Source organism: Halomonas sp. E14, from assembly GCF_052568415.1.
Genome location: NZ_CP199423.1, coordinates 54,980 through 109,569 on the forward strand (window position 1 = coordinate 54,980; position 54,590 = coordinate 109,569).

The window sequence follows — 54,590 nt, forward strand, 5'->3', positions numbered from 1 at the left end:
CAGCCGCGAGAACGCCTGGGCGGTGGAGCCCGCCTGGACCTTCGACGCGCTGCCCGGCCAGCCCACGCTGTCGCTGCGCTACAGCCGCTTCTCCGAAGCCTGGGATCCGCTCTTCTTCGGCTTTACGCGCGGCTACGGCACCTGGTTCCAGGGCGAGGTGGCGGGCAACTACGCCGGTCCGTTCAACAGCAATGCCGAGGTATGGCGGCTGGGCCTCGAGGGCTCGCTCGGCGAGGGCCTGAACCTAGGGCTGCTGGCCTACGACTTCTCCAGCCGCGACCGGGTCGATCAACCCGACATGGGCGGGCGCGAGGTCAATCTGTACCTCGAGTGGCTGCCGACCGACTGGCTCTATGTCTCGCCGCTGCTGGGCTGGTACGCGCCCGACAAGAGCGCGGAGCAGGGTGGCACGCAGCTCGGCGACGACGATACTGCTTTCTATGCCCAGCTGCTGGTGGGGGTCTTCTTCTGATGAACGATGACGCGGCCAGCGAGGTGCTGATCGCCGGAGGCGGCCCCGCCGGGGCCGCCCTGGCGATGCTGCTGCATCGCGCCGGGCGCCGGGTCACCCTGGTGAGCCGGTGTCGCGACTACCGGGCCATCGAGGGGATTGCCCGGCGCAGCCTGCAGGCCTTGCAGGGCCTGGGCTTGGCCCGCGCTGCCGCCTGCGCGGTGGGGCCCTTGCCGCGCCGGGTGACCTGGGGAGGCGAGGCGCGGGCGCCCAACGCCGAGTGGCTGCTGCCCCGGCCCGACTTCGACGCGGCCCTGCTCGACGACCTGCGCGCCGCGGGCATCCGCGTGGTCGAGGCGCGGATCCGCCGCCTCGTGAGTCGCGGCGAGCAGGTGCACTGCCTGCTGGCGGACGGCCGCAGGTTAGCCGCCGCCTGGGGGGTGGAAGCACGCGGCCGGGCGGCGGCGCGGCGCCATTTCCGCGACGCCGCACCCTGGTCGACCCCCGCCTGGATCCTGCGCGGTGCTTCCGCGCCAGCGTCCCCGGGGAGTGCCGCGCTGTCGCTGCCGGGTGGCGGCTGGGCCTGGTGGTCGCGCCTGCATGGCCAGCAGTACCTGCAGCTGGCGCTGCCGGACGCAACGCTGCGCCTGGCGCGCCGCGACCCCGATGCCTGGCTGGCCGCGCAGCCGGCGCTGGCCGCTCTGTGGGGCGACACCGCCGTTGACCACCACTACTGCCGCCCCAGCCTGCTAGGGCGCACCGGGGTCAGGGCGGGGCGAATCTGGCGCCTGGGCGATGCGGCCATGGCCATCGACCCGCTCTCCGGTCAGGGCATCTTCAACGCGCTCTCCTCGGCCCATGGCCTGCTGCCGGTGCTCGACGGCCTGCTGGCGGGTGAGTCGCTGGCGCCGCTGCAGCGCTTCTACCAGCGCCGCCAGGATACCCTGTTCTGGCGCTTCGCCCGCGCCGGGCGCGACTTCTACCGCCAGGCCATGGCGGCCGGCCCCGGTGCCTACTGGGCGGCGCGCTGCCGCTGGCCCGACCTGCAGCCCCTGCACCTGGCGGAGCCCTGGGCGCAGGTGCGGGTGGCACCGGGGCTGGCCATCGTCGGCACCCGGCTGGCCGAACGGGAGCTGGTGCTGACCCCCGACCAGCCGCTGGGCATCCAGGCGGTGGCGAACGTGGCGCTGGCGCCGCTGGTGCAGGCCATGCAGGGCGGCGATCTTGGCGAGGCAAGGGCGCTGCTGGCAGGCGCCGGCGCTTCCGCCGGGGCGCTGCGCCAGTGGTGGCACGCTCACCCGGACTGGCCGGCGCTGCCCGGTCCCGTTACCGGCGCTTCTCATGCCTCTGACTCTCCCACCGCCGCCGCCTTTGCCGTTTCGCCGGCGGCTTCTGCCAGCCAGTAGCCTAGGGCATGCGCCGCGGCGAAGCTGGCCCCGCCCAGGGGCGGGGGCGTGCCGCAGGCTGGCGGCCCCGGCATCCAGGCTTGCCAGGCGGCGCCTTCCGGCCGCGTCTCTTCAGCGGCCCAGACGCAGGCGTACCAGCGTCCGTCAGGCCCCTGCCTTGGCGGGCCCGGTTCCAGCCCCGCGGCGCCGCTGACCGCTTCCACCCCGGGCCAGGCCGCCGGATACACCGGCGCACCGAAGCGTGGGCTGGCGGCGACGATGCGCGTGCCGGCGGCCTGCAGGCGCTCTACCGCCGCCCGCAGCCGCGGGTCCGGCCGGGGCAGGCCCAGGCTGCACAGCAGCCAGGCCGGCGGCGCCGCTGCCTGCCACTCCAGCGCCGTTGCCAGGCGCTCGGCGTCGCAGGTCAGGCGCGCCTCGAACAGCTTGTAGAAGGCGACCTCCAGGCGCGGGAGCGGCACATGGTGGCCCAGGGTGGCGAGGATGGCCCGGCCATGGCCGAGGCGATCCTCCAGGCCGGCCGGGGCATGGCAGCGAGCGAGCCAGCTCGGCGGTGCCGCGCACGGGCCGAGCCCGCTGTCGATCAGGCCCACGGACAGGGGGCGCGGCATCAAGGGCATGGCGTGGCCTCCAGGGCGGTCAGCCTGCCGCCCTCGAGCCGGTAGCAGGCATCGAGATGGCCGAAGTGGCTCGCCTGGTGGCTGATGATCAGCCGGGTGGCGTCGCCGAGCAGCGCGTCGAGCAGGCGGTCGAAGGCGCGGGCGCCCTCGGGGTCGAGGGCCGCGGTGGGCTCGTCGAGCAGCACCAGGCGGGGCTTCTTGAGCAGTGCCCGGGCCAGGGCCAGGCGCGCACGCTGGCCGCCGGACACCTTGCCGCCCAGGTCGCCGAGCTCGGTCGCCAGCCCCTGCGGCAGGGCGGCCAGCCAGCCGCCGAGGCCCACCCGCGCCAGCGCCGTGACCAGCTCGGCATCGCTGGCCTCGGGGGCCAGGGCGCGCAGCGCCTCGGCCAGGCTGCCGCGCAGCAGGCTGGGGTGCTGCTCCACCCAGGCCACCTGTTTCAACCAGTGGCGTCGCGAGAGCGCGGCCAGCGGCACGCCATCCACGCGGATCTCGCCCGCCTGCGGTGCTTCCAGCCCCAGCAGCAGGCGGACCAGGCTGCTCTTGCCGGCGCCCGAGGGGCCGTCGATCAGCACCTTGCTGCCCGGCGGAAGGCTGAGGTCGACGCCGTCCAGCAGCCAGTGCGTCTGGTCGGGATGGCGAAAGCGCACCCCGGCGAGGGCAAGCTCGCCGGGGCCCCGGGGGCGCTCGCCCCGGTAGGGGTCGCTCAAGGCGGGCTCGGCGAAGAGTTCGGCAAGGCGCGTGGCGCTGACCCGCGCCCGCTGCCAGCCGCCGTAGAGCCCCAGCAGGCCGCCGATGGGGGCCATCACCATGCCGAGATAGGCCAACAGGGCGATCAGCTCGCCGAGCTGCAGCCGTCCCTGGATCACCAGGTAGCCGCCCAGCAGCAGCAGGCCGGCCCGGGCCAGCGACAGGATCAGCTGGGGCCCCATGTCGCTGAAAAAGCCCACCCGGCGCACCGCCAGCAGGCGACGCAGCTGCGCATGGCCGAGCCCCTGGAGCTGGTTGAGCCGCGCGGCCTCCAGCGCCTGGCCCTGCAACCAGGGGCCGAACGCCAGGGTGTCCTGCCAGAAGCCGGAGATCTCGCCGCTCTGCTCGCGCAGGGCCTGCTGGCGCTGGGTCAGCGCCGGGCGCCAGGCGCGCAGCCACAGCCACTGGAGGGGCACCAGCAGCGCCACCAGCAGCATCAGCGCGGGGCTGAACAGGCCGATCATGGCCAGGGCGCCGACCAGGCCGAGCAGGTTGGAGAGCCCGCTGAGCAGGCCGTCCAGGGCGAAGCCCTGGAGGATCGACAGGTCGCCGTCGAGGCGGCTCATCAGGTCGCCTCGCCCGCGGGCCTGCCAGCGGGCGGGGGCCAGGCGCAGCAGGTGGCGCAGCAGCGAGCGGCGCAGCGACAGCAGCAGGCGCGCGGAGAGCGCCACATGCTGCAGCCGCGTCAGCCCCTGCAGGCCCAGCGCGGCGAGCCCCACCGCCACCAGGCCGCCGACGTAGGCCAGCAGCGTGGCGACGTCGCCCTGCATCAGGCCGTGGTCGATCAGCCGCTGGGTCAGCAGCGGCGGCAGCAGCGCCAGCAGGGTGCCCACCAGGCTGAGCGAGAGCAGCCGCGCCAGCGCCAGCCGCCGCGCCCTGAGGGGGCGGTAGAGCCAGCCCCAGGGCAGCGGCGCCGGCTGCGGGGCGGGATCGGGCGTAGCCATCGACACTCTCCTTTGCCCAGCGGAGCGGGCTCACCACAAGAAGGGCCGGGGCTCCCCCAAGGAGCCCCGACCAAGAGGACCATACAAGCGCAAGCTAGAAGCGTGCCACCTTCAGCGTCGCGGTGCTCATGTCGCCGGGCAGGCGAATGCGGCCCAGGTCGTTGAACTCGTCATCGTAGATGGCGATGTCGCTGGAGGCGCCGCCCAGGTAGAGCCGCGAGCCGTCATAGGAGGTGTTGATGCTGTAGTAGGTGTGGTCGAGGTCGATCACCTGCACGATCTCCCGGGTCCTGGCATCGAGCTTGCTGAGCTGGGTGTAGACGCCGTAGAAGACGTCACGCTCGCGCGGGTCCGTCACCATGGAGAAGATGATGAACTCGAACGGCGCGACCTCCTTGTTCTCGGTCTCGCCGGTGGCGAGATCGACCCGGCTGATGCCCCAGTGCCAGGCCTCGTTCTCCTCGCCGGGATGCTCCGCCACGGTGTAGGGGCGCACGAATTCGCGGGTCACCTCGCCCATGCTCCACATGGCCAGCGAGTCGGGCGGGCTGAAGCCGGGGCGGTCCCAGTGGCGGTTGGCGATGGCGATTTCGATCTCGCCCGTGTCCGGGTCCATGCGGTAGATGTCGGCCCCCGCCAGGTAGAGGTAGCCATCCTCGGCGGCCGCCATGGTGGTGACCTGACGCGGCGCGGGGAAGGTGGCGATGGGCTGGGCCTCGAGCCCCGCCGCGGCGTCGAAGACCGCCAGCTGCGGTTCCAGCACCTCGTAGCGGTCGCGGTGCAGGCGCACCCGGTCCTGCACCGTGTAGAGGCGGCTGCCGTCGGGGCTCACGGCCAGCGAGGCGATCGACTTGGCGCGGATGTCGCCGTTGGACTGGCGGGCGCGGAAGACCTCCTCGCAGCTGGTGAGGTCGATGCCCACCACGTCTTCCCAGCGGTTGTGCAGCACGTAGGCGATGCGTTCGTCGGGCCCGAGCTGCAGGGTGCCGGAGCCGAAGGCGCCCTCCACGTCGCAGGTGCGGACCACCTCCTGGGCCTCGGGGTCGATCACGTAGAGCTGGTTGGGCCGGGCCATGGTCACCAGGTATTCGCGGGGCTCGTCGGCGCCAGGCTCGTCGGACGGTGCCGCCAGCAGCGGCTGGGCGGTGCAGGCCAGCAGGCCGGCCAGGGTCAGGTTGAGTCGTTTCATGGTGCGCGTCATCACTTGTCGCCTCCCGGGTAGACGCTGTCGAGCTTGCGCCAGTCATCCTCGGCGCGGTCGGCCCCATCGCCCCAGTGGGGGTAGGTGTTCATGGTGTCGGGCACCTGCGCGGGCCACCAGCAGGGGTCGGCACAGCCGTAGAGGTCCGCCTCCATGGGCTGGCACAGCGAGGCCACGCCGCCGAAGGGGTCCACCTCCCAGCCCGGGTCGAAGCTCGAGGTGCAGCCGGCGATGGTCTGCATGGCCTGGACCTCTTCCAGCGCCTCGGGCGTGGCCGCGCGCTCCATCTCGCGGGCCTTGCGATTGAGGGGAACGAGCCCCAGCTCGGTGAAGTTTTTGTTGTTGTGTGTCATGCGCTCTGCCTCCCGGCCAGGGGGCCGTCGAGAAAGTCGGGGTTGTGTCGCAGGATGCGGGCGTAGGCCTGGATGCCGAAGTCGACCCACTCGCGCATCAGGTCGCAGTAGTGGTAGGTGGGCGTCATGGGGTCGCCGAAGCGGGCATAGCTCTCGTGGTAGCAGCCGCCGGAGCAGAGGTTGCGGATGCGGCAGTCGCTGCAGCCGCGCTCGCTGCGATCGCTCCTGGTCTCGATGAACTGCTTGAGGCCGGCGTGGTCGAGCCCTTCGCGGACGCTGCCGAAGGTCGGCAGCTCGGAGCCGGTGAAGCGGTGGCAGAGGTGCACGTCGCCGCCGTGGTCCACCGCCACCAGGCCGAGCCCGGCGCCGCAGGGCACCGCCTTGCTGCGCCCCTCCCAGATGTCGGTGAGCAGCTGGTTGAAGTTGCCGAAGCCGATGTCGCGGCCCTCGATGGCGGCCGCGACCGCACGCTCGCCGAGCTCGACCATGCCATCGAAGACCTGCTTGAGCTCCTCGCCGGTGAGGTTGTAGGCCGCCATGTCGCCGGAGGTGACCGGCGCGAAGCCCGCCTCGGCGAAGCCCAGCTCGTTGACCAGGTGATGGTGGATGCCGATCACATCGGTGATGCCGCGGGTCAGGGTGACCCGGGCCCCCACCGGCCGCGAGCGGTAGCTGGCCAGCAGCGGCGCGATGCGCCGCGTGACCAGGTCGTAGGTGCCCTGGCCGTTGACGGCGATGCGGTTCTTGTCGTGGACCGCCTTGGGGCCGTCCATGCTGACCGTCAGGCCGAAGCGGTGGGCGTCGAAGAAGGCGATCTTCTCCTCGTTGAGCAGGGTGGCGTTGGTGGTCAGGGTGAAGTCCACCGCCTTGCCGAGCCCGTGGATGCGCTGCTCGGCCCAGGCCACCACCGCACGGATCAGCGGCATGTTGCTGAGCGGCTCGCCGCCGAAGAAGACGACGTTGTAGCGCTCCCGCTGAGGGGCCTCGCGCAGCATCATCTCGATGGCCGCCTGGGCGGTGGCCAGCTCCATCTTCTTGCCGTCGCGGGGGTTGTCCAGGTCTTCCTTATAGCAGTAGCTGCAGCTCAGGTTGCAGCCGGTGTTGACGTTGAGCACCACGGTGGAGAGCGGGAACTGCTCCACCTGAACGCTCGGGTTATAGGCCTGCACGGCACCGTCGGTGATCAGCTTCAGCGCCTTGAGCTGCTCCAGGCGTGCCTGGAGGTCCGCCGGCGCTACCTCGTCGCCCAGCGTGCCCAGGGCAAGGGGGTCCAGGCCCTCCTCGCGGCCGGCCAGCGCCAGCAGTGCCTCGCTGATGCGGTCCGGGGCGAACAGGCTGGTGGTGGGCACATGGAACCACAGCGGCTGGCCTTCCACCTCCACCCGGTGCAGATTCTGGGGGATCGCTTGCAAGATTCCCATGAGGATCTCCTGGTCGTGGGGTTAGCGAAGCGGCGGATTGTTCCAGCGCTGTACGGTGACGATCAGCTGGGCCTCGTCCTGCATCTCCTCCTGGCCCACCACGCTGGCGGAAACGCGCAGGTTGCCCACGCTGTTGGCGTTGAACTGGCGCAAGGGGTTGGGCCCGGCCCCGGCCGGCGAGAAGATCCCGCTGGCGGCGTCCAGTACGCCGGCAAACTTGGCGTCCTCGTCGCGCTCGGCGATCTCGTCCCAGGGGGTGACGCTCCAGCGCACCGGCACCTGGCCCAGGGGGATTTCCTCGTCGCCTTCCAGGTAGCCGATGGCCGAGAAGACGCCGCTGACCGGCGGGGTCTTGTCGTTGCCGATGCGTGCCACGCCGAGGGCCGGGCTCACCTCGAGCCGGTCGACGCTCCGGTAGCCGGCCAGCAGCCGGTCGTGGCGTTGGTTGCCGACGCTTACAGCCAGCCAGCCGGGCACGAGGTCGGCGTGCGCCTCGACATCCAGCACCAGGCGATGTTCGCTGCGTTCCACCACGTCGCGCACGCTGACGGCCTCGCCCAGGTCGATCTCCCCCTCGCCGAGCCCCTGGCCCAGCAGTACCAGGCGGCGGCGCTCGCCGGCCTTGAGCGACGCCGGCAGGCTGGCGACGAGGCCGGGCTCGGCGCCGTCGCGCGGGGCCATCTCCACCTGCATGCCGAACGCCTCGTCATGGTCGTCGAAGATTCGCCCGCTGGGCCGCTCGCCGGAGAGGTCCAGCACCTGCTTGAAGTCGCGCCCGTTGAGCGCGAGGCTGGCGCGCCATTCGTAGCCGGTATAGACGACGGCCCGGCCCTCGCCGGCCAGCGGGCGGCCGTTGGCGAAGGCACCCTCGAGGCGCAGGGCATAGGCGTCCTCGCCGTCGGCGCCGGCGATGGTCACGTCGGCGAAGAAGTCGCCTTCACCCGGCCAGTGACCCCACAGCTGCCATTCGCCTGCGGGGGAGAGGGCCTCGGCCTGCTGCCAGGCCTCCCAGGCCTCGCTCTCCAGGCCTTGGGTCTCGGCCAGCCAGGGGGCGATCTCGGTCAGGGCGATCTCGAACCAGTCGCGGTCGCGCGCCATGGCCTGGTACTCGATGGTCTGGAACTGGCCCACGTGGAAGTGCACCAGGTGCTCCCACTCGGCCAGGGGGCGGCGCTGAAGCTCGCTTCGGCCCACGGTGTGGCAGCGCCCGCACATCGCCTGCATCTCGGGATGCTCGGAGGACTCGATGCGGTTGAGGCGGCGCTCGATCAGCATGCGCTGGGGGGCGCTCTCCTCGGGGGCGAGTCCCTGGGTGTCGGCCAGGTGCTTGACGATGGTGTGGCGGGCGTCGGCGGGCAGCTCCAGGCCATGCATGATCTGCATGCGCGCCACCGTCATGTCCCAGCCTTCGGGCGTCTTGCGCTGCTGGCTGATGCGGCCCCAGCCTTGGCCGCCCTCTTGTGCCTGGTGACAGGCGGTGCAGTGCTGCTCGATCGCCTCTGTGCCGGGGGAGGCCAGGGCCAGCGCCGGCAGCAGGGCCAGGCCATACAGGCCGGTGGTCAGTAGGGGCTTCATCGGGGTGCCTTCTCCTCGGTTATTTTTATAGGGAGTTGTGCTTGAACTTCAGCAAGCAACGAGCCATTACATTAATTATCCAATAAAAACATAGTGATATGGTTTTACGTTGCCGCATCCAGCGTAAGCGGGAGGGAGGCGGACGTTCCGACTGTCTCAGTTTGGCACGCGGGTGTCCCGCTCTGGAGCAGTCGGCACGCCGGGCCGCTGGCATGCCCTCAGCGCCGCCGGCACAGCGCCACCAGCCGCGCCTTGGAGGGCACGCCGAGCTTGGCGTAGGCGCGCTTGCGGTAGGTCTCGGCGGTGGAGAGGGCGATATCGAGTTCGGCGGCGGCGCTCTTGAGGGTGTGGCCGCGCAGCAGGTAGAGGCACAGCTGGCGCTCGCGCTCGGAAAGGGGCGCCAGCACGGCGGCTTCCTCCACGCTGGGGCGCTGCGACAGCGGCCTGGCCTGGGCGTAGTGGTGACGCATCAGGCTGGCCAGCAGCGGTGCCAGGGCGTCCAGTCGGGTCAGGTCGTGCGGCCTGAAGAGGCCGGCCTCGCGGCCGCGATAGAGGTTGAGGTAGTAGACGCTTTGCGCGCCGGGCAGGGTCAGCGACACCTTGTCGACCAGGTCGGGGAAGGCGAACAGGTGGCTGCGATAGGCTTCCGGCATGGCCTCGGCCTGCATCGGCGTGATTTCGGTGTCGCTCTGCTCGCCCTCCTCGGCCATCAGCTGGCGCAGGCGCTGGTAGTTGGGGTCCTGGCGGAACAGGCCGCCGGTGTAGAGCTCCGCCAGGCGACCGGCCATGCGCGGCGCGCGCTGGTTGTTCGCCAGCAGGCAGTCGACCTCGTCGCTCTCGTCGAAGGCGAACACCATGCACTGCTCGATGCCCACCGCCTGGCGCAGCAGGGCCAGCAGCGCCTCGTCGAAGCCCGTCTCGCCCAGCCGCGCCACGCACTCGGCCATGGCCGGCATCAGCCCCGGCCAGTCGGTGGTTTGCGCGTTGCTGGTTTCCATTCGTCGCTGCCTCTCGCCGCGTGCTGTCCCGGCTTTTGCGGGACACCGGTCGGGTCGCTCCCGGGGTAGTCTGTCGCTAGATACAACGCCAACAGGAGCCGCCCATGCGACCCGCCGGACGCGCCGAGACCGACTCGCTCTATTTCGATTATCCCCACTTTCCCTTCGTTCGTCCCCCCGAGCTCGACGGCCGGGCGGTGCGTCATCGGGTGGCCATCGTCGGTGCCGGTCCGGTGGGGGTCACCGCCGCGCTGGAGCTGGCGCGCCACGGCATCGCGTCGGTAGTGCTCGACGACAAGGCCACCGTCAACGACGGCTCGCGGGCGATCTGCCTCTCCCGCCACAGCCTGGAGATCCTGCAGCAGCTCGGCGTCGAGGCCCCCTTCGTGGCCAAGGGCCTGGGCTGGACCCGGGGCCGCACCTACTTTCGCGACCGCGAAATCTTCCGCTTCGAGATGCCCCACTCCGAGCAGGAGCGCTTCCTGCCGATGATCAACCTGCAGCAGCAGTACATCGAGAAGTTCCTGATCGACAAGGCCGCCGAGAGCGAGCTCGTCGAGCTGCGCTGGCAGAGCGCGGTGACCGGCGTAAGCCAGGATGCGAGCGGCGTGAGCCTGAAGGTGACCACCCCCGAGGGCGACTATCGCCTCGCCTGCGACTACCTGCTGGCCGCCGACGGCGCCCGCAGTGTGGTGCGCAAGGCGTTCGGCCTGGCGCTGCACGGCGAGGCCTACGAGGGCCGCTACGTGATCGCCGACATTCGCCTGCGCTCCGACTTTCCCACCGAGCGGCGCGCCTTCTTCCACTCCCACGCCCTGCCCGATACCACCCTCCTGGTGCACAGGCAGCCCGACGACATCTGGCGCATCGACTACCAGCTCGGCCCCGAGGAAGATCCGGACCAAGCGGTGGAGGAGGCCAGCATCCGCGATCGGGTGAGCCTGATCGTGCGCGAGGTGCTGGGCGAGGGCGACGCCTGGGAGCTTGAGTGGTGGAGCCTCTACAAGGCCTACACCCTGGCGCTGGACGACTACCGTCATGGCCGCGTGCTGTTCATCGGCGACAGCGCCCACCTGGTGCCGATCTTCGGCGTGCGCGGCCTCAACAACGGCCTGGCCGACGCCGCCAACGCCGGCTGGAAGCTGGCCTGGGTGCTCCAGGGGCGGGCGCCCGAAGGGCTGCTCGACAGCTACAGCCCGGAGCGCCGCGGCGCCACCCTGGACGTCTTCGCCAATGCCGGCAAGAGCACCCGCTTCATGACGCCGCCGAGCCGCGGCTACCGGCTGATGCGCGACGCCGCCCTGACGCTGGCGCTCGCCAACGACTACGCCAGCGGCTTCGCCGACCCGCGCCAGGTCACGCCCTACACCTACGCCGAGAGCCCGCTGACGCTGGGCGACGACCCGGCCTTCGAGGCCGGCCCAGTGCCAGGCGCGCCGTTGATCAATCGCCGCCTGGCAGAAGGCGACTACCTGCTCGACCACCTGGGCCACGGCTTCACCCTGCTCTATTTCAGCGAGGCGGGAGAGCTGCCGGCGGCGCTTGAGGATCGGCTGGCGACGCTGCGGGCGCGCGGCGTCGCGCTCGACGTGCTGCACCTGGCGCGCTCGGCCGGCGCCCGGGAAGCGCGGGTCGACGCCGAGGGCGAGCACCTTGCCGCCTATGGGGCCATCCCCGGCAGCGCCTACCTGGTGCGCCCCGACCGCCACGTGGCGGCGCGCTGGCAGCGCCTCGACCCCGCCGCGCTGGAAGCCGCCCTGATCACAGCCTTGGGAGGAAGATGAGATGACCGCTACCACACTGCCCTTCGCCGACCTGGAGCGGGTCTACGAAACGCTGGCCGAGACCCTGGACGCGCTGCCCGAAGCGCAGGAGCGGCTGTTCCTGGCCCAGCTCGCGCTGGCGCTGGCGCATCGCGTCGGCGACGTGAAGCACGTCATGGCGGCGATCGAGGAGGCGCGGCAGGGCACGGCCGGCGGCTGAGCCCGGGGCGGGGCAAGAAGCGGGGAGAAGTGGGAACCGGAGCGTTAGTGCGTTGCCATAGGGAGAGGTCCCGGGACGGCTTCAAGGAGGAGCCCGCCATGATCGAGACACTGCCCGCCCCCGAGTACGTGGCGGCGTTCCGCATCGCCGGCACGCTGCGCCGTGAAGACTACGACATCCTGATCCCGGCCATCGAGGCGAAGCTCGAGCACAACGAGCACATCGGCGTGGTGGCCGACATGAGCGACTTCGACCACATGACGGCCGGTGCGCTATGGCGCGACCTGGCCTATGCCGTGAGCAAGCTCGGCGATTACCACCGCTTCAAGCGTGCCGCGGTGGTTGCCGACAAGCGCTGGATCGAAACCACCACCCAGCTTGCCGGCAAGCTGGTGCCCCAGGTCGAGATGCGCGTGTTCCACCACGGCGAACTCGAAGAAGCCATGCGCTGGGCGGCCGGCTTCAGGCGCGCCCTGTAGCGCGGCGGGCTAGGAGGTCGCAGTGGCAGCGGTGCGCTCGCCGTGCCACTGGCGCAGCAGCCAGCCAAACACCAGCCCCAGTGCCAGCAGCCACAGCCCGGCGCCGGCCAGCAGCCACTGACTGTCGGCCAGGCGCAGCACCAGCCCGCCGAGGCTGACGCCCACCGACTGGCCGAGGAACAGGCAGCCGGCGAACACCGCCATGGCGGTGCCGCGCATGGCGGGCGCCATCTGGGTGGCGTTGATCTGCAGCGTGCTGTGCATCATGTAGAAGCCCAGCCCGGCCGAGAAGGCGCTGGCGGTGGCCAGGGCCGGCAGCGGCGCCAACGCCAGCCCGGTGAAGCCGAGCCCCATCAGCACGCCGCCGCCCGCCGCCAGGCCCGGCTCGCCCAGGCGGGCGATCAGCGGCCTGGCCAGGGCGGCGAAGATCAGCCCGCCCACGCCGAACAGCGCCACCATTAGCCCGGCCTGGGTCAGCGAGACGCTGAGCCGGGCATAGAGATGGCTGGCGACGAAAGCCAGCGCACCGAAGGCGGCAATGCCCTCGAGGAATACCAGCGCCAGGATGCGCCGGGCGCGGGAAATCAGCAGCACTTCGCGGATGCGCGAGAAAAAGGCGATGCGGCCCTGCTCGGCCTTGGGCGGCGAGAGCCCAGGCTGGCGGTGCAGGGCACCGAGCAGCAGCCCGCCGGCAGTGAGGAACAGCAGCGTGAGCAGTGCAAACGCCGCCTGCCAGCCCAGCGTATCGGCCAGGAAGCCGCCCGCCACCTGCCCCGAGATCAGCCCCATCACCGCCCCAGAAAGCATGTGCGCCAGGGTCACCTGGCGCTGCTCGTAGGGCACGTTGTCGCCCACCCAGGCCATGGAAAGCGGGATGATGGCGGCGGCGGTGGCGCCGTTCAGGGTGCGGAACAGCAGCAGCATCGACAGCGACTCGGAGAGCGCCGAGCCCAGCGCACCCACGGCGCAGGCCAGGGTGGCCAGGCCGATCACCCGCAGAGTGCCGTGGCGGTCGCCCAGCGGGCCGTAGGCGAGCTGCATGAGGCCGTAGGCGATGGCGAACAGGGTGATGTTCTGCGCCACGTCGGCCACCGGCCGGGAGAAGGCCTGAGACAGCGCCGGCAGCATGGCGTCGGTGACCCGCATCGAGGCCATGCTGGCAAAGCCCGCCAGGGCCAGCAGCAGGATCACCCGCCGAGAGGGGGGAGAGGCATGGCTCAAGGTTTCGCCTCCTGTGCCTGCTGTGCGGCCATGGCCCGCTCGGCGGGGCGTACCAGCCCCAGGAAGCTCACCACCGCCAGCAGCCCGCCGAGGGCCACCACGATCGCCATGGTGCGCGAGGTGCCGTCATGCAGCTGGGCCACTCCGCCGCCGACCATGGCGGCGATGGTCATCTGCAGGAAACCGAACAGCGACGAGGCGGCGCCGGCGCAGTGGGGATTGGGGGCCAGCGCGCCGGACATGGTCTGCGGCATCAGGATGCCGACACCGACCATGAACAGCACATGGGGGCCGACCACGGCCCAGGCGCTATAGACCCCGGCCAGGGCCAGCAGCGCCATCAGGCTGCCGCCCAGCGCGCAGACCAGCGTGGCCCGACCGACCAGCCGCTCGCGCCCCAACCGATGGCTGAAGCGGCCGCTGAGCAGGGTGCCGATGAAGAAGCCCGCCACGATCAGGGTGAAGAACAGACCGTACTGGAACGGCGAGACGCCGAGGAACTCGATCAGCACGAATGACGAGCCCGAGAGGTAGGCGAACAGCCCCGAGAAGGCCGCCGCGTTGGTCAGGGTATAGCCCATGAAGGTACGCTGGCCGAGCAGCATGCGGAAGTTGGCCAGGATAGCCTTGGGGTGGATCGACTGGCGCCGCTCCGGCGGCAGCGGCTCCGGCAGCGCCAGGATCAGCAATGGCAGCATGGCCGCGGCGTAGAGGGCCAGCAGCACGAACACCGACTCCCAGCCCCACACCAGCAGCAGCCCGGCGCCGACGATGGGGGCCACTGCCGGTGCCAGCGACATGGTGCTGGCCATGTAGGAGAGGATGCGCCCGGCCTCGACGGGGCCATAGATGTCGCGCACCGCGGCGCGCCCCAGCACCGGCCCGGTGGCGCCGCCCAGCGCCTGCAGGAAGCGCCCGGCCAGCAGCCATTCGATGCTGGGGGCGAAGGCGCACAGCAGGCTCGCCACCAGGAACAGGCTGAAGCCGAAGATCATCACCGGCTTGCGCCCGAAGCGGTCGGAGAAGGGGCCGCAGAACAGCTGGGCGGCGGCGAAGCCGGCCATGTACAGGCTCAGGGTCAGCTGCACCTGGTCGGGGCCGGTATCCAGCGCTGCGGCCATGGCCGGCATGGCCGGCAGATACATGTCGGTGGCCAGCGGGCCCAGCGCGGTCAGGGCCGCCAGGGTGATCACCGTGGCGGGGGACTTCAGCCTCAGCACATTGTTGTCTCCAGCAGTAGGGCGGCCTGCCGCGTGAGGCAGAGATGCGCAACTAATTAGCTTGCTTATTGTAATCGCCTGGCGCCGGGATTGCCCACCGTCAAGAACAAAAAGTGCGGCTGGGGAAGCCGCACGGAAAGGACATACTATGCTCGGCGCAGGGCGTAGCGGAAGCGCCGCTGAAGGGGGGCTCTCGCTCGTGGTTTTCCTCTGTCGCCGGCCTGTCAGTTCGTTTCGTTCTCCTCTTCCTGCCCCTCGCCGGTGGTGACGTTCATCTCGGTTTCGTTATCATCGTCGGACTCATCGGCGTCCTGCTCCCCGCGTAGCCTGGCCGCCGGACCTGGCGTGCCGGGCTGGCCCTGGCCCGTGGCTCCGGACTGGCTGCGCCCTTGGCGGCGCTCGTCGTCATCGTTACGGTTACGCTCCGCCTCCTGCAGGCCGTCCACAAAGCCCTGGCGGTAGCCTCTGATGGCGCCTTCCTGCAGGCCTTCCTCGCGGCCCTCCATATACCCCTGGACGAAGATGCTTTGGCGAGTGGGCCCGCCCTGATGATCGCGCTCGCCCATGCCGCGCTGCTGGTCGCCCCATGAGTCTTGCCGGCCGCGATCATCGCCGAAGCGGCTGCCCTGTTGCGGGCGGTCGCGACCGTCCCATTGGCCGCCCTGGCCGCGATCCTGTCCTTGTTCCTGGCCGCGCCAGTCACCCTGGCGGCCTCGATCGTCGTGCATCTGGCCCCGCTGCCAATCGCGCTGCCCCTGCTGGCGGTCTCGATCCTCCCAGGCCTGGCCGCCTTGGCCTCTTTGCCTGTCGAAGTCATCCCGTCTTTGCGGATTGTCCCGGTCCCACTGCTGGCCACTGCGGTCGTTCCACTGCTGGGCGCTTTGACCGCCTTGCCGTCTTTCATCTTCAAAGCCGGCGCGGTTATCGTAGGATTGCGCCCAAGCCATGTTGGTCGCGAGAGCGGCGGAAACCGCTGTTGAAATAAGAATCCGTTTAAACATGCTTCCTCCGATGAAACTCGAGTCGTCCGTCATTCGACGCGCAGCACAGTCAAGCGATTAAGACATGCCGTGCTGCGCTTTCCTTGGCGTTAAGGATGAGCCCGTTAGCGATTTCGCCCGCGCCAGTCGTCCTCTTGATCGCCCCAGCGATTGTCCTGGCGGCCCTGGTTGAACTGGCCACGGTCGCGGTCATCCCAGCGGTCGTCCTGACGGCCCTGGTTGAACTGGCCGCGGTCGCGGTCATCCCAGCGGTCGTCCTGGCGGCCCTGGTTGAACTGGCCGCGGTCGCGGTCATCCCAGCGGTCGTCCTGGCGGCCCTGGTTGAACTGGCCGCGGTCGCGGTCATCCCAGCGGTCGTCCTGGCGGCCCTGGTTGAACTGGCCGCGGTCGCGGTCATCCCAGCGGTCGTCCTGGCGGCCCTGGTGGAACTGGCCGCGGTCGCGGTCATCCCAGCGGTCGTCCTGACGGCCCTGGTGGAACTGGCCGCGGTCCTGGCCCTGCCAGCGGTCGTCCTGGCGGCCCTGGTTGAACTGGCCGCGGTCCTGGCCCTGCCAGCGGTCGTCCTGGCGGCCCTGGTTGAACTGGCCGCGGTCCTGGCCCTGCCAGCGGTCGTCCTGGCGGCCCTGGTGGAACTGGCCGCGGTCGCGGTCATCCCAGCGGTCGTCCTGGCGGCCCTGGTGGAACTGGCCACGGTCCTGGTCGCGCCAACGTTGATCCTGGCCCTGTTGTTGCTGGAACCGCTGATCGTCCTGCCACTGCTGCCCTTGCTGGGCCAGCACAGAGCCAGTTGAAGCGGTAGCGAGGGCGGCCGATATTGCCGATGTTATTAGCAGCTTTTTAAACATCACTAACTCCTTTAGATGTTGTTTAATTAAGAGTATTGACGTTTTTTCATGCCGCTTGTCGAGAGATAAAGCTGGACATGTCACTGTCAAGCTAGCTGCGATCTTTGTAATAAAGAGGGTGTTATAAGTTCTATTTTGTGTTTGCTTGTTTTAAGAATAAAAACATTAAAATGCTAATTGGGCGTGAGTTAAATCAAGGTGCGTCCGGCCTCAAATAAAGGTTAAGTAAAGTTTGCTTAATAAATCCAAGATGGTACGCCGGTACACAAATAGAGCGTTTTTTTATTTGAAATGATAAACGAGCGACATGATGCGCTGCTTCGCCTGGCCCCTAGTCGAAGCGGTCCCAATAAGGAGGATCGCCGAAGTAGCCGTCAAGGAAGTCGACGAAGCTGCGTACCTTGCTCGCCAGCAGCTGACGGTGGGCGTACACCGCATAGAGCGACATCGGCTCGGGCTCATGCTCCGCCAGGACGATCTGCAGTTGCCCGGCCTTGATCGCAGTGCTCGAAATGAAGGTGGGCTGCAGGGCGAGGCCGGCGCCGGCGATGGCGGCTTCGACCAGCACATCGCCATTGTTGCTGGCGAAATCGCTGCTCATGAAATCGTTTTCGACCACGGCGTCAAGCTGCGTTTCGTGGCCCGGCAGCCAGCGCAACAGCGACGCGCCGGCCTCCTGCTCCAGGTAGCTGTAGCGCAAGTAACGGTGCGCCTTGAGATCTTCCAGGCTTTGCGGCGTACCGTGCCGCTTCAGGTACTCGGGAGAAGCACACAGCACCAGACGGATCGGCGCGACTCGCCTGGCGATCAACGAGGAGCTCTTCAAGTGACCGATGCGCAGGGCGATATCGAAGCCCTCTTCGACGATATCCACCTTGCGGTCATTCAGCTGCAGGTCGATGCCTACCGCGGGATGGGCGCGCTGAAAGTCGCTCAGCAGCGGGGCCAGATGGCGAATGGCGAAGGAGACCGGGGCACTGATCCGCAGCCGCCCCCGGGCCTGGGTCTGCAGGTCAACCAACTGGTGATCCATGTCGTCCAGGTCGCTGAGCAGCTGCTGGGCGCGCGGGTAGTAGCGCGCGCCGGCTTCGGTCAGGTGGCTCTTGCGGGTGGTGCGATTGAGCAGGCGCACTCCCAGGCGATGCTCAAGCTGGGAGACGTATTTGCTGATCAGTTGGGGGGAGAGTTCCAGCCGCTCGGCGGCGCGGGTGAAGCTGCCTTCGCTGACCACCGTGACGAAGGCGCGCATGGCATCGATTCGGTCCATCGGCTCTTCCAGGAAAAACGCTTCCGCTAATTATCAACATTTCGTTGCTAATAAGCCAATGTTTGCTCTCTTAGTCTCTATGATTGCTGATAGTAGAGTGGCCTCATCGCTCAGGGACAAGCCCTGGGACACAACGGCACAACCGCCGCAATCGATACGAGGTGACGCTCATGAATACGCCTTTCGCACAAGCCCTGTTCCATTCCCGCAGCGGCGTGGCCGCCCTGATCCTGCGGGTCCCGGTGGGGCTGATCCTGGCCGCCCATGGCGCGCAGAAGCTGTTCGGCTGGTTCGGTGGCTACGGCCTGGAAGGCACCGGCCAGTGGATGGCGAGCATCGGCCTGGCGCCGGGCTACCTGATGGCACTGCTGGCCGGGGGGGCCGAGTTCTTCGGCGGGCTGGCGCTGGTGCTGGGGCTGCTGACCCGCCCGGCGGCGCTGGTGTCGGCCTTTACCATGCTGGTAGCAATCTTCGCCGTGCATATCGGCAATGGTCTGTTCATGTCCAACAACGGCTACGAATACGCCCTGACCCTGTTCGTCGTCACCCTGGGCCTGGCGATTCAGGGCGGCGGACGCTTCGCACTGGATAACCTGCTGGCGCAGCGTTTCGCAGATGCCCAGGCCGGACGGCGCTTAGTCACCGGGCGGTGAGAGGCTGATCGCAACGCGACTGTCCCGGCCCATCCACCCCCTTCCTCCCCTGAGAGGAAGGGGCGCGTCACAGGAGAAAGAGCATGCTGGTCAACGGTGTCTGGCAGGAGAATTGGCAACCGGTACAGGCGAAGGATGAACAGGGGCGCTTCATCCGCCAGGCCTCGTCGTTTCGCCACTGGATCACTCCGGATGGGGCGCCTGGTCCCACCGGGGCGGGGGGATTCAAGGCCGAGAAGGGGCGCTATCGGCTCTATGTCGCCTACATTTGCCCCTGGGCGTCACGCGCACTGATGGCCCGGACGCTGAAAGGACTGCAGGAGGTCATTGAGGTCACGGTGGTGAATCCTCGGCTGACCGACCAGGGCTGGCAGTTTGGCGGCTACCCCGGAGCGGACGAGGACACGCTCAACGGCGTGCGCTACCTGCATGAGCTGTACACCCGTGCCGATCCGCAGGTTTCCGGGCGTGCCACCGTGCCGGTGCTGTGGGACAAGCAGACCGGGACCATCGTCAACAACGAGTCCGCCGATATCGTGCGGATGCTGAACAGCGCCTTCAGCGCCATCGTGGATCAGGGGCCGAATCTCTACCCGGACGATCTGGCCGCCGAGATCGAGGCCCTGAACGCCTCTCTGTACGCGAACCTGAACAATGGCGTGTATCAGGCCGGCTTCGCCTCCAGCCAGCAGGCCTATGAGGAGGCCTATGGCAAGGTCTTCGCCGCGCTGGATGAACTGGAATCCCGACTCGCCGACGGGCGTCTCTATCTGTTCGGCGAGCGTCTGACGGAAACCGATCTGCGCCTGTTCGTGACCCTGGTGCGCTTCGATGCCGCCTATCATGGGTTGTTCAAGTGCAATCGCAACACGCTGCGCGACATGCCGAGCCTGCATGCCTATATGCATCGGGTGCTGGCCCTCGACGGAATCGCCGCCACCGTGAACCTCGACCATATCAAGGCGGGCTATTATTCGATCAAGGCACTGAATCCCGGTGGAATCGTGCCGGCGGGGCCCGGCAAGCTCTGATCAGAGTTGATACGCAGCGACCATGAATGATCAGAAGGAGTGTCATCTTGAGCACTACGACCGAGGTACTGTTTATTTCCCATGGTGGCGGCCCGATGCCGCTGCTGGGAGACCCGGGTCACCGTGAATTGGTGGAGAAACTCACCGAAATTGCCGGCCAGCTGCGCAGGCCCTCGGCCATTCTGGTCATCAGCGCCCACTGGGAAGCAGCAGCGCCGACCATCACCTCGGGGGCCAACCCGGCGCTCATCTATGACTACTACGGCTTTCCGCCCGAGTCCTACGAGATCGAGTATCCCTGCCCCGGTGAACCGGCGCTGGCACGGCGGGTCCACCAGGCGCTGGAGCAGGCCGGCATACCGGCACGGCTGGACGACCGGCGTGGCTTCGATCATGGGCTGTTCGTGCCGCTCAAGCTGATGTACCCGGAGGCGGACATTCCCTGCGTGCAGCTGTCGCTGGTCGACAGCCTGGATGCCGCGACGCACCTGGCCATTGGCAAGGCGCTGCGGGCGCTGGATACCGCCAACCTGCTGGTGATCGGGTCGGGGTTCTCCTTCCACAACATGCAGGCGTTCTTTGCGCCCAGCACTCCGGAGATCGAGGCCCGCAATGAGGCTTTCGAAGCCTGGCTCGAAGAGACCTGCGCCGATACTGGCATCACGGAAGCGCAGCGCGCGGAGCGCCTGGTGCACTGGGAGCGCGCTCCTCATGCCCGGTTCTGCCACCCCCGGGAGGAGCATCTGCTGCCCCTGCACGTGTGCTACGGCCTGGCGGGCCAGCCCAGCGAGACCCACGTCTCGGCCACGGTTCTCGGCAAACGGTCGGGGATGTTCTACTGGCGGGTAAGCCGCTGAGCGTCAGCGGTGACCACGCCTGAAAAAGCACGGGCACGCTGCCTTGAGCGCAGCGTGCCCGCGTTCGTCAGCGGCGGCGTTACCCCGCGTCCGGCTGCTCGCCCGGAGCGGCCTTGGCGAAGGCTTCCATCGCGCGGCAGCGTTCGGCGATGCGGCGGATCGTCGGATACGCCGAGAGGTCACACTCGAAGCGCTCGGCATTGAACACCTGCGGCACCAGGCAGACATCCGCCAGGCTCGGGCTGTCGCCGTGGCAGAACGCGCCGGTGGCGGCCTCGCCCGCAAGCCTCGCTTCCAGGGCGGTGAAACCCTCGGCGATCCAGTGGCGGTACCAGGCCAGCTTGGCCGCTTCGTCCAGCTTCAGCTCGTGCACCAGGTACTTGAGCACCTTGAGGTTGTTGAGCGGGTGGATCTCGCAGGCCACCAGCTGGGCCAGCGAGCGCACCCGGGCGCGGCTCGCGGGGTCCGCCGGCAGCAGTGCCGGCTCGGGGTGGCGCTCTTCCAGGTACTCGCAGATCGCCAGCGACTGGGTCAGCCGGGTGCCGTCGTCGGTCTCGAGCACCGGCACCAGTCCCTGGGGGTTGCGGGCCAGGTTCTCCTCAGCCCGCTGCTCGCCCTTGACCAGATTGACCGCCACCTGCTCGTACGCCAGCCCCTTGAGATTGAGCGCGATACGCACCCGATACGCCGCCGAGGAGCGGAAATAGCCATATAGCGTGGTCATGCGTGGCTCCTTGTGTCGCGTCACTTCGGCTGGTACTTGACCACCTGCTGGTCGATGGCGCCGAAGATGCTGTTGCCGGCACGGTCGAACATCTCGATACGCACCCGGTCGCCGAAGCGCAGGAAGGGCGTCTTGGCCGAGCCGTGCAGGATCTGCTCCACCATGCGCACCTCGGCCAGGCAGCTGTAGCCCACGCCGCCGTCGACGATCGGCTTGCCGGGGCCGCCGTCGGGGTCGGGGTTGGAGACGGTGCCGGAGCCGATGATGGCGCCGGCGCCCAGGTAGCGGGTGCGGGCGGCATGGGCGACCAGCTCGGGGAAACCGAAGATCATGTCGGGGCCGGCCTCCGGCTCGCCGAACTTCTCGCCGTTGAGATGCACGGTCAGCGGCAGATGGACCTTGCCACCCTGCCAGGCGTCGCCCAGCTCGTCGGGAGTGACGCAGATCGGCGAGAAGCTCGAGGCCGGCTTGGCCTGGAAGAAGCCGAAGCCCTTGGCCAGCTCGCCGGGAATCAGGCCGCGCAGGCTGACGTCGTTGACCAGCATGATCAGCTTGATGTGGCCGGCGGCCTGCTCCGGGGTGACGCCCATGGGCACGTCGTCGGTGATCACCGCGATCTCGCCCTCGAAGTCGATGCCGTGCTCCTCGCTGACCGCCTCGATCTCCTCGGTGGGGGCGAGAAACTTGTCGCCGCCGCCCTGGTACATCAGCGGGTCGTTCCAGAAGCTCTCCGGCAGCTCGGCGCCGCGGGCCTGGCGCACCAGCTTGACGTGGTTGAGATAGGCGGAGCCGTCGGCCCAGTGATAGCTGCGCGGCAGCGGCGAGTGCAGCTGGCCCTGATCCAGGCTGAAGGCGCCCTCGGCGCTGTCGTCGTTGAGCTCGGCGTAGCGCGCCTCCAGCCTGGGGCTGACGGCGTCCCAGTTCTCGAGCGCCTGTTGCAGGGTGGCGGCGATGTCGGTGGCGGAAACCGCGCGGGTGAGGTCGCGGGAGACCACCAGCAGTTCGCCGTCGCGGCCGTTTTTCAAAGTGGCGAGTTTCATCTTGGCTCAATCCTTTCGTCAGGGGCGGAGCTCGTCGGCTCCGTCCGGTTCAGCGTTTCGTCTCTCGGGCTGTTCTGTCTCGCTCAAGGCTGTCAGGGCTGCTTGGGATCGAAGTGCGAGCGCAGCGTCGACCACACGTCGACGTAGTCGCGCTGGCGGATGTCCGCGTTCAGTGCCGCTTCGGTCGGGTGGTAGACGTAGCGGCTCTCGAACATGAAGGCCAGGGTCGCATCCAGGCGCTGCGGTGTCAGCTCGGCGTTGGAGGCCTTCTCGAAGGTCTCGGCATCGGGGCCGTGGGGCGACATGCAGTTGTGCAGGCTGGCGCCGCCGGGCAGGAAGCCCTCGGCCTTGGCGTCGTACTCGCCGTGGATCAGGCCCATGAACTCGCTCATCAGGTTGCGATGGAAGTAGGGTGGGCGGAAGGTGTTCTCGGCCACCATCCAGCGCGGCGGGAAGATCACGAAATCGATGTTGGCCATGCCCGGGGTGTCGGAGGGTGAGGTCAGCACGGTGAAGATCGAGGGGTCGGGGTGATCGAAGCTCACCGTGTTGATGGTGTTGAACTTAGCCAGGTCGTACTTGTAGGGCGCGTAGTTGCCGTGCCAGGCCACCACGTCGAGCGGCGAATGGCCGAGCTTGGTCACCCAGAAGCGGCCGGAGAACTTGGCCACCAGCTCGAAGTCGCCCTCGATGTCCTCGAAGGCGGCCACCGGGCTCTCGAAGTCGCGCGGGTTGGCCAGGCCGTTGGCGCCGATGGGGCCGAGGCCGGGCAGCTCCAGGGGGCTGCCGTAGTTCTCGCAGAGGTAGCCGCGGGCGGCGTCGCTGCCCTGGGCCAGGCGCACCTGGAACTTCATGCCGCGGGGAATCACCGCGATCTCGCCACCCTTGACCTCGAGCTCGCCGAGCTCCGTGCGCAGGCGCAAGGTGCCCTGCTGCGGCACGATCAACAGCTCGCCGTCGGCGTTGTAGAAGAAGCGCTCGGTCATGTCGCGGTTGAAGGCATAGACGTGCACGCCGCAGCCGGCCTGGGTGCCGGCATCGCCGTTGACGGCAATCGTCAGCAGGCCGTCGACGAAGTCGGTGGGCGCGGCGGGAATCGGCAGCGGGTCCCAGCGCATCTGGTTGGGATCGGCGGCGGGCCTGGCCAGCGGCGAGGTGGCTACCCGGCCGTTCTCCAGCGACGTATAGGCGCTCTGCACCACCGAGGGGCGGATGCGGTAGAGCCAACTGCGCAGGTTGGCGTGGCGCGGCGCGGTGAAGGCCGAGCCGGTGAGCTGCTCGGCGTAGAGGCCGTAGGCGCACTTCTGCGGCGAGTTCTGCCCGGCCGGCAGCGCGCCGGGCAGCGCCTCGCTGGCGAAGTGGTTGCGAAAACCGCTCTGGTACTCGAGCGCTTGGGTGGTCATGTCGGGGGTCCTCTGTTTCAACGTCCTGTCGAATCTTTTGCTGACTCAAGCCGTTCGCTTGGCTGTGTCGTGGCCTGGCCGGCGATGGCCAGCGCCTCCTCGAGCACCTGCTGGTCGCCGATATGGTTGGCCAGCAGCAGGATCAGCCGGGCATTGATGCGCTCGCTCTCGGCTTCGCTGCGCTCGCGATGCAGCTCGGTCAGCGCGGCATAGAAGGCGTCCGGGTCGGTGAAGTTGGGGTTGAGCTCAAGCCGTGGCATGGGTGCCTCCCTGAACGGTGGAAGGAGCGAGATAGGCGCCCAGGGCGCGGTCCATCGCCTCGCCGACCGCGGCCGCCGTGACGGTGTGCCAGCGGGCGGTGACGTGCTGGTCGGGGCGGATCAGGTAGGCGATGCCGGCGCCGAGGCCGTAGCGTTCTCCGATCAGGTTCTCCACGTCCTCGACCTGGCGGCTGCGCGGCAGCTCGGTCAGGGCGTGGGGCGCGGGGCCGACGACCAGCAGGTCGAGGTCGGCCCGCTCCTCGAGCAGCGGGGCGAGTTCGGCCCTGAGGGCTTCGGCCCGGGCGCTGTCGACACGACCGTCGAGCAGCAGCACGAAGCGCTCGCCGAGCTGGTTGAGCAGCCAGGCGCGGCGGCCGGCCAGGCCGATCGGCGCGTCCTTGGCCGGGCTGCCGGGGCGCAGCTCCAGCGGCAGGCCTTCCGCCTCATGGCCGTTGAGCGGCGAGCCGTCATAGCGGCACGGCAGGGAGAGGCGACCGCTGTTGACCAGACGGCGGGCGAAGGGGTAGTGCTCGGCCAGCTCCAGCACGCTGTCGCGGAACAGGCGGCTCACGCGACTCTTGGGGGTGATGAAGTCGGTGGCCCGCGTCGAGTTCAAGATGTTCTCGGCCGCACCCTGCTGGCGCTCGTCGTCGTAGGTGGCGAGCAGCGCCGCGGGGGCCTGGCCCTTGAGCACCCGGGCCAGCTTCCAGGCCAGGTTCTCGGTGCTCTGCAGCGCGCCGTTGGCGCCGCGGGCGCCGAAGGGCGAGACCTGGTGGGCGGCGTCGCCCATGAAGAACACCCGCCGGTGGATGTAGCTGTCCATCTTGCGGCAGCGGAAGGTGTAGACGCTGGCCCACTCCAGCTCGAACTCCACGTCCGCGCCGAGCATCGCCTGCACGCGGGGGCGGATGTTCTCCTCCTTCTTCTCCTCTTCCGGATCGGCATCCCAGCCGAGCTGGAAGTCGATGCGCCAGACGTTGTCCGGCTGACGGTGCAGCAGCACCGACTGGTTGGGGTGGAAGGGCGGGTCGAACCAGAACCAGCGTTCGGTGGGGAAGTCGGCCTTCATGATCACGTCGGCGATCAGGAAGCGGTCCTGGAACACCTGGCCACGGCTCTCCAGGCCCAGCAGGTCGCGAATCCTGCTGTTGGCGCCGTCGGCCACCAGCAGGTAGTCGCAGGCGAGGCGGTAGTCGCCGTCCTCGGTGCTGACCAGCACCTCGCTGCGCTCGGCCTGGCTGTCCACTGCGGTGACCTTGTGCAGCCAGCGCAGGTCGATCAGCTCGTTAAGCTCATTGGCACGATCGACCAGATACTCCTCGAAGTAGTACTGCTGCAGGTTGATGAAGGCGGGCATGCGGTGGCCCGCTTCCGGCAGCAGGTCGAAGTCGTAGACCTCACGCGCTTGGAAGAACACCCGGCCGCGCTGCCAGGTCACGCCCTTGTCGACCATCGGCTGGGCGCAGCCCAGGCGGTCGAGGATCTCCAGGGTGCGCTTGGCGAAGCAGATCGCCCGCGAGCCGACGCTGACGGTGTTGTTGTCGTCGAGCACCACGCTTTCGATGCCCTGCTGGGCCAGGTCGATGGCCATGGCCAGGCCGGTGGGGCCGGCACCGACGATCACCACCGGGCAGTGGCGAATGCCGTCGCGGTCGAGCTCCGGGGCGCGCCGGTACGGGTAGACGGGATTATTGTAGGTAGTGGGCATGCTTCCTCCGACCGCGGCGTATTCCGGCAACAGGCCTGAGCGAGGGCGCTGCAACCCCTCCCTGGGCGCTAGCGATTCCTTTCGGGAATCGAACCCTCTTCCGGCCTGCCCCGGCGCCGTGCGTCTTTAACGTTGGAAAGGCAGAGCGTTACTGGTTCTCGACGACTTCCTGCAGCGAATGCCACATGGCGGTATCGCGCTCGGCGGTCCAGATGCGCGGATCGGGATATTCGCCGCCCGCTTCGTCGTAGCAGCGGGTGATGTCGAACGGCACGCAGTGGTCGAAGATCACCCAGTGGCCGTACTTGGGCTTGAGCAGGGCGTAGGTCTCGGCGTAGCACTCGGAGAGCGACTTGCCGGCGGCCTTGCCCGCCTTGACGCTTTCGTACATGTCGTTAAGGAAGTCGCGGGTGCCCTGGATCGCTTCCTGGCACTGCTCGGGGGTGGTGAGCGCCTCGCCGCGGCCCGGCACCAGCTTCTGCGGCTGCATGGCCTGCAGACGGTCGAGGGTGGCGGGCCAGTATTCGTGGTAGGCGTCACCGGTGTAGGGGGTGGCGCCGTACTCGACCAGGTCGCCCGAGAACATCACCTTCTCCTCGGGCAGCCAGACGATGGTGTCGCCCTTGGTGTGGCCGCGGCCGAGGTGGATGATGCGTACCTCGCGCTTGCCCATGTATACCGTCAGCTCCTGCTGGAACACGATGTTGGGCCAGGTCAGACCGGGCACCGAGTCCACCCCCTTGAACAGGCGCGGGAAGCGGCCGACCTCGGACTCGTAGTCCTGCTGGCCGCGCTCGACGATCAGGTCGTAGGTGTGCTGGCTGGCGTAGATGTTCTCGGCGTGATAGGCCGAGGCGCCGAGCACGCGCACGGCGTGGTAGTGGGTCAGCACCACGTGCTTGATCGGCAGGTCGGTGACCTCGCGAATCCGGCGGATCACGTCCTGGGCCATGATCGGCGTGGCCTGGGTGTCGATCACCATCACGCTGTCGTCGCCGATCACGATGCCGGTGTTGGGGTCGCCCTCGGCGGTATAGGCATAGAGGCCCTCGGCCAGCTGGGTGAAGCTGACCTGCTTCTCTTCGGTGTCGGCGTGCGAGGCGAACTTCTTGCTCATGGTTCCTCCAGGGGTGGTCGGGCATCGCGCGGGGCGAGGCGCTGGCCGTATCCGGCCATGGTGTCGTGGAATGCCAGCAGCATAGTTACTTTTGAAACTATATGTCCAGCAAATCACGGACCAGATGTCAAAGCAAGCGTAAGGCGAATGGTGTGTTTTTGCCTTAGATCAAAGGTTTCGACGTTTTTTGCGACCTAAGTCTAAGGGCTTTGGCTGCCAAATTAGTTGCACGGGAGATTATCTGTCGGCAAGGTGAAGGCGCGGAAAAGCGCAAGCAGCTGCTGCGCTTGGCGCTCGCCGACAGCGAGCGTTCGGCCGCCAGACAACAATGCTGCAAATAACAATGTGACGACGCAACGTGGCGCAAGCTCGCCTCCCGTGACGACCAGGAGCACGCAATGAAAACGACAAATCGCCTCATGATTGGCGCCCTAGCGGCGCTCGGCCTCAGCCTCGGTACGCCTGCGCTGGCCCAGACCACCCTGACCGTGAGCACCTGGGGCGGCCCCAACCACGGCGTCAACACCATCGTCTGGCCGACCTGGAAGGCGTGGATCGAGGAGGCCACCGAAGGGCGCGTCACGGTCGAGGTGGTGCACGACATGGGGCCGCCAGCGGCGCAGATGGAGATCGTCGCCGATGGCATCGCCGATGCCAGCTGGATCTTCCATGCGCATATGGCTGGCCGCTTCCTGGCCACCCAGCTGCCGGAGTTTCCCACCTTCGAGGAGTTCTCCTCCGAGGATGCCGCCGCGGCCTACTGGCACACCCACCAGGAATACCTGGCGCAGGCGGGCGAGCACCGCGGCGTCGATGTCGTGGCCATGGGCGTGCACGGCCCGGGGCAGATCTTCACCCGCGACCAGGTCGCTTCCATCGACGAGCTTGCCGGCAAGCGCCTGCGGGTCGGCGGCGGCGTGATGAGCGGGCTGGCCGACGCCATGCGCGTGACCGGCGTGGCGATCCCGCCCACCGGTGTCTATGAAGCGGCCTCCCAGGGCGTGGTCGACGGCGCCATGCTGACCCTGGAGAGCCTGCGCAGCTTCCGCGTGGCCGAGGTGGCCCCGCACACCCTGACCGTCGACGGCGGCTTCTACCGTGGCAGCTTTGCCATCGTGGTCAACCCGATGTTCTGGGATCAGGTTACCGCCGAGGACCGCGAGGCGATCGAGGCCGTGTCCGGTGAGCACCTGTCGCGGCTGTTCGGCTACATGATGGACGTCTCCGACGAGAGCGGCGTCGAGTTCGGCCAGGAGCGCGGCGCCACCTTCACCCAGGTGCCCGAGGCGGATATCGAGACCCTGCGTGGGGTGACCGACACGCTGATCGCCGACTGGTCGACGGCAGTGGGGAATCGCGGCGTCGACGCCGAGGCGGCCCTGGCGCACTTCCGCGAGCAGCTGGCTGCAGCGGCTGAAGGCGACAGAATCGCCGATCGCGTCGTGCGCCAGTAACCCCACCTGCCTGGAGGCTTGACCATGCCGACCTCGTCCACGCGCTGGCTGCGGGTCGGCCGTGTCATGCAGCTCACCCTGGAGGGGGTGGCAGGCGCCACCCTCTTCGCCATGATGCTGCTGACCACGGCGGACGTGACCGGGCGCTACTTCTTCAACTCGCCGATTCTCGGCACCGTCGAGCTGACCCAGCTGATGCTGGCGGCACTGGTGTTCCTGTCGCTGCCGGTGGTGTGCTGGCGCGAGGAGCACGTCAGCGTCGACCTGCTCGACAGCGTGTTCCCTTCGCGGCTGATCTGGATCCGCCAGGTGCTGGTCAACCTGATCGTCAGCGGAGCGCTCTGGATCATGGCGCGGCGCGTCTGGGCGCTGGGCGAACGGGCCATGGAGTGGGGCGATGTGACCGAGTTTCTGCGCATCCCCAACGGCTATCTCATCTATCTCATTGCGATCATGCTGGCGCTGTCAGCCGCGCTGACCCTGCTGCGTGCGGTGGGCTACCTGCTGGAAGGGGTGGGCGTGCTGGCGCGCGGTGGTCCGCTCAGCCCGGCTGCAGGACAGGGAGGCAACCATGACTGAAGCGCTTTACGGTTTCGCCGCCCTGCTGCTGCTGGCGTTCCTGCGGGTACCGCTGGCGTTTGCCATGGGCATCGTCGGCTTCGCCGGCTTCTATTTCCTGACCGGCAACTGGAACGCCGCCGAGGCCATGGCCGCACGGCGCGTGGTGGACACCGCCATGGACTACGGTCTGTCGGTGATCCCGCTGTTCATCCTGATGGGCAACCTGGTCTCCCATGCCGGGCTGTCGGATGCGCTGTTCCGCGCCTCCAACGGCTTCCTCGGTCACCGCAAGGGCGGCCAGGCCATGGCCACCATCGTCGCCTGCGGCGGCTTCAGCGCCATCTGCGGCTCGAGTCTGGCCACCTGCGCCACCATGGGACGGGTGGCGATGCCGCAGATGCGCAAGTACGGCTACAAGGATTCGCTGGCCTCGGCCTCCATCGCCGCCGGCGGCACCCTGGGCATCCTGATTCCGCCCAGCGTGATGCTGGTGATCTACGGCATCCTCACCGAGACCAGCATTCGCGAGCTGTTCGCCGCCGGCTTCATCCCCGGCATGCTGGGCATTGTGCTCTACCTGCTGGCGGTGAAGTGGGTGCTGTGGCGCGACCCCGCGGCCGGGCCTGCCGGCGAGCGGGTGGCCTGGCCCGAGCGCCTGGCGGCGTTGAAGAGCGTGGGCAGCACGCTGGCGCTGTTCGTGCTGGTGATCGGCGGCATCTATCTTGGCGTATTCACCCCCACCGAGGCGGCGGGCATCGGCGCCATGGGCGCCTTTGTGATCGCCCTGCTGCGCCGTGCGCTCACCCCGCAGGTGCTGATGAACGTGCTGATGGACACCGTGCGCACCACCGCCATGCTGTTCGCCGTGGTGCTGACGGCGCTGATCTTCGCCAACTTCATCAACCGGGCGGGGCTGCCGGGCGACCTGCTGGCGCTGGTCAACGGGCTCAACGTGGCGCCCTTCGTGGTGATCCTTACGATCATCGCCATCTACGTGGTGCTGGGCTGCGTGTTCGAGAGCATGTCGATGATGCTGCTCACCGTGCCGGTGTTCTTCCCGGTGGTGGCGGGGCTGGGCTTCGACCTGGTGTGGTTCGGCATCCTGGTGGTGATCGTGATTGAGATCAGCCTGATCACCCCGCCGGTGGGCATGAACGTGTTCGTGCTGCGGGCGGTGCTGCCGGATGTGTCCACGGGCACGATCTTCCGCGGCGTGACGCCGTTCTGGGTGGCGGGCACGGCCCGTGCGTTGCTGGTGCTGGTGTTCCCCGGTATCGTGCTGTTCCTTCCGCAACTGCTCTACTGATGACTGCAAGCGCAGGGTGAGGTCAATCGAGATGGACAAGGACGCAAGCCTGGCGGAACCGTCTACCAAGCCGGAGCTGGATCTCAACCAGTTCCTGCCCTATCGGCTCAACAGCCTGGCCGACCGCATCAGCCAGGCGCTGGCCGAGCTCTACGAGTCGCGCTACCAGCTCAACATCGCCCAGTGGCGGGTGCTGGCCTGGCTCAGCCACTGCGACGAGCTGACGGCCAAGAAGATCTGCACCTACACCAACATGGACAAGGCCCGCGTGTCGCGGGCGATCCAGGCGCTGGAGGAGCGCGGCCTGATCGGCCGCACCCCTTCGCCGGAGGACCAGCGCCAGCAGGACCTTCACCTCACCGCCGCCGGCCAGACCTTGCTGGCCACGCTGATCCCCGAGGCCCAGGCCTGGGAGGCCGAGCTGGTGGCCACCCTCACCGCCGGCGAATACCGCGACCTGCTCAATGTGATGCGCAAGCTCGAGCGCCAGCTCGAGCGGATTGGCTGATACCCGCCTACCCCAGCTAGCTTCCTGCCGGCACTTCATGTTGCCGGTTTTTTTTATTCGATCATTAAACGGGTAACGAAAAATTCGGATGGCGCCAATGGGCTAAAGAAATTGAGCTGCTGATGGGTGAGGTCGTTTTTTAACCTATAAGTGTTTATTTTAATTGATATTAATTCCGTTTTAACCGTTTTTTCCTTATCGTGACGGGTCGCGTCGATGTTGGTGAAGCGTGAGAAAAATGGCGTTGCATGGAAAAACATGTTTCCAATAAGATGTCATTGAGGGCGTTTGATGTATCGCTTTGGAGTGTTTCCAGCCATCCGCAAGCGCCAGAGCCTGTGACCACGGAGGAACACAACAATGTACAAGAAGACCGGTCTTATCCTCGGCACCCTGACCGCCGCCGTCATGAGCACTGCTGCCTGGGCCCAGACCACGATCACGGTCAGCACCTGGGCAGGCCCCAACCATGGCATCAATACGATGGTGTGGCCTACCTGGAAGGCCTGGATCGAAGAGGCCACCGAAGGGCGCGTGACCGTCGATATCGTTCATGACATGGGGCCGCCGGCCTCTCAGATGGAAATGATCGCCGATGGTATCGCCGACGCCACCTGGGTGTTCCATGGCTACAACACGGGCCGTTTCGTGCTGACCAAGCTGCCGGAGTTCCCCACCTTCGAGGAGTTCTCTTCCGAGCACGCTTCGGCGGCCTACTGGCGGACCCACCAGGAATACCTGGCGCAGGCCGGCGAGCATCGCGGCGTGGATGTGGTGGCAGCGGGCGTGCATGGCCCGGGCTGGATCTTCAGCCGTGAGCAATTCGAAACCCTTGACGATATGAAGGGCAAGCGCATCCGCGTCGGTGGAGGCGTCATGGGGGATCTCTCCAACGCGCTGGAGCTGACCGGCGTTGCGCTTCCGCCCACCGGCGTCTACGAGGCGGGTTCCCAGGGGGTCATCGACGGCGCCATGCTGGTGCCCGAGGGGCTGCGCAGCTTCCGCGTGGCCGAGATCTTCCCGTACACCCTCAAGGTCGACGGCGGCTTCTACCGCGGCAGCTTCACCATCGTCATGAACCCGATGTTCTGGGATCAGGTCTCCGCCGAGGATCGTGAGGCCATCCTGGAGGTCTCCGGGGAGCGGCTGTCGCGCCTGTTCGGCTACATGATGGATACCATGGACGTTCGCGGCGTCGCTTTTGCCGAGCAGCAGGGTCACACCTTCACCGAGCTCGGCGAAGCGGACCTCGAGACGCTGCGCGGCATGAGCGACGACATGATCGAGGCCTGGGCCGAGACGGCCACCAGCAGCCGCGGCGTCGATGCCATGGCGGCGATCCAGTACTTCCGCGAACAGCTCACGGCTGCCGCCGAGGAAGAGGGCGTGAGCGATCGGGTGCCCGATGAATTCAAGTAAGGCGGCGCTGGCGATACGAGGGGCGAGCTTGCAGGGCGTGACGGCGCGCTTCGGTCGTGTCATGCAGCTGACGCTGGAGGGGGTGGCGGGCGCCACCCTCTTCGCCATGATGCTGCTGACCACGGCGGACGTGACCGGGCGCTACTTCTTCAACTCGCCGATTCTCGGCACCGTCGAGCTGACCCAGCTGATGCTGGCGGCGCTGGTGTTCCTGTCGCTGCCGGTGGTGTGCTGGCGCCAGGAGCACGTCAGCGTCGACCTGCTAGACGCCATCTTTCCCGCACGGCTGGTGTGGGTGCGTGAGGTGATCGTCAACCTGCTGGTCACGATGGCGCTGTGGGTCATGGCCCGGCGCGTCTGGGCGCTGGCCGAGCGTGCCTTCGAGTGGGGCGACGTCACCGAGTTCCTGCGTATCCCGCGCGGCTACCTGATCGGCCTGGTCGCCGCCATGCTGGCACTTGCTGCGCTGTTGACCCTGGCCCGGGCGTTGCTCTACCTGCTGGAAGGCGTCGGTAGGGTCAAGCGCGGTGGCCCGCTGAGCAAGGGGAGTGACGATGACTGAAGCGCTTTACGGTTTCGCCGCCCTGCTGCTGCTGGCGTTCCTGCGGGTGCCGCTGGCGTTTGCCATGGGCATCGTCGGCTTCGCCGGCTTCTATTTCCTGACCGGCAACTGGAACGCCGCCGAGGCCATGGCCGCACGGCGCGTGGTGGACACCGCCATGGACTACGGTCTGTCGGTGATCCCGCTGTTCATCCTGATGGGCAACCTGGTCTCCCATGCCGGGCTGTCGGATGCGCTGTTCCGCGCCTCCAACGGCTTCCTCGGTCACCGCAAGGGCGGCCAGGCCATGGCCACCATCGTCGCCTGCGGCGGCTTCAGCGCCATCTGCGGCTCGAGTCTGGCCACCTGCGCCACCATGGGACGGGTGGCGATGCCGCAGATGCGCAAGTACGGCTACAAGGATTCGCTGGCCTCGGCCTCCATCGCCGCCGGCGGCACCCTGGGCATCCTGATTCCGCCCAGCGTGATGCTGGTGATCTACGGCATCCTCACCGAGACCAGCATTCGCGAGCTGTTCGCCGCCGGCTTCATCCCCGGCATGCTGGGCATTGTGCTCTACCTGCTGGCGGTGAAGTGGGTGCTGTGGCGCGACCCCGCGGCCGGGCCTGCCGGCGAGCGGGTGGCCTGGCCCGAGCGCCTGGCGGCGTTGAAGAGCGTGGGCAGCACCCTGGCGCTGTTCGTGCTGGTGATCGGCGGCATCTATCTCGGCGTATTTACCCCCACCGAGGCGGCGGGCATCGGCGCCATGGGCGCCTTCGTGATCGCCCTGCTGCGGCGTGCGCTCACCCCGCAGGTGCTGATGAACGTGCTGATGGACACCGTGCGCACCACCGCCATGCTGTTCGCCGTGGTGCTCACCGCGCTGATCTTCGCCAACTTCATCAACCGGGCGGGGCTGCCGGGCGACCTGCTGGCGCTGGTCAACGGGCTCAACGTGGCGCCCTTCGTGGTGATCCTTACGATCATCGCCATCTACGTGGTGCTGGGCTGCGTGTTCGAGAGCATGTCGATGATGCTGCTCACTGTGCCGGTGTTCTTCCCGGTGGTGGCGGGGCTGGGCTTCGACCTGGTGTGGTTCGGCATCCTGGTGGTGATCGTGATTGAGATCAGCCTGATCACCCCGCCGGTGGGCATGAACGTGTTCGTGCTGCGGGCGGTGCTGCCGGATGTGTCCACGGGCACGATCTTCCGCGGCGTAACGCCGTTCTGGGTGGCGGGCACGGCCCGTGCGTTGCTGGTGCTGGTGTTCCCCGGTATCGTGCTGTTCCTGCCTCAGCTGCTCTATTAGGTTGCATAAAGCGACACAAAATAAATTAATGTAAAATTAATTTTGTATCTTTTATCAACCCCAATTTGACTCCGGTCAACTTGGGGTTTTTCCATTGCGCTATCCTGAAAATACGTCACTAGTGATACCGAATGGGGAGAAGCGAGATGGAAAGGTTGTCCGACTATATTCAGGGTGAGCGCGTGGTGCGCGAACTTCGCCACCACGCCCCAGAGGCACTCGAGGAACTGGCCCGTGACCTGGCGCAGCCGCTGAATCCGCCGCTGGAGCGGGCCGTGGCGCGCTGCCTGGATGACAGCCGGGTGCCCGATTTCCGCTCTGCGGAGGTGCTGATGCCGCCGATGATGGCGACCTTTGCGGTGGGCCCGGCCGCCTTCGGCGAGCAGGCGCTGGCCGAGCTGGAGGCGAGCTGCAACCGCTGCCAAGCCGTCGGCCGCTGCTGGCAGGCGATGCGCAGCCACGCCGATGCCGAAGTGTGCCGCGACTTCTGCCCTAACGCCGAGGCCTTCATCGAGCAGCGCGGCGAGTAGGGGCGTCGCGCCTGGAAGGGCCATCAGGGGGCGGAGCGCGCCCCCTGATCCGTTTCTTTCTCGTGCGGGGGTTACTGCCGCTTCGCCACCAGGGTCAGGATGTCGTAGCTGGCGACCAGCTCGTCATGCTGGTTGGTGACTTCCACGTCCCACATCACCACGCCCTGGGGATGGCCGTCCGGTGAGGTCCGGCCTTGGTCGATCTTGCGCTTGCAGGTCAGTCGGGCGCGGATGGTATCGCCCGGGGCGACCGGGGTGATGAAGCGCAGCGTGTCCAGGCCGTAGTTGGCCAGCACGGGCCCCTCGCCTGGATAGACGAACAGGCCGGCGGCGGCCGACAGCACGAAGTAGCCGTGGGCGATGCGCTGGCCGAACTGGGTCTTGCGCGCGGCGATGTCGTCGAAGTGCATGTAGAAGTGATCGCCGGAGAGGCAGCCGAAGTTGACGATATCGGCTTCGGTGACGGTGCGGCGGTGGGTCAGCAGGGATTCGCCCACCTGCAGGTCGTCGAAATGGCGGCGGAAGGGGTGGACGTCATTCTCGATCACCTTGGCGCCGCGGACGTATTCCCGGGTCACCGCGGCCACCATGGTCGGCGACCCCTGGATGGCGGTGCGCTGCAGGTAGTGGTGGACCGCGCGGATGCCCCCCAGCTCCTCGCCGCCGCCGGCGCGCCCCGGACCGCCGTGCTTGAGCATGGGCAGCGGCGAGCCGTGGCCGGTCGACTCCTTGGCGGCCTGCGCATCGAGGATCTGCAGGCGGCCGTGCTGGGCGGCCAGCACCGGGATCATTTGCGCGGCAATGGCGGGGTCCCTGGTGGTCAGAGTGGTCACCAGGCTGCCCTTGCCCTTGGCGGCCAGGGTCAGGGCCTCGTCGATGCCGTGGTAGGGCATCAGCGTGGTGACGGGGCCGAAGGCTTCGATGTCATGCGCGCCGCCGTCTTGCAGCGGCTGGTAGTTGATCAACAGATGCGGGGCGATGAAGGCGCCGTTTTCCACGCCCTTGCCCACCGGCGTGAAGCTCTCGCCCTTGCCGAACACGCATTCGCTGGTTTCCAGCAGCTGGCCGATGGCCTCGCGCACGTCACGCAGCTGGTCGGCGGACGCCAGCGCACCCATGCGCACGCCTTCCTCCTTGGGGTCGCCGACGACGATCGTCGCCAGCCGCTCCTTGATCCTGTCGGCCAAGGCGTCCAGGTGCTCGGCCGGCACCAGCACCCGGCGGATGGCGGTACACTTCTGGCCCGCCTTGGCGGTCATCTCCTTGACCACCTCCTTGGCGAAGATGCCGAACTCCTCGTCCTGCGGCGTCACGTCCGGCGCCAGGATGGCGCTGTTGAGGGAGTCCGCCTCGGCGTTGAACGGAATGCTGCGCGCCAGGAGGTTGGGGTGGGCCTTCAGCTTCAGCGCGGTGCTGGCGGAACCCGTGAAGGTAACGAAATCCTGCTCTTCCAGGCGATCGAGCAGGTCGCCGGTGCTGCCGATGATCAGCTGCAGCGCGCCCTCGGGCAGCAGGCCGGATTCATGGATCATCCGAACCGCGGCTTCGGCGACATAGCTGGTGGCGGTGGCCGGCTTCACGATGCACGGCATGCCGGCCAGAAACGCCGGGGCGAACTTTTCCAGCATGCCCCAGATCGGGAAGTTGAAGGCGTTGATATGCACGCACACGCCGCGGCGGGGCACCAGAATATGGGTGCCGCTGAAGTGGTTGTGCTGGCCCAATTGGATCACCGGCCCTTCATGGGCCACGTTGCCGGAAGGCAGCTGCTTGCGGCCGGTGGAGGCGTAGGTGAATAGGGTGCCGAAGCCGCCTTCGATATCGATCCAGGAGTCGGACCGGGTGCAGCCGGTGTGATGGGAGATGTCGTACAGCGCTTCCTTGCGCTCCTGGATGTAGATCGCCAGCGCCTTGAGGATGGCGGCGCGCTGCTGGAAATCGAGCGCCAGCAGGTTCTTGATGCCCTGGCCGCGGGCGTGGCTGACCACTTCGGCGAAATCGACGCTCTCTTCATGGGTGTGGGCGACGATTTCGCCATTGATGGCGCTGGGCAGCGCCGTTGCTGCCGTATGACCGAACCATTGACCCGCTACGTAGCTCTTGAGCACTGACATGTCACGTTCTCCCGAAACTTCACGGCAAAAGGGTGTGGATAAATAAAGCCGGTCCACCGGACCGGCTTCATGGATGCTTGCGCTTGATGGTCATCAGAGCTCGTCGTAGTCGAGCACGACTTTTTCGCTGACGGGGTAGCACTGGCAGGTCAGCACGTAGCCGGCCTCCACCTCGTAGTCTTCCAGGGCGTAGTTGGCATCCATCTCCACTTCGCCCTCGATCACCTTGGCCTTGCAGGTGGAGCAGACGCCGGCCTTGCAGGAGTAGGGCAGGTCGGCCCCCATGGCGTTGCCGGCATCGAGGATGCTCCTGGTATTGCGGGTCAGGTCGAAGGTCAGGGCGCGGCCATCGGCGCGCACCGTAACTTCGCTGACCGCCTGCGGGTCGACTCGGTGGTCGGTGCGGTCCTGGCGCGCCGTCGGGGCGCCGCCGAGCGGGGCAAACAGCTCGTAGTGAACCTTCGACTTGTCCAGGCCATGGCGCTGCAGGGAGTCCCTGACCGTTTCGGTCATGATCTGGGGGCCGCAGATGAAGGCGGCGGTCAGGTTCTTGGCATCCACCCAGCGATCGAACAGGGCGTCGCATTTGCCGCTGTCGATGCGGCCGTTGTACAGGTCGATATCCTGCTCTTCACGGCTGAACACGAAGACCAGATTGAAGCGGCTCATGTAGCGATTTTTCAGATCCTCGAGCTGTTCGCGGAACATCGTCGAGGCGGTGGCCCGGTTGCCGTAGAACAGGGTGACCTGGCTCCTGGGTTCGGTTGCCAGCGTCGTCTTGATGATCGACAGGATCGGGGTGATGCCGCTGCCGGCCGCCACCATCAGGTAGTCGCCCTCGCGCTGCGGGTCGAGCTCGATGGAGAAGTGCCCCTGGGGCGGCATCACGTCAAGCGTCTGGCCGGGCTTGAGCTGTTCGTTGGCAAAGGTGGAGAAGCGGCCTCCCGGCACCTTCTTGATGGCGATGCGCAGCTCCCTGTCCGCAACGCCGGTGCAGATAGAGTAGGAGCGGCGGACTTCCTCGCCGTCGATGGCGGTGCGCAGCACCAGGTGCTGGCCCTGCTGGTAGCGAAAGCGCTCCTGCAGGGCTTCCGGCAGATCGAAGCACAGGGACACGGCATCCCGGGTTTCCGCCCGGACTTCACGAATGGAAAGAGGGTAGAAGTTGTTCATGATGGTCCGCTCTAGATGCATTTGAAGTAATCAAAGGGCTCGCGGCAATCGAGGCACCGATACAGGGCCTTGCAGGCGGTGGAGCCAAATTCGCTGACCCGTTCGGTATGGGAGCTGCCACATTGAGGGCAGGCGATGGCCTCGTCCTTGCCCGTGAGGCTCAGCTTGCTGGCGCTGCCCTGGGGCGGGGCGATGCCGAACTCCCGCAGCCTGGTGCGACCCGTGTCGGTGATCCAGTCGGTGGTCCAGGCGGGTGAGAGCACCCGGCGGATGCGGCCGTGGCGAACGCCGGCCAGCCGCAGGGCTTCCTCGATGGACTGCTCGATCATCTCCGTCGCCGGACAGCCGGAGTAGGTGGGCGTGACATCCACCACCCAGCCGTGGCCTTCCCGGGCGATGCGTCGCACGATGCCCAGCTCGACGACGCTGACCGCGGGAACCTCCGGGTCCTTGACCTCATCCAGCAGCGCCCAGAGCTCTGCCTCCGTGATCGGCTGGGTGCGATCCCGGTGGGGAATGCGGTCGCTGGCGATCACCGGCTGGTCGTCCAGCAGCGATCGCGGCTCGGGTTTACCAGGTCTTGGCATCCGGATAGGCCCTCGGCAGGAACTGCATCTCGGCAAGGATGAAGCCCAGGTGTTCCGTGTGTTTTCCCACCTTGGCCCCCCGCTGCATCCAGGCGCCTTCCGGCGGCGGGGTCAGGGTCGCTTCGGTCAGCACGGCGTGCACCAGGCCCTTCCAGTCGGCTGCCAGCTGGTCAGGGTCGGGGCCGATGCCCGCGTCGAACATCTGCCGATCGACGGCATCGGCCTCGATCATCTCGCCGGTGAACCGCCACAGGTCGTCGACGGCCGCCTGCATGCGCGCATGGCTCTCCTGGGTGCCGTCACCCAGCCGCTTGACCCACTCGGAGGAGCGGCGCAGGTGGTACTGCACCTCCTTGATGGCCTTGGCGGCGATGCCGGCGATACGCGCGTCTGGCGCCTTGGCCAGCGCCTGAAGCGTGAGGTAGTGCCAGGCGTCGAAGAAGAACTGGCGGGCCAGGGTGACGGCATAGTCCTTGTTCGGCTGCTCCACCAGCAGTGCGTTGCGGAAGTGGTGCGCATCGCGCTTGAAGGCCAGGTCGTCTGCCGTGCGGCCGTCGCCGACCAGTTCGGCGGCGTACTCGTACCAGTGGCGGGCCTGGCCCACGAGGTCGAGGGCCACGTTCATCAGCGCCATCTCCTCTTCCAGCGCCGGCGCCTTGCCGCACAGCTCGCAGAGTCGCTGGCCCAGGATCATGTCGGAGTCTGCCAGGCGCAGCAGGGACTCCTGCAGCGCCTCGGTCGGTGTCACGGTTTCGCTCATGTCCTCGCCCCTCACATGTGGCCGACTTCGTCGGGCAGCTTGTAGAAGGAAGCGTGGCGGTAGACCTTGTCGTCGGAGGGGTCGAACAGCACCTCCTTCTCGTCCGGCGAGGAGGCGGTGATGGCGACCGACGGCACGACCCAGATGGACACGCCTTCGCTGCGGCGCGTGTAGAGGTCGCGGGCATTCTCCATGGCCATTTCCGCATCGGTGGCGTGAACGCTGCCGACATGCTTGTGGTTGAGGCCATGCTTGCTACGAACGAAGACTTCATAAAGCGGCCAGTCAGCCATGCTCATCTCCTCTCAGGCTACGTGCTGTTTTTGTTGCTGTTTCTCGGCGTAGGCCTTGGCAGCCTCGCGCACCCAGCGGCCGCCGTCGATGGCGTTCCTGCGGGTTTCGATGCGCTCCTTGTTGCAGGGGCCGTTGCCCTTGAGCACCTCGAAGAACTCCTGCCAGTCGATCTCTCCGAAATCGTAATGGCCGCGTTCCTCGTTCCACTTCAGGTCCGGGTCCGGGGCGGTGCAGCCCAGGAATTCGAGCTGGGGCACGGTCTGGTCGATGAACATCTGGCGCAGCTCGTCGTTGCTCTTGCGCTTGATCTTCCAGGCCATGGACTGCTGGGAGTTGGGCGACTGGTCGTCGGAGGGGCCGAACATCATCAGCGCCGGCCACCAGAAGCGGTTGATCGAGTCCTGCACCATCTGCTTCTGCGCCTCGGTGCCCTCGCGCATCATGTCCAGCAGGATCTGGTAGCCCTGGCGCTGGTGGAAGCTCTCTTCCTTGCAGATCCGGATCATGGCGCGCGAATAGGGGCCGTAGGAGGTGCGCTGCAGGACGACCTGGTTGACGATTGCCGCGCCGTCCACCAGCCAGCCGATGGTGCCCATGTCGGCCCAGCTCAGGGTCGGATAGTTGAAGATGGAGGAGTACTTCGCCTTGCCGGCGTGAAGCTTGTCGATCTCCTCGTCGCGGTCGGCGCCCAGGGTCTCCATGGCGCTGTAGAGGTAGAGGCCGTGGCCCGCCTCGTCCTGGATCTTGGCCATCAGCTGCAGCTTGCGCTTGAGGGTGGGGGCGCGAGTGACCCAGTTGCCTTCCGGCAGCATGCCGACCACTTCGGAATGGGCATGTTGGGAAATCTGGCGAACCAGGGTCTTGCGATACCCCTCGGGCATCCAGTTCTTGGCTTCGATCTTGATGTCGGCATCGACCTTGAGCTGGAACTCCCGCTCCTTGTCAGACATCTCCTCCAAGGTCTTCAGGCGCTTGACGCCAGTTTCGACGAGCTGTGCGTACATGGGGCCTCCGCGGCGTCGGTCAGTCTATGGGGATTCCCCCCTGGATATTTGAAGAGTATAGTGACACATAAAAATTTATCAACGATCATTTTCTTGTGTCGTATATCGGTGGCTGGTTAAGGCCATACGACAGAGACGGATAGGATCGAGAGGTTATCGGGTAAGATATTGAAAATAAAAAATAGGGGAGCGAATTGCCTACCACTTCATCCCGCCAAAAATGCAAAAGACTCCCGGAGGGAGTCTTTTTGAATGAGATTCATGCGCTAGGTTTGATGCGCCTTTATTCTGTCTTTCTTGAGTTGCGTGTCATCGCAGGTCCTTAACGCGCCTGGCCTTGCCCACCGAGCGCATGACCTCCTCGACGCCACACACCTCCACGCTTGTGCTGATCCCTACATAGGTCTTGATGGCATGTTGCAGTCGACCGGCCAGCTCCTCGCAGGCCACCGGATCGCGGGCGACGTCGTTGCTGCACGCTTCGACGCGTACGCAGACCATGTCCAGATTGCCCTGGCGTGAGACCTCGATCTCGTAATGAGGGGAGAGCCGGTCGATCTTGAGCAGCTGCTCCTCGATCTGGGTCGGGAAGACGTTGACGCCGCGGATGATCAGCATGTCATCGCTGCGGCCGGTGATCTTGTCGATGCGGCGCATGGGGCGTGCGGTGCCCGGCAGCAGGCGGGTGAGGTCGCGGGTGCGGTAGCGGATCACCGGCAGCGCCTCCTTGGTCAGGGTGGTGAACACCAGCTCGCCGTACTCGCCGTCCGGCAGCACCTCGCCGGTCACCGGGTCGATGATCTCGGGATAGAAGTGGTCTTCCCAGATGGTCGGGCCATCCTTGGTCTCCAGGCACTCCATGCCGACGCCCGGCCCCATCACCTCGGAGAGGCCGTAGATGTCGAGCGCGTCGATGCCCAGGCGCCGCTCCAGGGCGGTGCGCATGTCGTTGGTCCAGGGCTCGGCGCCGAAGATGCCGGCGCGCAGCGGCAGCCGGTGCGGGTCGATGCCCTGGCGCTCCATCTCGTCGGCAATGTTGAGCATGTAGGAGGGGGTCACCATGATGATGTCCGGCTCGAAGTCGCGGATCAGCTGGACCTGCTTTTCGGTCTGGCCGCCCGACATCGGGATCACGGTGCAGCCCAGGCGTTCGGCGCCGTAGTGGGCGCCGAGGCCGCCGGTGAACAGGCCGTAGCCGTAGGCGACATGCACCTTGTCCTTGCGCGTGCCGCCGGCGGCACGGATCGAGCGGGCCACCACGTCGGCCCAGGTGTCGATGTCGCGCTGGGTATAGCCCACCACGGTGGGCTGTCCGGTGGTGCCGCTGGAAGCGTGTACCCGCACGATCTCGCTCATTGGCGTGGCGAACATGCCGAACGGGTAGTTGTCGCGCAGGTCGGCCTTGGTGGTGAAGGGCAGCTTGCCAAGGTCGGCAAGGCTCTGGATGTCCTCGGGATGCACGCCGGCCCGGTCGAAGGCGTGCCGATAGAAGGGCACGTTGTCATAGGCGTGCTTGAGGCTCCACTTGAGCCGCTTGAGCTGGGTGGCGCGCAGTTCATCGAGGCTGGCGAGTTCCATCTGATCGAGAGCCGAGTTGTTGAGGCGTTCGACGGTCTGTGTCATCGGGCTGCTCCGGTCGGAGGTGTTGTTATCGTCGCTTCACGGTATCAGAGACGTTCGATGATCAGGGCAATGCCCTGTCCTACGCCGATGCACATGGTGCACAGCGCGTAGCGTCCCTGGTGGCGCTCCAGCTCATGCAGGGCGGTGGTCACCAGGCGGGCGCCGCTCATGCCCAGCGGGTGGCCCAGGGCAATGGCGCCGCCGTTGGGATTGACGTGTTCGGCGTCGTCGGCGAGGCCGAGATCGCGCGTCACGGCCAGCGCCTGGGCGGCGAAGGCCTCGTTGAGCTCGATCACGTCCATCTGGGCGAGAGTCAGGCCGGTCTGCTCGAGCACCTTGCGGCTGGCGGGAGCCGGGCCGAAGCCCATGATGCGCGGCTCGACGCCGGCGGTGGCCATGCCGATCACCCGGGCGCGCGGCCTGAGGCCGTAGCGTTCGGCCTGTTCGGGTGAAGCCAGCAGCAGGGCGCAGGCGCCGTCGTTGACCCCGGAGGCGTTGCCGGCGGTGACGCTGCCGCCTTCGCGGAACGGCGTGGGCAGCCTGGCCAGCTGCTCCAGGGTAGTGGTACGAGGGTGCTCGTCGGTTGCGACGATCAGCGGCGCCTGCTTGTGGCGCGGCACCTCGACGGGCACGATCTCCTCGGCCAGGCGGCCCGCCTCCATGGCGGCAGCGGTGCGCTGCTGGCTGCGCAGCGCGAAGGCGTCCTGATCCTCGCGGGAGATATTGAACTGCTCGGCGACGTTCTCGGCGGTCTCCGGCATGGAGTCGATGCCGAACCGGGCCTTGAGCTGGCGGTTGACGAAGCGCCAGCCGATGGTGGTATCGAAGAGCTCGGCACTGCGCGAGAAGGCCTGCTCGGCCTTGCCCATCACGAAGGGCGCGCGCGACATGGATTCGACGCCGCCGGCGATCATCAGCCCCGCCTCGCCGGCCTTGATGGCACGCGCGGCGTTGCCGACGGCGTCCATGCCGGAGCCGCACAGGCGGTTGATCGTGGTGCCGGGCACCTCCACCGGCAGGCCGGCGAGCAAGGCCGACATGCGCGCCACGTTGCGGTTGTCCTCGCCGGCCTGGTTGGCGCAGCCGTAGAAGATGTCGTCCACCTGGCGCCAATCCACCGAGGGATGGCGCTCCATCAGCGCGCGCAGGGGCACGGCGCCCAGGTCGTCCGGGCGCACCGAGGCGAGGGCGCCGCCGTAGCGGCCGATGGGCGTGCGGATGGCGTCGATGATGTAGGCGTCTTTCATGCTTGCCCCTCTGCGGCGGTCGCTTCCAGGCGGCGAACGCTGCCGCGGATTTTGTAGGAACGGCCGCGGAACAGGGCGACCTCGTGACCGTGCTGGTTGCGCACGGTGATGTCATAGATGCCGGTGCGGCCGCGGCGGCTGCGCTCCTCGGCGGTAGCGGTGAGCACGTCGCCGAGCTGGCCTGGACCGAGATAATCGATGCTGCAGCCCGCGGCCACGGTGGCTTCGTCGTAGCTGTTGCAGGCGAAGGCGAAGGCGGAGTCGGCCAGGGCGAAGATGAAACCGCCGTGACAGTTGCCGTGGCCCTGCACCATGTCCTCGCGCACGCTCATGCTGAGCACGGCACGCCCCGGTGCCACGCTCTCGATGCGCATGCCCAGCCCCTGGCTGGCGTTGTCGCGGGAATACATGGCGTCGGCGCAGGCCTCGGCCAGCTGCTGGGGGCTCAGCTCGAACTCAGACATGAAAGGACTCCTCGGCCAGGGCCTTGCGGCGCAGCAGGAAGGAGGGACGATAGCGCTCCTCGCCGTAGCTCTGCTGCAGGTGGGTCAGGGTGCGGTGGACGAAGGCCAGGCCGAGTGCGTCGGCCCAGGCCAGCGGCCCGCGGGGATAGTTGACGCCGGCCTGCATGGCCAGGTCACCGTCGCGGGCGCTGCACACGCCCTGGAGCACGGCGTCGGCGGCCTCGTTGGCGAGCATGGCCACGGTGCGCAGCACCGCCAGCCCGGGGGTGTCGGTGAGCCAGGCGACCGCCAGGCCCAGGCGCTGGAAGAGTGCCGCAGCCAGCTCGCGAGCCTCGGCGCCGGCGCCGGGGCTTGCCGCCAGGGCGATGGCGCTGGCCTCGCCGTAGTCGAGGCAGAGATCGAACAGCACCAGCGCCTCGAGGCCCTCGTCGCGGGCACGCTCGGCGGCGCAGCGGCCGTCGCTCAGCGCCAGGGTGAGATCGCCCAGGCGCAGGCGCGCCTGGCCCGAGAGGCTCTCGCGGTGCACCACCGCCAGGCCGGCGGCCTCGGCTCGGGCTACCAAGGGCGCGATGACGCCGAGCTGGCCTTCGGCCACCAGGGTCGGCAGCGCCGCCTCGGCCCTGGGGGCGAAGTCGGGGGCGACGGAGGTGGCACCGTCTCGATAGTCATAGAAGCCCTGGCCGCTCTTGCGGCCCAGGTGCCCGGCCTCCACCAGCGCGAGCTGCACCAGCGAGGGTTCGAAGCGGGTGTCGCCGTAGTAGGCGTCGAACACCGAGCGGGTCACCGCATAGTTGACGTCGTGGCCGATCAGGTCCATCAGCTCGAAGGGGCCCATGCGGAAGCCGCCGGCCTGGCGCAGCAGGGCATCCAGGGTGGCGGGGGCGGCGGCGCCTTCCTGCAGCAGGCGCAGCCCCTCGGCATAGAAAGGTCTCGCCACCCGGTTGACGATAAAGCCCGGCGTGGAGCTGGCATGGACCGGCACCTTGCCCCAGGCGGCGGCGGTAGCATAGAGGGTTTCGGCCACCTCGGCAGCCGTGGCCAGGCCCGAGATTACCTCGACCAGCGTCATCACCGGCGCGGGATTGAAGAAGTGCAGGCCGGCAACGCGCTCGGGGCGCTCGAGGCCGGCGGCGATGGAGGTGATCGACAGCGACGAGGTGTTGCTGGCCAGCAGGGTGTCGGGGCCGCACAGGGCCTCCAGCTCGGCGAACAGCTGGCGCTTGACCGCCAGGTTCTCGACGATGGCCTCCACCACCAGGCGGCTGTCGGCCAGCTCGGCCAGGGTGGCGGCCGGGCTCATGCGGGCGACGATGGCGTCGACCTCGGCTTGGGCCATCTTGCCCTTGGCCACACGCTTCTCGAGCTGGCGGCGCACGCCGTCGATGCCGGCCTCTGCCGCGCCGGCGCGGTTGTCGTACAGGCGTACCGGATGGCCGGCCTGGGCCGCCACCTGGGCGATGCCAGCGCCCATGGCGCCGGCGCCGATCACGGCGATGCTGTCGCGGGGTGCGAGGGCTGACATCTCATTACCCCTTGAAGCTGGTGTGTAAAAAGCGCTTTTCCATCCAGACACCCCACGTGTAAGCCGTCGTCAGGACGAGCATGGTCACTCCCCCTTGAAGTTGGGCTGGCGCTTTTCCATGAAGGCGGTCACGCCTTCGCGATAGTCCTCGGTGCGGCCGGCCAGGCGCTGCAGGTCGCGCTCCAGGTCGAGCTGGGCATCGAAGCTGTTGTCGGCGCTGGCATGCAGGGCCCGCTTGATCAGCGCCAGGCCGCGGGTCGGCTGGGTGGCCAGGTGACGCGCCAGGGTCAGCGCTTCATCCTGCAGAGCCTCATCTTCCACCACCTTCCAGATCATGCCCCACTGCTCGGCCTGTTCGGCGCTGAGCCTGTCGCCCAGCATCGCCAGTCCCTTGGCGCGGGCCATGCCCACCAGTCGCGGCAGGGTCCAGGTGCCGCCGGAATCGGGCAGCAGGCCGATCCGGCAGAACGCCTGAATGAAGCTGGCCGAGCGGGCCGCCAGCACGATGTCGCAGGCCAGGGCGATGTTGGCGCCAGCGCCGGCGGCGACGCCGTTCACCGCGCAGACGGTGGGGAAGGGCAGGTCGCGCAGGGCGCGCAGCATCGGGTTGTAGCGCTTCTCCAGCGACTCGCCCAGGTCGGGCGCCTCGGCGCCGGGGGCCACGTTGCGGTCGGAGAGGTCCTGGCCGGCGCAGAAGCCGCGTCCGCTGCCGGTCAGCAACAGGGCGCGCACGCTGCCATCCTGGCGCACGGCCTTGAGCGCCTGACGCATCTCGGCGTGCAGTTCGGCATTGAAGCTGTTGAGGCTGTCGGGCCGGTTCAGCGTGAGGCGGGCGACGCCGTCTTCCACGGTATACAGCAGGGGCGCTTCACTCATCTTGTTATTCCTATGTCATTGCCCGTTGAAGGTGGCGGGGCGTTTTTCCTGGAAGGCGCGGATGCCCTCTTCGCGATCCTGGGTGCAATCAGCAGCGTGAAGGCGCGCCTCGCGGCGGCCCCTCGATGAACCGCGGGATCGACGTGGCGCCCTCAGCGTGACACGAGAGTGGCGCGGTGCGGGTCCGCTGCCTGCCTCGGGTGAGCATGGGAGGAGTATAGGTTTTTTTTGATACGCATCAAATTGCATTAATGGTATTTAGTGTATCGCTATTGGTCTGCGACGGGGGTTTTTATCTTGTCTGCCAAGGGCTTGGCGAAAACCTGGCGCGGCCTGGCGCGACCGGACTAGACGATGGTCGAAGAAAAGGCGCGGCAGGCGATGAATCATTGATAAAAGGTTGATAAAGAAGCGTTATGTGGCGAAGGCGCAGCGCAGCATGAGAGCCAAATTAGCGTAGGTGGTTTGATATAGCGTTACGCTATACATATTATCTTCTTGTATATCGTATCGGTTAATGGCGCTCGCGACAGGTGCCACGCATGTCCCAGCAAGCCCGACGGATGCCGGAGCGACAGCGTGACACCCTGGAGCCGGCGATCCGCCCCTTGCTGTGCGGCCAGGCTTTGCTGGCCCGTCGCTGCGTGGTGGTGCAGCGCCACCGTCATGGCCCCTGGATTAAGGAGAGACGCCTGTATGCCCTGTTATCGACTCGAGGGAGTGACTCCGGTGGTACATCCCACCGCCTATGTGCATCCCACCGCGGTGCTGATCGGCGATGTCATCGTTGGCCCGGGCTGCTATGTGGGGCCCGGCGCGGTAATGCGCGGCGACTTCGGACAGCTGGTGCTGGAAGAGGGCGCCAACCTTCAGGACACCTGCGTGATGCACGGCTTTCCCGGCTGTGTGACCCGGGTGGAGAAGGATGGCCATGTGGGCCACGGCGCCGTGCTGCACGGCTGCGTGGTGGGCCGGGACGCCATGGTGGGCATGAATGCCGTGGTGATGGACAACGCTGTGATCGGCGCACGTTCCATCGTCGCGGCGGCAGCCTTCGTCAAAAGTGGTTTCGCGTGTCCGCCCCAGTCGCTGGTGATGGGGGCGCCGGCTGTGGTCAAGCGCGAGCTGAGCGACCAGGAGGTGGCCTGGAAGCAGCAGGGTACCCGCGAGTACCAGCGCCTGACCGAACGCTGCCGCGACGGCCTGGAGCCCTGCGAGCCGCTGGCCGAGCTGGACGCCGACCGCCCGCGGCTGAACGCCGGCGATACCCAGCCCAAGCAGCAGACCCTCGACAAGGCGTGACGCTCAACGCGGGAGATGCGGGCCGCCGCCCGCGGCCCGGTGGAGAACCGCACGAATCGCGTGACGCTTATAACGCCCTCGGCTCGTTGCCGGGGGCGTCTTCGCCTGGTACACCGAGCCTTACTCCAGGCCACCGAAGCGCTGGTAGAAGCTGGGGCCCGGTGCCGGCAGGGGGCCTTCGGCCGTCTCCAGGTGCTGGTCGAGCCAGCGCTCCGCGCGCCGGTAGATGGTGCGATAGATGTTGCGGCATAGCTGATAGGCGTTGCGCCCTTCCCAGGCGGTCGGCAGCAGCTCGTCGGGCAGCTGGGGGTCGCGCAGCTGGACCTTGCGGTATTCGTGAATCAGCAGCGTGCGGGCAATGAAGCAGGCTTCGTCGCCCAGGTGGTTGTCTTCATCCAGCGCCTTCCATAGGGGACGGAACTGGGCCAGGAAGCTCTGGTAGTTCTCGGCCAGGCTCTCCAGGTTCCAGCTCTCTTTCACCTGCCGGCGCAGCGGCTTGCTGGCGAGAGGCTCCAGGGCTTCGGTCTGCATGATAATGGTGTCATCGGCCGCCTCCATCTCCTGCAGGGCTGCCATCGCTTCGCTGCGGTTGAGGATGGGGTGGGCCAGCAGCCCCTGGGCGAAATAGCCGAAGCCCAGCCATTCGAGCTCCTCGCGCACCTTCTGGCGGCGAGCGGCATCCAGCTGCGAGAGCAGCACCAGCGTCCACTGCCCGTTCCAGGAGGGTTGGGCGCCGTGGTAGACCCGCTTGAAGGCTTGTTCGAAGCGCCGCCGCCCCGGGCCGCTGAGGCTGTAGTAGCTGCGTCGCCCCACCTTCTCGCCATGCAGCCAGCTCTCCTGGGTCAGCCGGTAGACGGAGGTGCGTACCAGGCGCTCGTTGATGCCGATCGGCTCCACCAGCTTCGACAGGCTGCCAAGCCAGACCGTCCCGCCGCGGGGCACGATCGCATCGCCATAGATCGTGATGATCAATGAGCCGGCGCGGATGGGGTGATGCTGCTGGAAGTGGTCGACAAGCGAGACAACGCAATCGTGAGCGGAGGACATGGCAGAGCCGGTTTCTCAGATTCTGATACGGTGATGGGTAAAAACAGCAAATAGCGTACCACAACCTAGGAGAATGGAGCCTCCTGCCGAGGGAAGAAGCGTGCTTCCTGCTACGGCTGAGCGTTGCCTTGGGCGGCGTTGCGTATCGCTAATCGCGGCCCAGGCAGCGCTCGGCCTGCTCGACCGGCAGCACCAGCCGCAGGTGGAACTGCCCGCCCATGTTGCAGCGGATGCGCCCCTGGCCGGCGAAGTCGACGAAGCAGTCCTGCTGGGAGTGGCCGCCCGCGCTGGTATGGGTCCAGAACCAGCCGGCCGGGGTGTCGGGAAAGGCGGTGGCGTCGATGGCGATGTCGGCGTCGGGCTGGGGCGTCATGAGGCTGCGCAGCTCATGAAAATAAGGCAGCCGCCACGGGCAGTCGCGGCTGGCCTGGTGCTTGGCGTGCTGCTGGGCTGCCTGCCAGTCGACGCGCTCGGCCTCGCCCAGGCAGCGCTCCTGTTCAAGGTGCTGGCCAAGGCTGCAGCGCATCCACACCAGGCCGCGCTGGGCATCGGTTACCGTGGCCTGCGGCGACGGCGCAAAGGCACGGGCCGGCGGCTCGGCCAGGCTGCCTCCGCTGGCGAGCAGCAGCGCCGCGGCCAGGCCGCGCTGCCAGGGCGTCATGCCGAGGTGCGGCGTGTCTCGGCCGCGGGCATATGGCCGCCGAGGCGGGCGGTGATCTCGACGGCGGTTTCGCGCACCAGTTCGCCCAGCTCCAGCAGCCGCGCCTCGGGAATCCGCGCCACCGGGCCGGAGACCGAGATCGCCGCCAGCGGTGTGCCGTGTTCGTCGTGCAGGCAGGCGGCGACGCAGTGCAGGCCAATGGCGTGCTCCTCGCGGTCGCAGGCGAAGCCCTGGCGGCGCACTTCAGCCAGGTTGAGGCGCAGCGATTCGGCGCTGTGCAGGGTGTTGCGGGTGACGCGTGCCAGGCCACGCTCGGCCACCACGCGATCGAATTCGTCGTCGGGCAGCCAGGCCATCAGCGCCTTGCCCACGCCCGAGGCGTGCAGCGGGGCCCGCGAGCCGAGCCGGGTGATCATGCGCATCATCTGCGACGACTCGCTCTGGGCGAGGAATACGGCGGTGCCGCCGTCGCGGATGCCCAGGTTGGCGGTCTCGCCGGTCTGGGCGGTCAGGCGACGCAGGAAGGGGCGGCTGGTGGCGACGAAGTCGCGCGCCTCGAGGAAGCTGTTGCCGATGCGGAAGGTCTTGACGTCGACCTTCCATACGCCAAGCTCGGCATCCTGGGTGATGAAGCCCTGACCCTGCAGCGCCTGCAGCAGCCGGTGGGTGGTCGAAGGGGCGAGGTCGACCATCTCGGCCAGCTCCGACAGGGCCAGGCCGCCCGGGGTGGCCGCCAGACGCTCGAGCAGCGTGAGCCCGCGTACCAGCGATTGACTGTGGCCGCTGGCGCTCTTGCCGGGACCGGGCGGGCGCCCCGCCGTTCTGCGCTTGACTTCACTCACCTGGGTAATCCTTCTGGGTTGACCTGGCTGACCCTCCGCGGAAGGCCTGCCACAGGATACCCGCTCGGCGGCGACTTGTCTCGATTACGGAAATGCCTTCCATCCCTTCCGAAGCGCCCCGCTTCCCGCGGCATTTCGCTTGCTGCGGCGCCCGGCCGTCAGCGGTGGCGCCAGTGGGGTGTGCGCTTCTCGATGAAGGCGTCGATGCCCTCGGCCACGTCCTCGGCCATCATGTTGCAGGCCATGGTCTCGCCGGCCAGGGCGTAGGCCTCGCGCAGCGGCATCTGCAGCTGGCGCTGGAACAGCGCCTTGCCGGTGCGCAGCGCCACGGCGCTCTTGGCGCACAGGCTGGCGGTCAGTGCGTGCAGCGTCTCGTCCAGCGCCTCGTCGTCGGCCACGCGGTTGACCAGGCCCCACGCCAGCGCCTGCTCGGCATCGATGAACTCGCCGGTGAACAGCATCTCCATGGCCTGCTTGCGGCCGATGCTGCGCGACAGCGCCACCGCCGGGGTCGAGCAGAACAGGCCTACGTTGATCCCCGAGACGGCGAAGCGCGCCGAGCGTGCCGCCACCGCCAGGTCGCAGCTGGCCACCAGCTGGCAGCCGGCCGCGGTGGCCAGGCCGTGGACCCGGGCGATCACCGGCACCGGCAGGTTGACGATGCGCTGCATCACCTCGCCGCACTGAGCGAATAGCGCCTGGTAGTAGGCCTTGTCGGGGGTGGCGCGCATCTCCTTGAGGTCGTGCCCGGCGCAGAAGGCGCGTCCCTCGGCGGCGATGACCACGCAGCGCACCGAGTCGTCGTTGGCCAGCAGCGACAGCTCGCTGCCCAGCGCCTTGAGCACCTCTTCCGACAGCGCATTGAACTGGCGCGGGCGGTTCAGCGTCAGGGTGGCCACGCCGTGCCGGTCGCGACGAATCACCGGGCGTTCATCGACGGTTGTCGTCATTGTCGTATCCTGTAGTAACCGAGCCCGCCCCCAGCCTAGCCTGTTGCGCCCGCTTTTCGTCACGCCTGCGACCAAAGGCGATGCGCAGCCTGGCGCCGATCCTGCCCAGAGAGCGACGCATGTACGAGAGATTCCCTGAACCAAGCGACCACGAGGCCCTGCACAAGGGAATGCCGCAGACTGGCCGCCAGCTGCTGGCCGATGTCAGTCTGCCGGCGGCGGTGATCCACGAGCCCGCCCTGGCCCACAACCTGGCCTGGATGCAGGCGTTTTGCGAGGCCCAGGGGGCGCGCCTGGCGCCACACGGCAAGACCACCCTGTGCCCCGAGCTGTTCCGCCGCCAGCTCGACGCCGGGGCCTGGGGCATCACCCTGGCTACGGCGCCCCAGTGCCGCGCCGCCTTCCAGCATGGCGTGCGCCGGCTGCTGATGGCCAACCAGCTGGTCGGCCAGGCCAACATGGCCATCGCCGCCGAACTGATCGAGGCCGGCGCCGACTTCTACTGCGTGGTCGACAGCGTCGAGAACGTCGACCAGCTGGCCCGCTATTTCTCCGCTCGCGGCCTGCGCCTTCAGGTGCTGATCGAGCTCGGCATGCCGGGCGGTCGCTGCGGCTGCCGCGACACCGACGAGGTGATGGCCCTTGCCGAGCGCATCGACAGCGAGCAGGCGCTGGTGCTGGCGGGGCTGGAAGGCTACGAGGGCGTGGTGCACGGCGACGACCCCGAGCGCTCGGTGCGCGCCTACGCCTGGCAGCTGGTCGAGGTCGCCCAGGGGCTGGAGCGCGACGCGCTGTTCGAACATCCCGCGCCGCTGCTCACTGCATCCGGCTCGGCCTGGTACGACCTGATCGCCGGGGTGTTCCGTGAGGCGCGCCTGGGCCAGCAGTTCGTACCGGTGCTGCGCCCCGGCTGCTACGTGGTGCACGACCACGGCATCTACCGCCAGGCGCAGCGGGAAGTACTCGCCCGTCAGCCGGCGTTGCAGCGCGGCCTCAAGCCGGCGCTCGAGGTGTTCGCCCAGGTGCTCTCGCTGCCCGAGCCGGGGCTTGCCATCGTCGGCATGGGCAAGCGCGACATCGCCCACGACCAGCTGCCGGAGCCGCTGCGGCGCTACCGTGAAGGCGACGAGCGCGCCCGCCCGCTGTCGGTAGAAGGCTGGCGTGTGACCAAGCTGATGGACCAGCACGCCTTCGTGCGCCTGCCCGCGGGCGATGAGGCCATGGGCGGCGGCCGGGTGCGGGTGGGCGACATCGTCGCCTTCGGCGCCTCCCACCCCTGCCTCACCTTCGATAAGTGGCGGCGGCTCTGCCTGGTCGATGCGCGGCTCGAGGTCATGGAGGTGATGCACACCTGCTTCTAGGCCGGGTGTGCGGGTGCGCCTCGCCGGCGTTATTAACCTGAGTTACGTGAGCCAGTGAAACGAATCTGATAGTGTCCGTGAGGGCGGTTACCCGGTGTACAGCGGAGGATGGATGAACGACGAGTTGAGTGAGTTCGAACGCAGCGTCAGGCGTGAGATCGACGCCTTCATGAAGCCTGGCAAGGCCGCGACGCCGCTGCCGACGGCGCCGGCCGGTACCGGCAAGCGCGAGGCGCCGGTCAAGGCGCGCGGTCCCGGCGAGACCTCCGCCGACGCCTACCGCACGGGCCATCTGGTCCGGCTTGCGGTGAGGACCCGCAAGCTCGAGACCGACACCGTCTTCGAGCACCGCTCGACCAGCATATCCAAGCTCGAGGCGCAGCTCGAGGCCGAGAAGGCGGCCAAGAAGGCCGGCTATCCGATCATCGGGCATGTGATCGACATCAAGAGCCTCTGAGTCCGGGGGCCGAAAATAGGAACGCCGCGCTTAAGGAGCGCGGCGTTCGTCGGCGTCAGAAGACGCTTACTCCTCGAAATTGGTCTCGGAGTAGAGCACTCGTACGCGCAGGGTGTGCTCGACCTTGCGCAGCGCCTCGAGCGCCTGGGCGCCGTAGGCCTTGTCCACGTCGATGACCACGTAGCCGACCTTGTCGTTGGTCTGCAGGTACTGGCCGGAGATGTTGATGTTGCTCTCCGAGAGCACCCGGTTGATCTCCGACAGCACGCCCGGCACGTTGTCGTGGATGTGCAGCACGCGATGCTTGTCGGGGTGCGCCGGCAGCGCCACCTCGGGGAAGTTCACCGCCGTCACGGTGGTGCCGTTGTCGGAGTAGGTGATCAGCTTCTCGGACACCTCGATGCCGATGTTCTCCTGGGCCTCCAGGGTGGAACCGCCGACGTGGGGCGTGAGGATGACGTTGGGGATGCCGCGCAGCGGGCTGACGAACTCCTCGTCGTTGCCCTTGGGCTCCACCGGGAAAACGTCGATGGCGGCGCCGTAGAGGCGGCCGGCCTGGAGCGCCTCGGCCAGCGCCTCGATCACTACCACGCTACCGCGCGAGGCGTTGATCAGGATGCCGCTGGACTTCATCAGCGCCAGCTGCTCCTTGCCGATCATCCACTTGGTGGAAGGCAGCTCCGGCACGTGCAGGCTGACCACGTCGGCACGCGCCAGCAGTTCCTCGAGGCTGGCCACTTGGCTGGCATTGCCCATGCCGAGCTTGGTTACCACGTCGTAGAAGATGACGTTGAAGCCGAGCGACTCGGCCAGCACCGAGAGCTGCGCGCCGATATTGCCGTAGCCGACGATGCCCAGCGTCTTGCCGCGCGCCTCATGGGAGTTCTTGGCGCTCTTCATCCAGCCGCCCTGGTGGGCGCGGGCGTTCTTCTCGGGGATGCCGCGCAGCAGCATGATCGCCTCGGCCAGCACCAGTTCCGCCACCGAGCGGGTGTTGGAGTAGGGGGCGTTGAACACCGGGATGCCGCGGCTGAGCGCCGCCTTGAGGTCGACCTGGTTGGTGCCGATACAGAAGCAGCCTACGGCGTTGAGTTTCTCGGCGGCGGCGAACACCCGCTCGGTGAGCTGGGTGCGGGAGCGAATGCCGATGAAGTGCGCGTCGCGGATCGTCTCGATCAGCGACGCCTCGTCGAGCGAGGTGGGCAGGTGCTCGATGTTGGTGTAACCGGCATTCAGAAAATTGTCCACCGCGCTCTGGTGGACGCCCTCGAGCAGCAGGATCTTGATCTTGCTCTTGTCCAGGGACGTTTTGGCCATGGTCGAATCAACCCCTTGTGGTACGCCGCAGGCTGTCATTGGGAAACGGGCCTCGCTCGGCGCCGATTCCTTCCCCTATCCCGGCGGGAACAGGGCGCATAGGGTACCACAGCCGCCGCCCACGAAGATGAAATTGCTGCGCCGCGAAGATGAGCGCGATGCACGTTGCTCACCGCCGGGGCAGACGCCCCGCCAGGCAGAGCGTGTATACTGTGCCTCCCATTCATTCACGAGCGCGATGAGCTGAGGTCGGATGGTAAAGCGTGACAAGCAAGCGTTGGCGGCATCCCCAGCCGGGGAGGAGACTGAGGGCGATTTTGCCGCCACCGTCGAGCGGCTGGAGCGGCTGGTGGAGCAGCTGGAGTCCGGCGAGCTGACGCTGGAAGGCTCGCTCGATGCCTTCGAGCAGGGCGTGCGGCTGACGCGCCAGGCCCAGCGTCGCCTGGACGAAGCCGAGCTACGCGTGCGTACGCTGGTCGAGCGCACCGACGGCCAGGGCGATTTCGCGCCTTTCGCACCACCCACAGCGGAGGGTGACAGTGAGCAGTGACGCCTATGCGGCCGGACTGGCCGCCGATCGTGCGCGCGTCGACGCCTTCCTGGCGCGGCTGTTCGATGCCTCGCAGGCGCCCGTGCCCCGGCTCGAGGCGGCCATGCGCCATGCCCTGCTGGTCGGCGGCAAGCGGTTGCGCCCGGTGCTGGTCTACCTCGCCGGGCGTGCCCTGGGTGCTCGCGCCGAAGCGCTCGATGCCCCGGCGGCGGCCATCGAGCTGATCCACGCCTACTCGCTGGTGCACGACGACCTGCCGGCCATGGACGACGACGACCTGCGCCGCGGC

General features: G+C 67.6%; 55 protein-coding genes (2 of these 55 running past the window's edge). 21 read left to right on the plus strand and 34 right to left on the minus strand.

From position 1 onward, the window contains the following. Both ACT7B3_RS00245 and qhpG read left to right on the plus strand, forming a co-directional pair. On the plus strand, positions 1–472 hold the final stretch of the coding sequence (locus tag ACT7B3_RS00245; protein WP_445156469.1) for a hypothetical protein. The gene continues 842 nt to the left of window position 1, outside the view; 472 of the gene's 1,314 nt are visible here — the last part of the coding sequence; its start codon lies beyond the left edge, outside the window; the stop codon is at positions 470–472. Then, positions 472–1,857: a flavin-dependent monooxygenase QhpG gene (qhpG, locus tag ACT7B3_RS00250; RefSeq protein WP_445156470.1), complete on the plus strand. Its 1,386-nt coding sequence runs from the start codon at positions 472–474 to the stop codon at positions 1,855–1,857. Before ACT7B3_RS00245 ends, qhpG begins: the two co-directional genes overlap by 1 nt. Here qhpG and ACT7B3_RS00255 read toward each other — a convergent pair. The 7 genes from ACT7B3_RS00255 to ACT7B3_RS00285 all read right to left on the minus strand — a co-directional run bounded on the left by ACT7B3_RS00255 (position 1,791) and on the right by ACT7B3_RS00285 (position 9,713). Further along, entirely contained in the window at positions 1,791–2,474 is a 684-nt protein-coding gene (locus ACT7B3_RS00255; RefSeq protein ID WP_445156471.1) for a S8/S53 family peptidase, read from the minus strand. The two genes, qhpG and ACT7B3_RS00255, sit on opposite strands and share 67 nt — an antisense overlap. Continuing rightward, positions 2,465–4,165, minus strand: coding sequence for an ATP-binding cassette domain-containing protein (locus ACT7B3_RS00260; RefSeq protein ID WP_445156472.1), 1,701 nt, complete (start codon positions 4,163–4,165; stop codon positions 2,465–2,467). Before ACT7B3_RS00260 ends, ACT7B3_RS00255 begins: the two co-directional genes overlap by 10 nt. 94 nt (positions 4,166–4,259) lie before the next feature. Continuing rightward, the gene (peaD, locus tag ACT7B3_RS00265; protein ID WP_444678830.1) at positions 4,260–5,354 is read right to left on the minus strand and encodes a quinohemoprotein amine dehydrogenase subunit beta; all 1,095 of its coding nucleotides are present in this window, start codon (positions 5,352–5,354) and stop codon (positions 4,260–4,262) included. Positions 5,355–5,365: 11 nt separating this feature from the next. Next, complete coding sequence (gene qhpC / locus ACT7B3_RS00270) at positions 5,366–5,719, minus strand: quinohemoprotein amine dehydrogenase subunit gamma (RefSeq protein WP_445156473.1); 354 nt, start codon at positions 5,717–5,719, stop codon at positions 5,366–5,368. After that, on the minus strand, positions 5,716–7,140 hold the full coding sequence (peaB, locus tag ACT7B3_RS00275) for a quinohemoprotein amine dehydrogenase maturation protein (protein WP_445156474.1): 1,425 nt from the start codon (positions 7,138–7,140) through the stop codon (positions 5,716–5,718). The genes qhpC and peaB overlap by 4 nt, the downstream gene beginning before the upstream one ends. 21 nt (positions 7,141–7,161) lie before the next feature. Next, positions 7,162–8,715, minus strand: a complete 1,554-nt coding sequence (gene peaA, locus ACT7B3_RS00280; RefSeq protein ID WP_445156475.1) for a quinohemoprotein amine dehydrogenase subunit alpha — start codon at positions 8,713–8,715, stop codon at positions 7,162–7,164. A gap of 218 nt (positions 8,716–8,933) precedes the next feature. Beyond that, positions 8,934–9,713, minus strand: a complete 780-nt coding sequence (locus tag ACT7B3_RS00285; RefSeq protein WP_445156476.1) for a helix-turn-helix transcriptional regulator — start codon at positions 9,711–9,713, stop codon at positions 8,934–8,936. Positions 9,714–9,817: 104 nt separating this feature from the next. Between ACT7B3_RS00285 and ACT7B3_RS00290 the strand changes: the two genes are divergently transcribed. From ACT7B3_RS00290 to ACT7B3_RS00300, 3 genes are all read left to right on the plus strand, one after another. Further along, positions 9,818–11,497 (plus strand): FAD-dependent monooxygenase, encoded by a 1,680-nt coding sequence (locus ACT7B3_RS00290; protein WP_445156477.1) that lies wholly within the window; start codon positions 9,818–9,820, stop codon positions 11,495–11,497. A gap of 1 nt (position 11,498) precedes the next feature. Beyond that, positions 11,499–11,696, plus strand: a complete 198-nt coding sequence (locus ACT7B3_RS00295; RefSeq protein ID WP_444678826.1) for a DUF2783 domain-containing protein — start codon at positions 11,499–11,501, stop codon at positions 11,694–11,696. Positions 11,697–11,794: 98 nt separating this feature from the next. Next, the gene (locus ACT7B3_RS00300; protein ID WP_444678825.1) at positions 11,795–12,175 is read left to right on the plus strand and encodes an STAS/SEC14 domain-containing protein; all 381 of its coding nucleotides are present in this window, start codon (positions 11,795–11,797) and stop codon (positions 12,173–12,175) included. A gap of 9 nt (positions 12,176–12,184) precedes the next feature. On the opposite strand, the gene ACT7B3_RS00305 is transcribed toward ACT7B3_RS00300, so the two are convergent. The 5 genes from ACT7B3_RS00305 to ACT7B3_RS00325 form a co-directional block, all read right to left on the minus strand. Then, positions 12,185–13,396, minus strand: a complete 1,212-nt coding sequence (locus ACT7B3_RS00305; protein WP_445156478.1) for an MFS transporter — start codon at positions 13,394–13,396, stop codon at positions 12,185–12,187. After that, positions 13,393–14,616, minus strand: a complete 1,224-nt coding sequence (locus ACT7B3_RS00310) for a multidrug effflux MFS transporter (RefSeq protein ID WP_444678822.1) — start codon at positions 14,614–14,616, stop codon at positions 13,393–13,395. Before ACT7B3_RS00310 ends, ACT7B3_RS00305 begins: the two co-directional genes overlap by 4 nt. Positions 14,617–14,840: 224 nt before the next feature. Further along, positions 14,841–15,563, minus strand: coding sequence for a hypothetical protein (locus tag ACT7B3_RS00315; RefSeq protein ID WP_445156479.1), 723 nt, complete (start codon positions 15,561–15,563; stop codon positions 14,841–14,843). A 158-nt stretch (positions 15,564–15,721) separates the two neighbouring features. Beyond that, entirely contained in the window at positions 15,722–16,462 is a 741-nt protein-coding gene (locus ACT7B3_RS00320; protein WP_445156480.1) for a hypothetical protein, read from the minus strand. A 331-nt stretch (positions 16,463–16,793) separates the two neighbouring features. Further along, a complete protein-coding gene (locus ACT7B3_RS00325) occupies positions 16,794–17,729 on the minus strand; it encodes a LysR family transcriptional regulator (RefSeq protein ID WP_445156481.1) in 936 nt (311 codons plus the stop codon). A 170-nt stretch (positions 17,730–17,899) separates the two neighbouring features. On the opposite strand from ACT7B3_RS00325, the gene ACT7B3_RS00330 reads away from it, so the two are divergent. From ACT7B3_RS00330 to ACT7B3_RS00340, 3 genes are all read left to right on the plus strand, one after another. Further along, positions 17,900–18,382, plus strand: a complete 483-nt coding sequence (locus tag ACT7B3_RS00330; RefSeq protein ID WP_445156482.1) for a DoxX family protein — start codon at positions 17,900–17,902, stop codon at positions 18,380–18,382. Positions 18,383–18,465: 83 nt separating this feature from the next. Beyond that, a complete protein-coding gene (locus ACT7B3_RS00335) occupies positions 18,466–19,413 on the plus strand; it encodes a glutathione S-transferase family protein (RefSeq protein WP_445156483.1) in 948 nt (315 codons plus the stop codon). A 47-nt stretch (positions 19,414–19,460) separates the two neighbouring features. Next, complete coding sequence (locus ACT7B3_RS00340; RefSeq protein ID WP_445156484.1) at positions 19,461–20,270, plus strand: DODA-type extradiol aromatic ring-opening family dioxygenase; 810 nt, start codon at positions 19,461–19,463, stop codon at positions 20,268–20,270. 79 nt (positions 20,271–20,349) lie between these two features. Here the strand turns inward: ACT7B3_RS00340 and maiA are convergent, their stop codons facing one another. The 6 genes from maiA to ACT7B3_RS00370 all read right to left on the minus strand — a co-directional run bounded on the left by maiA (position 20,350) and on the right by ACT7B3_RS00370 (position 26,522). Beyond that, positions 20,350–20,994, minus strand: a complete 645-nt coding sequence (gene maiA, locus ACT7B3_RS00345) for a maleylacetoacetate isomerase (RefSeq protein WP_445156485.1) — start codon at positions 20,992–20,994, stop codon at positions 20,350–20,352. A 20-nt stretch (positions 20,995–21,014) separates the two neighbouring features. Then, positions 21,015–22,034, minus strand: a complete 1,020-nt coding sequence (locus ACT7B3_RS00350; protein ID WP_445156486.1) for a fumarylacetoacetate hydrolase family protein — start codon at positions 22,032–22,034, stop codon at positions 21,015–21,017. Between the two features lie 92 nt (positions 22,035–22,126). Continuing rightward, a complete protein-coding gene (hmgA, locus tag ACT7B3_RS00355; RefSeq protein ID WP_445156487.1) occupies positions 22,127–23,437 on the minus strand; it encodes a homogentisate 1,2-dioxygenase in 1,311 nt (436 codons plus the stop codon). Positions 23,438–23,454: 17 nt separating this feature from the next. Continuing rightward, positions 23,455–23,697, minus strand: a complete 243-nt coding sequence (locus ACT7B3_RS00360; RefSeq protein ID WP_103969944.1) for a DUF2783 domain-containing protein — start codon at positions 23,695–23,697, stop codon at positions 23,455–23,457. Beyond that, positions 23,684–25,405, minus strand: a complete 1,722-nt coding sequence (locus ACT7B3_RS00365; RefSeq protein ID WP_445156488.1) for an FAD-dependent oxidoreductase — start codon at positions 25,403–25,405, stop codon at positions 23,684–23,686. Before ACT7B3_RS00365 ends, ACT7B3_RS00360 begins: the two co-directional genes overlap by 14 nt. Before the next feature lie 148 nt (positions 25,406–25,553). Further along, on the minus strand, positions 25,554–26,522 hold the full coding sequence (locus ACT7B3_RS00370; RefSeq protein WP_445156489.1) for an MBL fold metallo-hydrolase: 969 nt from the start codon (positions 26,520–26,522) through the stop codon (positions 25,554–25,556). Positions 26,523–26,920: 398 nt separating this feature from the next. Between ACT7B3_RS00370 and ACT7B3_RS00375 the strand changes: the two genes are divergently transcribed. From ACT7B3_RS00375 to ACT7B3_RS00410, 8 genes are all read left to right on the plus strand, one after another. Continuing rightward, the gene (locus ACT7B3_RS00375) at positions 26,921–27,976 is read left to right on the plus strand and encodes a TRAP transporter substrate-binding protein (protein ID WP_445156490.1); all 1,056 of its coding nucleotides are present in this window, start codon (positions 26,921–26,923) and stop codon (positions 27,974–27,976) included. 24 nt (positions 27,977–28,000) lie between these two features. Then, positions 28,001–28,555 carry a TRAP transporter small permease gene (locus tag ACT7B3_RS00380; protein WP_445156491.1) on the plus strand — a complete coding sequence of 185 codons (555 nt, stop codon included), beginning with the start codon at positions 28,001–28,003 and terminating at the stop codon, positions 28,553–28,555. Further along, complete coding sequence (locus ACT7B3_RS00385; protein ID WP_444678805.1) at positions 28,548–29,843, plus strand: TRAP transporter large permease; 1,296 nt, start codon at positions 28,548–28,550, stop codon at positions 29,841–29,843. The genes ACT7B3_RS00380 and ACT7B3_RS00385 overlap by 8 nt, the downstream gene beginning before the upstream one ends. Before the next feature lie 31 nt (positions 29,844–29,874). Next, positions 29,875–30,351, plus strand: a complete 477-nt coding sequence (locus ACT7B3_RS00390) for a MarR family winged helix-turn-helix transcriptional regulator (RefSeq protein WP_444678807.1) — start codon at positions 29,875–29,877, stop codon at positions 30,349–30,351. Positions 30,352–30,711: 360 nt separating this feature from the next. Beyond that, entirely contained in the window at positions 30,712–31,770 is a 1,059-nt protein-coding gene (locus tag ACT7B3_RS00395; protein ID WP_445156492.1) for a TRAP transporter substrate-binding protein, read from the plus strand. Further along, positions 31,757–32,332, plus strand: a complete 576-nt coding sequence (locus tag ACT7B3_RS00400) for a TRAP transporter small permease (protein WP_445156493.1) — start codon at positions 31,757–31,759, stop codon at positions 32,330–32,332. Before ACT7B3_RS00395 ends, ACT7B3_RS00400 begins: the two co-directional genes overlap by 14 nt. Then, the gene (locus ACT7B3_RS00405; RefSeq protein WP_444678805.1) at positions 32,325–33,620 is read left to right on the plus strand and encodes a TRAP transporter large permease; all 1,296 of its coding nucleotides are present in this window, start codon (positions 32,325–32,327) and stop codon (positions 33,618–33,620) included. The genes ACT7B3_RS00400 and ACT7B3_RS00405 overlap by 8 nt, the downstream gene beginning before the upstream one ends. Before the next feature lie 146 nt (positions 33,621–33,766). After that, the gene (locus tag ACT7B3_RS00410; protein WP_445156494.1) at positions 33,767–34,150 is read left to right on the plus strand and encodes a hypothetical protein; all 384 of its coding nucleotides are present in this window, start codon (positions 33,767–33,769) and stop codon (positions 34,148–34,150) included. Positions 34,151–34,221: 71 nt separating this feature from the next. Here ACT7B3_RS00410 and paaZ read toward each other — a convergent pair whose 3' ends face one another. From paaZ to paaG, 11 genes are all read right to left on the minus strand, one after another. Beyond that, entirely contained in the window at positions 34,222–36,264 is a 2,043-nt protein-coding gene (gene paaZ, locus ACT7B3_RS00415) for a phenylacetic acid degradation bifunctional protein PaaZ (protein ID WP_445156495.1), read from the minus strand. A 93-nt stretch (positions 36,265–36,357) separates the two neighbouring features. Beyond that, positions 36,358–37,437 carry a 1,2-phenylacetyl-CoA epoxidase subunit PaaE gene (gene paaE / locus ACT7B3_RS00420; protein ID WP_445156496.1) on the minus strand — a complete coding sequence of 360 codons (1,080 nt, stop codon included), beginning with the start codon at positions 37,435–37,437 and terminating at the stop codon, positions 36,358–36,360. Between the two features lie 11 nt (positions 37,438–37,448). Continuing rightward, positions 37,449–38,024, minus strand: coding sequence for a 1,2-phenylacetyl-CoA epoxidase subunit PaaD (gene paaD, locus ACT7B3_RS00425; RefSeq protein ID WP_445156497.1), 576 nt, complete (start codon positions 38,022–38,024; stop codon positions 37,449–37,451). Then, positions 38,008–38,784, minus strand: coding sequence for a 1,2-phenylacetyl-CoA epoxidase subunit PaaC (gene paaC, locus ACT7B3_RS00430; RefSeq protein WP_445156498.1), 777 nt, complete (start codon positions 38,782–38,784; stop codon positions 38,008–38,010). Before paaC ends, paaD begins: the two co-directional genes overlap by 17 nt. 11 nt (positions 38,785–38,795) lie before the next feature. Beyond that, positions 38,796–39,077 carry a 1,2-phenylacetyl-CoA epoxidase subunit PaaB gene (paaB, locus tag ACT7B3_RS00435; protein ID WP_444678802.1) on the minus strand — a complete coding sequence of 94 codons (282 nt, stop codon included), beginning with the start codon at positions 39,075–39,077 and terminating at the stop codon, positions 38,796–38,798. A gap of 12 nt (positions 39,078–39,089) precedes the next feature. Beyond that, positions 39,090–40,082: a 1,2-phenylacetyl-CoA epoxidase subunit PaaA gene (gene paaA / locus ACT7B3_RS00440; protein WP_444678801.1), complete on the minus strand. Its 993-nt coding sequence runs from the start codon at positions 40,080–40,082 to the stop codon at positions 39,090–39,092. Positions 40,083–40,391: 309 nt separating this feature from the next. Beyond that, positions 40,392–41,705 (minus strand): phenylacetate--CoA ligase PaaK, encoded by a 1,314-nt coding sequence (gene paaK / locus ACT7B3_RS00445; protein ID WP_445156499.1) that lies wholly within the window; start codon positions 41,703–41,705, stop codon positions 40,392–40,394. A 44-nt stretch (positions 41,706–41,749) separates the two neighbouring features. Further along, positions 41,750–42,952 (minus strand): 3-oxoadipyl-CoA thiolase, encoded by a 1,203-nt coding sequence (gene pcaF / locus ACT7B3_RS00450; protein ID WP_444678800.1) that lies wholly within the window; start codon positions 42,950–42,952, stop codon positions 41,750–41,752. Further along, a complete protein-coding gene (paaI, locus tag ACT7B3_RS00455; protein ID WP_444678799.1) occupies positions 42,949–43,416 on the minus strand; it encodes a hydroxyphenylacetyl-CoA thioesterase PaaI in 468 nt (155 codons plus the stop codon). Before paaI ends, pcaF begins: the two co-directional genes overlap by 4 nt. Continuing rightward, positions 43,409–44,938: a 3-hydroxyacyl-CoA dehydrogenase PaaH gene (gene paaH, locus ACT7B3_RS00460; protein WP_445156500.1), complete on the minus strand. Its 1,530-nt coding sequence runs from the start codon at positions 44,936–44,938 to the stop codon at positions 43,409–43,411. The genes paaI and paaH overlap by 8 nt, the downstream gene beginning before the upstream one ends. An 84-nt stretch (positions 44,939–45,022) precedes the next feature. Beyond that, on the minus strand, positions 45,023–45,814 hold the full coding sequence (gene paaG / locus ACT7B3_RS00465; RefSeq protein ID WP_445156501.1) for a 2-(1,2-epoxy-1,2-dihydrophenyl)acetyl-CoA isomerase PaaG: 792 nt from the start codon (positions 45,812–45,814) through the stop codon (positions 45,023–45,025). A gap of 696 nt (positions 45,815–46,510) precedes the next feature. Here paaG and paaY point away from each other — a divergent pair. Then, positions 46,511–47,116, plus strand: a complete 606-nt coding sequence (gene paaY / locus ACT7B3_RS00470) for a phenylacetic acid degradation protein PaaY (RefSeq protein WP_444678797.1) — start codon at positions 46,511–46,513, stop codon at positions 47,114–47,116. 120 nt (positions 47,117–47,236) lie between these two features. Here paaY and paaX read toward each other — a convergent pair whose 3' ends face one another. The 4 genes from paaX to ACT7B3_RS00490 form a co-directional block, all read right to left on the minus strand. After that, the gene (paaX, locus tag ACT7B3_RS00475) at positions 47,237–48,163 is read right to left on the minus strand and encodes a phenylacetic acid degradation operon negative regulatory protein PaaX (RefSeq protein ID WP_445156502.1); all 927 of its coding nucleotides are present in this window, start codon (positions 48,161–48,163) and stop codon (positions 47,237–47,239) included. Between the two features lie 148 nt (positions 48,164–48,311). Next, positions 48,312–48,824 carry an Lcl C-terminal domain-containing protein gene (locus ACT7B3_RS00480; RefSeq protein WP_445156503.1) on the minus strand — a complete coding sequence of 171 codons (513 nt, stop codon included), beginning with the start codon at positions 48,822–48,824 and terminating at the stop codon, positions 48,312–48,314. After that, positions 48,821–49,666 (minus strand): IclR family transcriptional regulator domain-containing protein, encoded by an 846-nt coding sequence (locus ACT7B3_RS00485; protein WP_445156504.1) that lies wholly within the window; start codon positions 49,664–49,666, stop codon positions 48,821–48,823. The genes ACT7B3_RS00480 and ACT7B3_RS00485 overlap by 4 nt, the downstream gene beginning before the upstream one ends. A 158-nt stretch (positions 49,667–49,824) precedes the next feature. Beyond that, a complete protein-coding gene (locus tag ACT7B3_RS00490) occupies positions 49,825–50,616 on the minus strand; it encodes an enoyl-CoA hydratase (RefSeq protein ID WP_445156505.1) in 792 nt (263 codons plus the stop codon). 119 nt (positions 50,617–50,735) lie between these two features. On the opposite strand from ACT7B3_RS00490, the gene ACT7B3_RS00495 reads away from it, so the two are divergent. Then, positions 50,736–51,977 carry an amino acid deaminase gene (locus ACT7B3_RS00495; protein ID WP_445156506.1) on the plus strand — a complete coding sequence of 414 codons (1,242 nt, stop codon included), beginning with the start codon at positions 50,736–50,738 and terminating at the stop codon, positions 51,975–51,977. Positions 51,978–52,089: 112 nt separating this feature from the next. Beyond that, positions 52,090–52,434 carry a hypothetical protein gene (locus tag ACT7B3_RS00500; RefSeq protein ID WP_445156507.1) on the plus strand — a complete coding sequence of 115 codons (345 nt, stop codon included), beginning with the start codon at positions 52,090–52,092 and terminating at the stop codon, positions 52,432–52,434. A gap of 66 nt (positions 52,435–52,500) precedes the next feature. Here ACT7B3_RS00500 and serA read toward each other — a convergent pair whose 3' ends face one another. Beyond that, positions 52,501–53,751, minus strand: coding sequence for a phosphoglycerate dehydrogenase (gene serA, locus ACT7B3_RS00505; RefSeq protein ID WP_444678791.1), 1,251 nt, complete (start codon positions 53,749–53,751; stop codon positions 52,501–52,503). Positions 53,752–54,004: 253 nt separating this feature from the next. Here serA and xseB point away from each other — a divergent pair, with 253 nt between their 5' ends. Next, complete coding sequence (gene xseB / locus ACT7B3_RS00510; protein ID WP_444678790.1) at positions 54,005–54,301, plus strand: exodeoxyribonuclease VII small subunit; 297 nt, start codon at positions 54,005–54,007, stop codon at positions 54,299–54,301. Continuing rightward, a protein-coding gene (ispA, locus tag ACT7B3_RS00515; RefSeq protein ID WP_445156508.1) for a (2E,6E)-farnesyl diphosphate synthase crosses the window boundary here: on the plus strand, positions 54,291–54,590 show its 5' end (the start). 585 nt of this gene lie beyond the right edge of the window; the window shows 300 of its 885 coding nt (coding positions 1–300); its start codon is at positions 54,291–54,293; its stop codon lies beyond the right edge, outside the window. The genes xseB and ispA overlap by 11 nt, the downstream gene beginning before the upstream one ends.

Excerpts from the sequence above, each read along its gene's own strand:
- paaY (WP_444678797.1), top strand. The coding sequence starts at position 46,511 with ATGCCCTGTTATCGACTCGAGGGAGTGACTCCGGTGGTACATCCCACC.
- paaI (WP_444678799.1), bottom strand. The coding sequence starts at position 43,416 with ATGTCTGAGTTCGAGCTGAGCCCCCAGCAGCTGGCCGAGGCCTGCGCC.
- ACT7B3_RS00320 (WP_445156480.1), bottom strand. The coding sequence starts at position 16,462 with ATGTTTAAAAAGCTGCTAATAACATCGGCAATATCGGCCGCCCTCGCT.
- ACT7B3_RS00375 (WP_445156490.1), top strand. The coding sequence starts at position 26,921 with ATGAAAACGACAAATCGCCTCATGATTGGCGCCCTAGCGGCGCTCGGC.
- ACT7B3_RS00315 (WP_445156479.1), bottom strand. The coding sequence starts at position 15,563 with ATGGCTTGGGCGCAATCCTACGATAACCGCGCCGGCTTTGAAGATGAA.
- paaH (WP_445156500.1), bottom strand. The coding sequence starts at position 44,938 with ATGTCAGCCCTCGCACCCCGCGACAGCATCGCCGTGATCGGCGCCGGC.
- paaD (WP_445156497.1), bottom strand. The coding sequence starts at position 38,024 with ATGCCAAGACCTGGTAAACCCGAGCCGCGATCGCTGCTGGACGACCAG.
- pcaF (WP_444678800.1), bottom strand. The coding sequence starts at position 42,952 with ATGAAAGACGCCTACATCATCGACGCCATCCGCACGCCCATCGGCCGC.
- paaX (WP_445156502.1), bottom strand. The coding sequence starts at position 48,163 with ATGTCCTCCGCTCACGATTGCGTTGTCTCGCTTGTCGACCACTTCCAG.
- maiA (WP_445156485.1), bottom strand. The coding sequence starts at position 20,994 with ATGACCACGCTATATGGCTATTTCCGCTCCTCGGCGGCGTATCGGGTG.
- ACT7B3_RS00330 (WP_445156482.1), top strand. The coding sequence starts at position 17,900 with ATGAATACGCCTTTCGCACAAGCCCTGTTCCATTCCCGCAGCGGCGTG.
- peaD (WP_444678830.1), bottom strand. The coding sequence starts at position 5,354 with ATGAAACGACTCAACCTGACCCTGGCCGGCCTGCTGGCCTGCACCGCC.
- ACT7B3_RS00490 (WP_445156505.1), bottom strand. The coding sequence starts at position 50,616 with ATGACGACAACCGTCGATGAACGCCCGGTGATTCGTCGCGACCGGCAC.
- paaG (WP_445156501.1), bottom strand. The coding sequence starts at position 45,814 with ATGAGTGAAGCGCCCCTGCTGTATACCGTGGAAGACGGCGTCGCCCGC.
- ACT7B3_RS00500 (WP_445156507.1), top strand. The coding sequence starts at position 52,090 with ATGAACGACGAGTTGAGTGAGTTCGAACGCAGCGTCAGGCGTGAGATC.
- paaZ (WP_445156495.1), bottom strand. The coding sequence starts at position 36,264 with ATGTCAGTGCTCAAGAGCTACGTAGCGGGTCAATGGTTCGGTCATACG.
- ACT7B3_RS00390 (WP_444678807.1), top strand. The coding sequence starts at position 29,875 with ATGGACAAGGACGCAAGCCTGGCGGAACCGTCTACCAAGCCGGAGCTG.
- paaB (WP_444678802.1), bottom strand. The coding sequence starts at position 39,077 with ATGGCTGACTGGCCGCTTTATGAAGTCTTCGTTCGTAGCAAGCATGGC.
- ACT7B3_RS00255 (WP_445156471.1), bottom strand. The coding sequence starts at position 2,474 with ATGCCCTTGATGCCGCGCCCCCTGTCCGTGGGCCTGATCGACAGCGGG.
- paaK (WP_445156499.1), bottom strand. The coding sequence starts at position 41,705 with ATGACACAGACCGTCGAACGCCTCAACAACTCGGCTCTCGATCAGATG.
- paaC (WP_445156498.1), bottom strand. The coding sequence starts at position 38,784 with ATGAGCGAAACCGTGACACCGACCGAGGCGCTGCAGGAGTCCCTGCTG.
- ACT7B3_RS00300 (WP_444678825.1), top strand. The coding sequence starts at position 11,795 with ATGATCGAGACACTGCCCGCCCCCGAGTACGTGGCGGCGTTCCGCATC.
- ACT7B3_RS00495 (WP_445156506.1), top strand. The coding sequence starts at position 50,736 with ATGTACGAGAGATTCCCTGAACCAAGCGACCACGAGGCCCTGCACAAG.
- ACT7B3_RS00380 (WP_445156491.1), top strand. The coding sequence starts at position 28,001 with ATGCCGACCTCGTCCACGCGCTGGCTGCGGGTCGGCCGTGTCATGCAG.
- ACT7B3_RS00405 (WP_444678805.1), top strand. The coding sequence starts at position 32,325 with ATGACTGAAGCGCTTTACGGTTTCGCCGCCCTGCTGCTGCTGGCGTTC.
- paaE (WP_445156496.1), bottom strand. The coding sequence starts at position 37,437 with ATGAACAACTTCTACCCTCTTTCCATTCGTGAAGTCCGGGCGGAAACC.
- ACT7B3_RS00410 (WP_445156494.1), top strand. The coding sequence starts at position 33,767 with ATGGAAAGGTTGTCCGACTATATTCAGGGTGAGCGCGTGGTGCGCGAA.
- ACT7B3_RS00385 (WP_444678805.1), top strand. The coding sequence starts at position 28,548 with ATGACTGAAGCGCTTTACGGTTTCGCCGCCCTGCTGCTGCTGGCGTTC.
- ACT7B3_RS00400 (WP_445156493.1), top strand. The coding sequence starts at position 31,757 with ATGAATTCAAGTAAGGCGGCGCTGGCGATACGAGGGGCGAGCTTGCAG.
- qhpC (WP_445156473.1), bottom strand. The coding sequence starts at position 5,719 with ATGACACACAACAACAAAAACTTCACCGAGCTGGGGCTCGTTCCCCTC.
- ACT7B3_RS00325 (WP_445156481.1), bottom strand. The coding sequence starts at position 17,729 with ATGGACCGAATCGATGCCATGCGCGCCTTCGTCACGGTGGTCAGCGAA.
- peaB (WP_445156474.1), bottom strand. The coding sequence starts at position 7,140 with ATGGGAATCTTGCAAGCGATCCCCCAGAATCTGCACCGGGTGGAGGTG.
- ACT7B3_RS00395 (WP_445156492.1), top strand. The coding sequence starts at position 30,712 with ATGTACAAGAAGACCGGTCTTATCCTCGGCACCCTGACCGCCGCCGTC.
- ACT7B3_RS00360 (WP_103969944.1), bottom strand. The coding sequence starts at position 23,697 with ATGCCACGGCTTGAGCTCAACCCCAACTTCACCGACCCGGACGCCTTC.
- ACT7B3_RS00295 (WP_444678826.1), top strand. The coding sequence starts at position 11,499 with ATGACCGCTACCACACTGCCCTTCGCCGACCTGGAGCGGGTCTACGAA.
- peaA (WP_445156475.1), bottom strand. The coding sequence starts at position 8,715 with ATGAAGCCCCTACTGACCACCGGCCTGTATGGCCTGGCCCTGCTGCCG.
- hmgA (WP_445156487.1), bottom strand. The coding sequence starts at position 23,437 with ATGACCACCCAAGCGCTCGAGTACCAGAGCGGTTTTCGCAACCACTTC.
- qhpG (WP_445156470.1), top strand. The coding sequence starts at position 472 with ATGAACGATGACGCGGCCAGCGAGGTGCTGATCGCCGGAGGCGGCCCC.
- ACT7B3_RS00350 (WP_445156486.1), bottom strand. The coding sequence starts at position 22,034 with ATGAAACTCGCCACTTTGAAAAACGGCCGCGACGGCGAACTGCTGGTG.
- ACT7B3_RS00370 (WP_445156489.1), bottom strand. The coding sequence starts at position 26,522 with ATGAGCAAGAAGTTCGCCTCGCACGCCGACACCGAAGAGAAGCAGGTC.
- ACT7B3_RS00285 (WP_445156476.1), bottom strand. The coding sequence starts at position 9,713 with ATGGAAACCAGCAACGCGCAAACCACCGACTGGCCGGGGCTGATGCCG.
- ACT7B3_RS00260 (WP_445156472.1), bottom strand. The coding sequence starts at position 4,165 with ATGGCTACGCCCGATCCCGCCCCGCAGCCGGCGCCGCTGCCCTGGGGC.
- ACT7B3_RS00365 (WP_445156488.1), bottom strand. The coding sequence starts at position 25,405 with ATGCCCACTACCTACAATAATCCCGTCTACCCGTACCGGCGCGCCCCG.
- xseB (WP_444678790.1), top strand. The coding sequence starts at position 54,005 with ATGGTAAAGCGTGACAAGCAAGCGTTGGCGGCATCCCCAGCCGGGGAG.
- paaA (WP_444678801.1), bottom strand. The coding sequence starts at position 40,082 with ATGTACGCACAGCTCGTCGAAACTGGCGTCAAGCGCCTGAAGACCTTG.
- serA (WP_444678791.1), bottom strand. The coding sequence starts at position 53,751 with ATGGCCAAAACGTCCCTGGACAAGAGCAAGATCAAGATCCTGCTGCTC.
- ACT7B3_RS00480 (WP_445156503.1), bottom strand. The coding sequence starts at position 48,824 with ATGACGCCCTGGCAGCGCGGCCTGGCCGCGGCGCTGCTGCTCGCCAGC.
- ACT7B3_RS00335 (WP_445156483.1), top strand. The coding sequence starts at position 18,466 with ATGCTGGTCAACGGTGTCTGGCAGGAGAATTGGCAACCGGTACAGGCG.
- ACT7B3_RS00290 (WP_445156477.1), top strand. The coding sequence starts at position 9,818 with ATGCGACCCGCCGGACGCGCCGAGACCGACTCGCTCTATTTCGATTAT.